Source organism: Stenotrophomonas sp. YJH_SMC_101-4 (assembly GCF_059370395.1).
On record NZ_JCAFTP010000004.1, the window covers coordinates 55,087 to 112,757 of the forward strand.

46 protein-coding genes and 1 tRNA gene (2 of these 47 only partly in view) are annotated in these 57,671 nt (G+C 66.5%); 32 read left to right on the top strand and 15 right to left on the bottom strand.

What is annotated here, in order from left to right; all coding sequences use genetic code 11:
• The 4 genes in view from hemW to rph are tightly spaced (at most 56 nt apart) and all read right to left on the bottom strand, a layout consistent with a single transcriptional unit that may run on beyond the window.
• On the bottom strand, positions 1-172 hold the 5' portion of the coding sequence (gene hemW / locus AC5P8D_RS14600) for a radical SAM family heme chaperone HemW (protein ID WP_053443467.1). The gene continues 1,055 nt to the left of window position 1, outside the view; 172 of the gene's 1,227 nt are visible here — the first part of the coding sequence; the start codon lies at positions 170-172; its stop codon lies off the left edge, out of view.
• A 56-nt stretch (positions 173-228) separates the two neighbouring features.
• Entirely contained in the window at positions 229-825 is a 597-nt protein-coding gene (gene rdgB / locus AC5P8D_RS14605; protein WP_010484033.1) for an RdgB/HAM1 family non-canonical purine NTP pyrophosphatase, read from the bottom strand.
• Positions 822-1,211: a VOC family protein gene (locus AC5P8D_RS14610; RefSeq protein WP_495203441.1), complete on the bottom strand. Its 390-nt coding sequence runs from the start codon at positions 1,209-1,211 to the stop codon at positions 822-824. Before AC5P8D_RS14610 ends, rdgB begins: the two co-directional genes overlap by 4 nt.
• On the bottom strand, positions 1,208-1,933 hold the full coding sequence (gene rph / locus AC5P8D_RS14615; RefSeq protein WP_010484035.1) for a ribonuclease PH: 726 nt from the start codon (positions 1,931-1,933) through the stop codon (positions 1,208-1,210). Before rph ends, AC5P8D_RS14610 begins: the two co-directional genes overlap by 4 nt.
• A 124-nt stretch (positions 1,934-2,057) precedes the next feature.
• Between rph and AC5P8D_RS14620 the strand changes: the two genes are divergently transcribed.
• The gene (locus AC5P8D_RS14620; RefSeq protein WP_312386257.1) at positions 2,058-2,918 is read left to right on the top strand and encodes a YicC/YloC family endoribonuclease; all 861 of its coding nucleotides are present in this window, start codon (positions 2,058-2,060) and stop codon (positions 2,916-2,918) included.
• Between the two features lie 58 nt (positions 2,919-2,976).
• On the opposite strand, the gene selD is transcribed toward AC5P8D_RS14620, so the two are convergent.
• The 8 genes from selD to fdnG form a co-directional block, all read right to left on the bottom strand.
• On the bottom strand, positions 2,977-4,056 hold the full coding sequence (gene selD / locus AC5P8D_RS14625) for a selenide, water dikinase SelD (RefSeq protein ID WP_430370353.1): 1,080 nt from the start codon (positions 4,054-4,056) through the stop codon (positions 2,977-2,979).
• 26 nt (positions 4,057-4,082) lie between these two features.
• Positions 4,083-4,178: transfer RNA gene (locus tag AC5P8D_RS14630), tRNA-Sec, on the bottom strand.
• A gap of 24 nt (positions 4,179-4,202) precedes the next feature.
• Positions 4,203-6,134, bottom strand: a complete 1,932-nt coding sequence (gene selB, locus AC5P8D_RS14635) for a selenocysteine-specific translation elongation factor (protein WP_495203442.1) — start codon at positions 6,132-6,134, stop codon at positions 4,203-4,205.
• The gene (gene selA / locus AC5P8D_RS14640; RefSeq protein ID WP_495203443.1) at positions 6,131-7,555 is read right to left on the bottom strand and encodes an L-seryl-tRNA(Sec) selenium transferase; all 1,425 of its coding nucleotides are present in this window, start codon (positions 7,553-7,555) and stop codon (positions 6,131-6,133) included. Before selA ends, selB begins: the two co-directional genes overlap by 4 nt.
• A gap of 4 nt (positions 7,556-7,559) precedes the next feature.
• Positions 7,560-8,543 carry a formate dehydrogenase accessory protein FdhE gene (fdhE, locus tag AC5P8D_RS14645; RefSeq protein WP_495203444.1) on the bottom strand — a complete coding sequence of 328 codons (984 nt, stop codon included), beginning with the start codon at positions 8,541-8,543 and terminating at the stop codon, positions 7,560-7,562.
• 384 nt (positions 8,544-8,927) lie between these two features.
• Entirely contained in the window at positions 8,928-9,575 is a 648-nt protein-coding gene (locus tag AC5P8D_RS14650) for a formate dehydrogenase subunit gamma (RefSeq protein WP_010484041.1), read from the bottom strand.
• Complete coding sequence (gene fdxH, locus AC5P8D_RS14655; protein WP_010484042.1) at positions 9,572-10,489, bottom strand: formate dehydrogenase subunit beta; 918 nt, start codon at positions 10,487-10,489, stop codon at positions 9,572-9,574. The genes AC5P8D_RS14650 and fdxH overlap by 4 nt, the downstream gene beginning before the upstream one ends.
• A 10-nt stretch (positions 10,490-10,499) precedes the next feature.
• On the bottom strand, positions 10,500-13,568 hold the full coding sequence (fdnG, locus tag AC5P8D_RS14660; protein ID WP_495203445.1) for a formate dehydrogenase-N subunit alpha: 3,069 nt from the start codon (positions 13,566-13,568) through the stop codon (positions 10,500-10,502).
• Between the two features lie 291 nt (positions 13,569-13,859).
• Between fdnG and gmk the strand changes: the two genes are divergently transcribed.
• From gmk to AC5P8D_RS14740, 16 genes are all read left to right on the top strand, one after another.
• Positions 13,860-14,525 carry a guanylate kinase gene (gene gmk / locus AC5P8D_RS14665; RefSeq protein WP_010484044.1) on the top strand — a complete coding sequence of 222 codons (666 nt, stop codon included), beginning with the start codon at positions 13,860-13,862 and terminating at the stop codon, positions 14,523-14,525.
• A 110-nt stretch (positions 14,526-14,635) separates the two neighbouring features.
• A complete protein-coding gene (gene rpoZ, locus AC5P8D_RS14670; protein WP_005410877.1) occupies positions 14,636-14,935 on the top strand; it encodes a DNA-directed RNA polymerase subunit omega in 300 nt (99 codons plus the stop codon).
• 105 nt (positions 14,936-15,040) lie between these two features.
• Positions 15,041-17,203 (top strand): RelA/SpoT family protein, encoded by a 2,163-nt coding sequence (locus AC5P8D_RS14675; protein WP_010484045.1) that lies wholly within the window; start codon positions 15,041-15,043, stop codon positions 17,201-17,203.
• Between the two features lie 196 nt (positions 17,204-17,399).
• Positions 17,400-17,786 carry a RidA family protein gene (locus tag AC5P8D_RS14680; RefSeq protein ID WP_005410875.1) on the top strand — a complete coding sequence of 129 codons (387 nt, stop codon included), beginning with the start codon at positions 17,400-17,402 and terminating at the stop codon, positions 17,784-17,786.
• A gap of 7 nt (positions 17,787-17,793) precedes the next feature.
• Positions 17,794-19,905 (top strand): ATP-dependent DNA helicase RecG, encoded by a 2,112-nt coding sequence (recG, locus tag AC5P8D_RS14685; RefSeq protein ID WP_164193015.1) that lies wholly within the window; start codon positions 17,794-17,796, stop codon positions 19,903-19,905.
• 428 nt (positions 19,906-20,333) lie between these two features.
• Entirely contained in the window at positions 20,334-21,272 is a 939-nt protein-coding gene (locus tag AC5P8D_RS14690; protein ID WP_010484048.1) for a nucleoside hydrolase, read from the top strand.
• A gap of 88 nt (positions 21,273-21,360) precedes the next feature.
• Positions 21,361-21,603: a type B 50S ribosomal protein L31 gene (locus AC5P8D_RS14695; protein ID WP_010484049.1), complete on the top strand. Its 243-nt coding sequence runs from the start codon at positions 21,361-21,363 to the stop codon at positions 21,601-21,603.
• 296 nt (positions 21,604-21,899) lie between these two features.
• Positions 21,900-23,177: a citrate synthase gene (locus tag AC5P8D_RS14700; protein ID WP_495203446.1), complete on the top strand. Its 1,278-nt coding sequence runs from the start codon at positions 21,900-21,902 to the stop codon at positions 23,175-23,177.
• 292 nt (positions 23,178-23,469) lie between these two features.
• Positions 23,470-24,540, top strand: coding sequence for a hypothetical protein (locus tag AC5P8D_RS14705; RefSeq protein WP_329759958.1), 1,071 nt, complete (start codon positions 23,470-23,472; stop codon positions 24,538-24,540).
• A gap of 428 nt (positions 24,541-24,968) precedes the next feature.
• Positions 24,969-25,334, top strand: a complete 366-nt coding sequence (locus AC5P8D_RS14710; RefSeq protein ID WP_029379914.1) for a NirD/YgiW/YdeI family stress tolerance protein — start codon at positions 24,969-24,971, stop codon at positions 25,332-25,334.
• A gap of 340 nt (positions 25,335-25,674) precedes the next feature.
• Positions 25,675-26,172, top strand: a complete 498-nt coding sequence (locus tag AC5P8D_RS14715) for a CS1 type fimbrial major subunit (RefSeq protein ID WP_053443461.1) — start codon at positions 25,675-25,677, stop codon at positions 26,170-26,172.
• A 54-nt stretch (positions 26,173-26,226) separates the two neighbouring features.
• A complete protein-coding gene (locus AC5P8D_RS14720) occupies positions 26,227-28,950 on the top strand; it encodes a TcfC E-set like domain-containing protein (protein ID WP_329766037.1) in 2,724 nt (907 codons plus the stop codon).
• A 62-nt stretch (positions 28,951-29,012) separates the two neighbouring features.
• Entirely contained in the window at positions 29,013-30,074 is a 1,062-nt protein-coding gene (locus tag AC5P8D_RS14725) for a CblD like pilus biogenesis initiator family protein (protein ID WP_495203501.1), read from the top strand.
• Positions 30,075-30,091: 17 nt separating this feature from the next.
• Positions 30,092-30,799, top strand: a complete 708-nt coding sequence (locus AC5P8D_RS14730; RefSeq protein WP_049453337.1) for a pilus assembly protein — start codon at positions 30,092-30,094, stop codon at positions 30,797-30,799.
• A gap of 61 nt (positions 30,800-30,860) precedes the next feature.
• On the top strand, positions 30,861-36,176 hold the full coding sequence (locus AC5P8D_RS14735) for an ESPR-type extended signal peptide-containing protein (RefSeq protein ID WP_053443458.1): 5,316 nt from the start codon (positions 30,861-30,863) through the stop codon (positions 36,174-36,176).
• A 69-nt stretch (positions 36,177-36,245) separates the two neighbouring features.
• Positions 36,246-36,989 carry a hypothetical protein gene (locus AC5P8D_RS14740; protein WP_019659990.1) on the top strand — a complete coding sequence of 248 codons (744 nt, stop codon included), beginning with the start codon at positions 36,246-36,248 and terminating at the stop codon, positions 36,987-36,989.
• 176 nt (positions 36,990-37,165) lie between these two features.
• Here AC5P8D_RS14740 and AC5P8D_RS14745 read toward each other — a convergent pair whose 3' ends face one another.
• A complete protein-coding gene (locus tag AC5P8D_RS14745; protein ID WP_012511978.1) occupies positions 37,166-37,810 on the bottom strand; it encodes a hypothetical protein in 645 nt (214 codons plus the stop codon).
• Positions 37,811-38,170: 360 nt separating this feature from the next.
• Complete coding sequence (locus tag AC5P8D_RS14750; protein WP_329759963.1) at positions 38,171-40,594, bottom strand: penicillin-binding protein 1A; 2,424 nt, start codon at positions 40,592-40,594, stop codon at positions 38,171-38,173.
• Between the two features lie 219 nt (positions 40,595-40,813).
• On the opposite strand from AC5P8D_RS14750, the gene AC5P8D_RS14755 reads away from it, so the two are divergent.
• The 15 genes from AC5P8D_RS14755 to AC5P8D_RS14825 all read left to right on the top strand — a co-directional run bounded on the left by AC5P8D_RS14755 (position 40,814) and on the right by AC5P8D_RS14825 (position 57,584).
• Positions 40,814-41,872 (top strand): pilus assembly protein PilM, encoded by a 1,059-nt coding sequence (locus AC5P8D_RS14755; RefSeq protein WP_010484061.1) that lies wholly within the window; start codon positions 40,814-40,816, stop codon positions 41,870-41,872.
• A complete protein-coding gene (locus tag AC5P8D_RS14760) occupies positions 41,872-42,762 on the top strand; it encodes a PilN domain-containing protein (RefSeq protein ID WP_100446630.1) in 891 nt (296 codons plus the stop codon). Before AC5P8D_RS14755 ends, AC5P8D_RS14760 begins: the two co-directional genes overlap by 1 nt.
• A complete protein-coding gene (locus AC5P8D_RS14765) occupies positions 42,759-43,415 on the top strand; it encodes a type IV pilus inner membrane component PilO (protein ID WP_010484063.1) in 657 nt (218 codons plus the stop codon). The genes AC5P8D_RS14760 and AC5P8D_RS14765 overlap by 4 nt, the downstream gene beginning before the upstream one ends.
• A 26-nt stretch (positions 43,416-43,441) precedes the next feature.
• The gene (locus AC5P8D_RS14770) at positions 43,442-43,948 is read left to right on the top strand and encodes a pilus assembly protein PilP (RefSeq protein WP_010484064.1); all 507 of its coding nucleotides are present in this window, start codon (positions 43,442-43,444) and stop codon (positions 43,946-43,948) included.
• A 21-nt stretch (positions 43,949-43,969) separates the two neighbouring features.
• Positions 43,970-45,943, top strand: a complete 1,974-nt coding sequence (locus tag AC5P8D_RS14775) for a type IV pilus secretin PilQ (RefSeq protein WP_019659995.1) — start codon at positions 43,970-43,972, stop codon at positions 45,941-45,943.
• Positions 45,944-46,169: 226 nt separating this feature from the next.
• Complete coding sequence (locus AC5P8D_RS14780) at positions 46,170-47,195, top strand: AAA family ATPase (RefSeq protein ID WP_019659996.1); 1,026 nt, start codon at positions 46,170-46,172, stop codon at positions 47,193-47,195.
• Between the two features lie 8 nt (positions 47,196-47,203).
• A complete protein-coding gene (locus AC5P8D_RS14785; protein ID WP_049481676.1) occupies positions 47,204-48,133 on the top strand; it encodes a DUF58 domain-containing protein in 930 nt (309 codons plus the stop codon).
• Positions 48,130-48,579 carry a DUF4381 family protein gene (locus tag AC5P8D_RS14790; protein WP_049481677.1) on the top strand — a complete coding sequence of 150 codons (450 nt, stop codon included), beginning with the start codon at positions 48,130-48,132 and terminating at the stop codon, positions 48,577-48,579. Before AC5P8D_RS14785 ends, AC5P8D_RS14790 begins: the two co-directional genes overlap by 4 nt.
• Positions 48,576-49,580: a vWA domain-containing protein gene (locus tag AC5P8D_RS14795; protein ID WP_019338744.1), complete on the top strand. Its 1,005-nt coding sequence runs from the start codon at positions 48,576-48,578 to the stop codon at positions 49,578-49,580. Before AC5P8D_RS14790 ends, AC5P8D_RS14795 begins: the two co-directional genes overlap by 4 nt.
• Complete coding sequence (locus tag AC5P8D_RS14800; RefSeq protein ID WP_197602138.1) at positions 49,577-51,415, top strand: tetratricopeptide repeat protein; 1,839 nt, start codon at positions 49,577-49,579, stop codon at positions 51,413-51,415. Before AC5P8D_RS14795 ends, AC5P8D_RS14800 begins: the two co-directional genes overlap by 4 nt.
• Positions 51,412-53,127 (top strand): BatD family protein, encoded by a 1,716-nt coding sequence (locus AC5P8D_RS14805; protein WP_495203447.1) that lies wholly within the window; start codon positions 51,412-51,414, stop codon positions 53,125-53,127. The genes AC5P8D_RS14800 and AC5P8D_RS14805 overlap by 4 nt, the downstream gene beginning before the upstream one ends.
• Before the next feature lie 57 nt (positions 53,128-53,184).
• Positions 53,185-54,504, top strand: coding sequence for a dicarboxylate/amino acid:cation symporter (locus AC5P8D_RS14810; protein WP_043403118.1), 1,320 nt, complete (start codon positions 53,185-53,187; stop codon positions 54,502-54,504).
• Positions 54,505-54,719: 215 nt separating this feature from the next.
• A complete protein-coding gene (tkt, locus tag AC5P8D_RS14815; RefSeq protein WP_010484072.1) occupies positions 54,720-56,717 on the top strand; it encodes a transketolase in 1,998 nt (665 codons plus the stop codon).
• A gap of 271 nt (positions 56,718-56,988) precedes the next feature.
• On the top strand, positions 56,989-57,267 hold the full coding sequence (locus AC5P8D_RS14820; RefSeq protein WP_010484073.1) for a type II toxin-antitoxin system RelE/ParE family toxin: 279 nt from the start codon (positions 56,989-56,991) through the stop codon (positions 57,265-57,267).
• 11 nt (positions 57,268-57,278) lie between these two features.
• A complete protein-coding gene (locus AC5P8D_RS14825; protein WP_010484074.1) occupies positions 57,279-57,584 on the top strand; it encodes a HigA family addiction module antitoxin in 306 nt (101 codons plus the stop codon).
• Positions 57,585-57,670: 86 nt separating this feature from the next.
• Here the strand turns inward: AC5P8D_RS14825 and AC5P8D_RS14830 are convergent, their stop codons facing one another.
• On the bottom strand, position 57,671 holds a 1-nt sliver of the coding sequence (locus AC5P8D_RS14830) for an acetyl-CoA hydrolase/transferase C-terminal domain-containing protein (RefSeq protein ID WP_049453717.1). Its footprint extends 1,952 nt past the window's final position; only 1 of the gene's 1,953 nt is visible here; the start codon falls outside the window, past its right edge — the gene reads right to left on this strand; its stop codon straddles the right edge of the window (only 1 of its three bases is visible, at position 57,671).

Consider the following 57,671-nt stretch of genomic DNA (forward strand, 5'->3'; position numbering starts at 1 on the left):
GTTCGCCCTTGGCCTGGTGCGAATTGAAATCGCAGTACGGGCACTTGCGCACGCACCACGGCAGGTGCACGTACAGCGATAGCGGTGGCGGCACCAGCCGCGGCGGGCTGTCGTGGTCAGCGGAGCAGGCTTCGCCGGGCAGGTGGTTGCAGTGGTCGTGGGCGTGCGGCATGGGCTTCTTCGGTAGTGCCGGCCGCTGGCCGGCTTCCCTGGTTCGATCGGGTGGCGTCAGTACAGCGTCGCCAGCTGTTGCTTGAGCTGCTGCAGGGCAATGGCGCGGTGGCTGATGGCGTTCTTCAGCGCCGGCTCCATTTCCGCGGCGGTCAGGCCGTGGGTGGTGTCCAGGAACACCGGGTTGTAGCCGAAACCATTCGTGCCGCGCAGCTCGCGGATGATCTGGCCCTCCCAACGGCCTTCGCAGATCAGCGGCTGCGGGTCGGTGGCGTGGCGCAGCAGCACGATCACCGCATAGAAGCGGGCGCTGCGCTGGCCGTCGGGAACATCGGCCATCGCGTCCAGCAGCTTGGCGTTGTTGGCCGCGGCGTTGGTCGGGTGACCGGCATAGCGCGCGCTGTACAGGCCCGGCGCACCGCCGAGGGCATCGACGATCAGGCCCGAATCATCGGCCAGCGCCGGCAGGCCGGTTGCTTCGCAGGCGGCGCGCGCCTTCAGCAGCGCGTTCTCGACGAAGGTCAGGCCGGTCTCTTCCACGTCACCCAGGCCCAGCTCAGCGGCCGAGGTGATCTGCAGCGGCAGGTCGGCGAGGATCTCCTGCATCTCCACCAGCTTGCCGGCGTTGTGGCTGGCCAGTACCAGTTTCTTCATTGACGGGGCTCCAGCAGGTCCCAGGTGTTGCCATACAGATCGCGGAACACCGCAACCGTTGCATAGGGTTCTTCGCGCGGCGCTTCCAGGAACTCGACGCCGGCGGCCAGCATCGCCGCGTGGTCGCGGTGGAAGTCATCGGTGTTGAGGAAGAAGGCGACCCGGCCACCGGTCTGGTTGCCGATGCGGCTGCGCTGCTCCTCATTGCTGGCACGGGCCAGCAGCAGGGCAGCGGCACTGCCGTCGGTCGGCCCGACCACCACCCAGCGCTTGTGGCCCTGGTCGATGTCTTCCAGCAGCGTGAAGCCGAGCTTGCCGGTGTACCAGGCGATGGCTTCGTCATAGTCGGCCACCACAAGGGTGGTCAGCGCGATCCGGCGGCTCATGCCGACAGCGCCGCCTGCTGTGCGGCCAGCAGTTCGGTCACGCCCTTTTCGGCCAGGCCCAGCAGCGCGTCCAGCTCGTCGCGACGGAAGGCATGGCCTTCGGCGGTGCCCTGCAGCTCGATGAAGCCGCCACCGTCGTTCATCACCACGTTCATGTCGGTGTCGCAGTCGCTGTCTTCGGCGTAGTCCAGGTCCAGCACCGGGGTGCCGCGGTAGACGCCCACCGACACGGCGGCCACTGCGCCCAGGATCGGGTTGCGCTTGATGTCGCCGCGCTTCATCAGCACGTTCACTGCATCGACCAGGGCCACGTAGGCGCCGGTGATGGCGGCGGTGCGGGTGCCACCGTCGGCCTGCAGCACGTCGCAGTCGAGGGTGATGGTGCGTTCGCCCAGCGCGTTGCGGTCCACGCACGCGCGCAGGCTGCGGCCGATCAGGCGCTGGATCTCCAGCGTGCGGCCGCCCTGCTTGCCACGGGCCGCTTCACGGTCACTACGGGTGTGGGTGGCGCGCGGCAGCATGCCGTACTCGGCGGTGACCCAGCCTTCGCCCTTGCCGCGCAGGAAGCCCGGCACGCGGTTCTCGACGCTGGCGGTGCACAGCACGCGGGTTTCACCGAAGCACACCAGCACCGAACCTTCGGCGTGGCGGGTGAAGCCGCGTTGGATGACGACCGGGCGGAGCTGGTCGGGCTGGCGGCCGCTGGGGCGGGAATCGGACATGGTGCGGGTTCCGTAATGGCGAGGGAGTACGCCGCCACGCCCGCGGCCTTCACGGGGCGGGCAAGGGGGCTCTGATGAGGGCGCTAGGGTACCATTCCCCCTTTGCACGCACCGGACACAATCCATGATTCGAAGCATGACCGCCTATGCCGGCGGCGAGCGGGTCACCCCGTGGGGCACGCTGGGCTGCGAGCTGCGCTCGGTCAACCACCGCTTCCTGGAGGTCGGCACCCGCCTGCCCGAGGAACTGCGGGCGCTCGAACCGCAGCTGCGCGAGCGCATCGCCGCACGCCTGAGCCGTGGCAAGCTGGATCTGGTGATGCGCCTGCGCGCGCCGGAAGCGGCGGCCAACCTGCAGGTGGACGAGGCCCTGCTGGGCCAGCTGGGCCGCCTGGCCCACCGCCTGACCTCCGATTTCCCCAACCTGCAGGTCAGCTTCACCGACCTGCTGCAGCTGCCGGGCGTGACCCGTGGCGAGGCGACCGACGCCGCCGCCCTGCAGGTCGAGGCACTGGCCCTGCTGGACCAGGTGCTGGACGGCTTCGTCGAGGCCCGTGAGCGCGAAGGCGGCAAGTTGTCGGCCGCCATCAGCGAGCGCGTGGACGGCATCGAACGCATCGCCACCGAAGTCCGCATGCTGATTCCGGCCATTCGCGACGGCCAGCGTGCCAAGCTGGCCGCACGCCTGGCCGACCTGCCGCACCCGGTCGATCCCGGCCGCGCCGAGCAGGAACTGGTGCTGTGGCTGCAGAAGCTGGACGTGGATGAAGAGCTGGACCGTCTTGGCAGCCACATCGTCGAGATCCGCCGCGTGCTCAAGCAGCGTGAGCCGGTCGGCCGCCGCCTGGACTTCCTGCTGCAGGAGTTCAACCGCGAAGCCAACACGCTGGGCTCGAAGTCGGTGGACAGCCGCACGTCCAATGCAGCGGTGGAACTGAAGGTGCTGATCGACCAGATCCGCGAACAGGTGCAGAACATCGAGTGATGCTGCATCCAGCGCTACAGCAGGGGCGCGCTTAGAGCGCCCCTGTCGTTTCAGCGCTTCAGCGCACGCTGACGCCCGGCGCTCCTTCGCCCAAGTGCCCCACCACGGCCGCCTGGACGAACCCTGCGTCGTGGAAACAGGCCAGCACCGCATCCACCGCTTCCGGGGCGCAAGACACCAGCAGGCCACCGCTGGTCTGCGGGTCGGTCAGCAGCGGCTGCCAATGTGCTGGCAACCCCTCGGCGAAGCGCACCTCGGTGCCATAGGAAGTCCAGTTGCGGTGGGAGGCGCCGGTCACGCAACCACGCTGCAGCAGCTCCAGCGCCTGTGGCAGCAGCGGCACCTGTGCACTGTCCACCTCGGCGGCAACGCCACTGGCACGGCACACTTCCAGCAGGTGGCCGAGCAGGCCGAAGCCGGTGACGTCGGTCATGGCATGCACGCCGTCCAGCGCGGCCAGCGGCATGCCCACGGTGTTAAGTCGGGTGGTCGACGCGATCATCTGCCGGTAGCCGTCGGCATCCAGCACTTCTTTTTTCAATGCTGACGAATACACGCCCACGCCCAGCGGCTTGCCCAGCACCAGCACATCGCCGGCGCGGGCATCGGCATTGCGCTTGAGCCGCTGCGGGTCGAGCACGCCGATCGCGGCCAGGCCGTAGATGGGTTCCACCGAATCGATGCTGTGGCCGCCAGCTACCACGATGCCGGCATCGGCGCAGGCGCGTTCGCCGCCCTGCAGGATGCCGCGGATGGTGTCCTGCGGCAGCGTGTTGATCGGCATGCCGACGATGGCCAGTGCGAACAATGGCCGGGCACCCATCGCGTACAGGTCCGACAGCGCGTTGGTGGCGGCGATGCGGCCGAAGTCGAATGGATCGTCGACGATCGGCATGAAGAAATCAGTGGTGGCGACAATCGCCTGGCGGTCATCAAGGCGGTACACCGCGGCGTCGTCGCTGGTCTCGCGACCAACCAGCAGCTCAGCCGGTGCCGGAAGCGCCGGCACGCCGCGCAGCAGTTCGGTCAGCACGCCCGGCGCGATCTTGCAGCCGCAGCCGCCGCCGTGCGCCAGCGAGGTCAGGCGTTGCGGGGCATCGGCCGTTGAAGGGGCGGGGGACTGCGCGTGCGTGGCCATGCCGACATCTCCTGCGGAAACACGAATGGCGGAAGGCAGCAGGAGTCGAACCTACCAGGGAACGATCGACGCCCCCTACTGGGTTTGAAGCCCAGCCGCATGCCCGGATGCGCATGCCTTCCGAAAGTACGGCGGTAGCGGTGGGCTCAGTCGCGGGCTGCGTTCCACTGCAGGTCGCCACGCGGCCGATGCTGGTCACCGACGCGTCGAGTGTAGCCAACGCGATTGAAGAACTCCAAGATCTGGATGCTGCGCTTGCGGCCCAGGCCGATGGCATCGCGGAAAGCGGCCGCATCCACCGCGCCGCTGGCCTGCGACAGCTGCGCGACGATCGTGGCCAGCTCGGCAATGCGGGCCGGTGCATAGAACAGGTCCGGTACCACCTGGAACAGTTCGCCACGTGTGGTGGCGCGGCGCAGAATGGCGCGGACCTCGTCTTCGGCCAGGCCGATGTCGGCGGCCAGGGTGCGCACCCACGGCGGATCGAAGCCACCGGCGTGCAGTTGCGGCAGCACGCGCTCCAGCAGCAGACGCTCGCGTTCCGGTGGCACATGGTCATGGCCTGGCAGGCGCCACCAGGCGCCCACGCGCTGCACGCTGCCGTCGTCCAGCAGGTCCTGGAGAAGCGCGTTCCACAGGCTCGTTGCCAGTGCAGGCAGGGTGCTGCGTTGCAGGCGCCCGCTGTCGACACCGGGTTCGTCAGGTCGTCGTTCATGCCAGCCACGCAGTGAGGCGATTACCTGTTCGCGTAGCACCTGCCAGTGCGCAGCGAGGATGACCACCGTGTCGTCGCGGGTGGCGATGCGCTGTGCGCCTGCAGGAAGATCGATCCGGTCGGCGGCGCGCCGGCAGTAGCGCTGCAGTGCGGCCAATGGAATTCCGGTGGCCGCCTGCTGAAGCAGCGGGCCAACATCTGCGCTGGTGGCCAGCTGTTCCAGCGCCACCAGCCACGCCAGGCGTGCAGGGCTGCGCCGCCGCCGCTGTGGCGGATCCGGATCGAGTACGACACCGCCGCCCAGCGTACGGGTTGCCGCCGAGTCGCGGGCAATGAAGCGATCGCCACACATCGCACAGACCGGCGCATCGAACACCAGTTGCACCAACTGCCCATTGCCGTGATCGTCGTCCTCCAGCAGCACCACATGGGCCTGCCGGTGCATCGTGCCCCAGTGGATATGCAGCGGCGCCCAGTCGCGCAATGGCGCGGCCAACGCGGACAGCCGCAGGCGCACATCAACGCGGGTGGTGGGCAGCAGTGCGCGCGGGTCGGCGATCCAGTCGCCACGGCGGATGTCGTCACGAGCGATGGCTGCCAGGTTCAACGCGCAGCGCTGCCCGGCCATCGCGTGGTCGCTGGCCTGGTTCTGCGCGTGGATGCTGCGTATGCGCACTTCAGTGGCAGCCGGCATCAGCTGCAGATGCTCACCCACCAAGGCGATGCCGCCATGTACCGCGCCGGTCACCAGCGTGCCGTGGCCGGCCAGCGAGAACACGCGGTCCACCGGCATGCGGAACAGTTCGCTGCGCAGTTCGGCCTGGTGCGTGCTGGCGTCGTCCGCCGCCCACGCGTGCAGCTGGGTACGCAGTGCACTGATGCCGGCATCATCGGCTGAGGTGCTGTTGCAGGCGAATACAGGGGAATCCTGTAGCGGCGTTCCGGCCAGCAGCGCAGCGATCTCGATCTCGACCCGGGCGATGCGCGCTACATCCACACGGTCGATCTTGGTCAGCGCCACCGCACCGCGGTCCACGCCCAGCAGTTGCAGGATGGCCAGATGCTCGCGGGTCTGTGGCATCACGCCGTCGTCGGCAGCGATCACCAGCAGGGCGACATCGATACCCGTGGCGCCGGCCACCATCGTGTGCACGAAGCGCTCATGGCCCGGAACGTCGACGAAGCCCAGCGTCGCGGCCGAGCCTTCGACGTCCCTGCTTTCCACCGGGACATAGGCGTAGCCCAGTTCGATCGAAATGCCGCGCGTACGCTCTTCCTGCAGGCGATCGGTTTCGATGCCGGTCAGTGCGCGTACCAGGCTTGTTTTGCCATGGTCGATATGCCCGGCGGTGCCGACGATCATGCCTGCAGCGCGCTCCATTGGGCGAGGAAGGCCGTTTCGTCCCCGGGTTCCAGGCAGCGCAGGTCCAGCCACAACGCGTCATCGGCAATGCGGCCCAGCACCGGGCGCGGTAGCTGACGCAAGCGCTTGGCCAGGCGATCCAGTCCGCCACGGCGTGCGCTGGCAATGCGCAGTCCGGCGCTGGCAAGCTGCGCCTGTGGCTGCGCGCCGCTGCCGATCTGGCTGTGCATCGAAGCAGGATCGAGGGTGTAGTCCGTCGCCAGCGAGGCACGCATCGGCTGCAGCAGGCGCTGGGCCTGCGCATCGATGTCGTCCTGCGTGCGCGACAGCGTGCGCAGGGTCGGCAGGCGCTGTGCCAGCAGCTCCGGTTCGCGGTACAGGGCCAGCACCGCTTCCAGCGCAGCCAGGCCCATCTTGTCCATGCGCAGCGCGCGCTTGAGCGGGTTGCGGTTGATCCGCGCGATCAGGTCGGCGCGGCCGGCGATGATGCCGGCCTGAGGCCCACCCAGCAGCTTGTCGCCACTGAACGAAACCAGATCGGCGCCGGCTGCCAGCGTTTCCTGCACGGTGGGCTCGTGCGGCAGGCCGAACGTGGCCAGATCGCACAGGCTGCCACTGCCCAGGTCCACCACCAGCGGCAGGCCGTGTTCGTGCGCGATTGCCGCCATCGCCGCGGTGTCGACCTTTGCGGTGAAGCCGGTGATCGCGTAGTTGCTGGCGTGCACCTCCATCAGCAGTGCGGTGCGCGCGCCGATGGCGTTGGCGAAGTCAGCCGGATGGGTGCGGTTGGTGGTGCCTACTTCCAGCAACCGGGCACCGGCGCTGCGCATCACGTCGGGAATGCGGAAGGCGCCACCGATCTCCACCAGTTCGCCGCGCGACACCACCACGTCGCGGCGGTTGGCCAGGCTGTTGAGCAGCAGCAGGACCGCCGCCGCATTGTTGTTGACCACGGTGGCGGCTTCAGCGCCGGTCAGTTCGCAGATCAATGCCTGCACCCGTGCATCGCGGTCGCCGCGACGACCACGGATGACGTCGAACTCCAGATCCACCGGCGCGGTCATCGCGCGGGTGACTGCGTGCACGGCGGCATCGGGCAGCAATGCGCGCCCGAGATTGGTGTGCAGTACGGTGCCGGTCAGATTGAACATCGGCTGCAGATCCAGCCGTGCATCGGCCGCCAGGGCGGACTCGATCGCCGCGACCAGCGCCGGACCGCCAACCGCTTCCTGCAGCTGCGCGGCCGAAAGCTGGCCGGCGCTGATACGGTCGCGCAGCACCTGCAGGTGCGAACGCAGCAGCCGGGTGATACGACTATGGCCGTGGCCCTCGATCAGTGCTGCCAGGGCAGGCAGGCGCAGCAACCGGTCCAGCGAGGGCAGGGCGGAAACCGATGCCGGGGTGGAGGGCGTGGCTGTCATCGCCTCACTCGCCGTCGGATTGCCACAGCAGCGGATTCTGGCTGGCGCGCGCATAACCTTCTTCGCCCAGCAGCAGGTCCAGCGCCAACGTGCCGAGGTCATCGGCGACCGGTTCCAGTGAGGGATCCTTTTCCAGGTACAGGATCTTGCGGTAGCTGTGGCAGTGGTCGCAGGTCTCGGCACGGACCGCGCTCTCGCGCACGGCCTCGCCGCTGTCGCCATCCACATCGGCCAGGGCGCGGTAGGCGATGTCCTTGCCGGCGGTGCCACACTGGCTGCACTGCACGCGCACGTAGTGCCACTGGCACGCGCACAGGGAGCACGACAGGTAACGGTAGGACGCATAGGGTGGGCGTGCCTGCACCACGCTGACCACCGGTAGCGAGCCGCACAACGGGCACAGGCCGGGTGCATCGGCCAGCGGTTTCAGGTCGGTGGAGCGGAAGCTGTCCGCCAGCACCGCCCAGTAGACCTGCAGTGCGTTCATTACCAGCAGCGCCGCGACCGCGTCCACCGATGGCGCATCATCACGCTCCAGCACGGCATGGGCCTGCGCATCCAGCCAGGCATCGTCGGCAGCGGCGACGCGCTGCAGCTCCTGGCGGGTTTCTACCGGCAGCCCGGCTTCGTCGGCACAGTGCTGGCACAGCGTGCGCAGCCAGTCGCGCCAGCGTCCATCAAGTTGAAGCGTGTTGGCCGGCCGCAACGGCATGCCGGCACCGACCGCCGCACTCGACTGCTGCGCACGCGCCTGCGACTGCAGAGCCTCGCGCTGCTGCGGTGTCAGTTCATCCAGCAGCGCCTGCTGTGCATCGGCCAACGCCGCCAGCAGCTGCAGGTAACCGCCGATGGCACTGTGCGCGGCCAGGCTGCGCAGTCGCGCCGCGCGCTCAGCGAACAGTGACTCAATATCGGGCAGGATGATGCGCGGCACATCGCGCGAGGCCAGCGTCTCGATCTCACCGGGTTCAAGGATGCGTTGCGCCATGCAGGGCCAGCCAGAAGAACCAGCCTCCATCCTCGCCGTTGTCGGCGCTGGCGTCCAGCGTGTTCGAGGCAGAGCAGTCGAGCATGGTTCGACTCTACAAAAGTCGGTTTCGGTCGTTCCCGTGTTCATCGTGTCGACCAAGGTCGACACCCACCAATCGCAACGTAGAACGCCGTCCCGACAGATCGCAGGAAACTGTCGAAGGCGGGGTGGGTCCGGTTGCGGGGGTGTCCGCGGCATGGATGCCGCGGCCAAGCCCCCAAGGACGGGTTTACGGCGTCCCCCGCAACCGGACCCACCCGGCCACCCCTCAGGAAGCCAGCTTTTGACGTTGACGTTGACGTTGACGTTGCCTCTGCGGGTGCAGGGCCGCAGGCCCTGCCGCTACCCCTCTTCCCGGCGCCCGCGCAGGATGTCCCGGAACCACTGCCGGTGATGCTTGTACGCCCACCCGTAGGTCACCTTGCCCTGGGTCATCGCCCGCACTGACCCTTTGATCCAGATCGCCGCATAGATGTGCACCACGATCGCGCAGATCAGCACCCAGCCGAACAGCGCATGGGCAAGTACCGAGAAGCGGATTACCCCGATCGGGAAGAAGTGGCTGAAGTACTGCCGCCAGATCACGAAGCCGGTCAGCAGCAGCGCCGACAGGCAACCGATGATCGCCCAGAACAGCAGCTTCTGGCCGGCATTGAAACGGCCCACCGGCGGCAGCTTCTCATCCTCATTGCGCAGCACATCGCGCATGCCGCGCATCCACTTGCCATCGTCGGCGGTCGGCAGGTTGTCGCGCCACATGCGGAACGCCAGCAAGGCGAAGCCCACCACCATCACCAGGCCGATGAACGGATGCAGGATGCGCGTCCACGGCCCACCGCCGAACAGCTGCGTCAGCGGAAACAGGGCAGGGTGGAACAGGGCCAACCCGGACAGCGCGGTCAGCACGAAGCAGATCGCCACGATCCAGTGGTTGATGCGGGTCGGCGCGCGGTAGCGGATGATCTGTCGCGGGTGCGGTGCGTACTTCATGGCCGCTGCTCCTCTTCGATCTGCTTCGCCTCGTGTTCGGCTTCCTCTTCTTCCTCGTCATTGACCGTGTTGCGGCCGATGCCGATGTAATGCAGGAAGCCGGCGAAGGCGGTGGCGGCGATCGCCAGCACGCCCAGCGGCTTGGCCACGCCCTTCCAGACCTCCACCATCGGGCTGATGCGTGGGTCCTTGGGCAGATCGGCGTACAGCTCGGGTTTGTCCACATGCTGCAGCACGTACATCACGTGGGTGCCACCCACGCCCTGCGGGTCGTACAGGCCGGCGTTCTCGTAGCCGCGCGATTTCAGGTCTTCCACACGGCCGGCCGCATGTTCGGTCATCGCCTGCTTGCTGCCGAAGGTGATCGCGCCGGTCGGGCAGGTCTTCACGCAGGCCGGTTCCTGGCCCACCGCCACCCGGTCCGAACACAGCGTGCATTTATAGGCCTTGTGGTCCTTCTTGGAAATGCGCGGCACGTCGAACGGGCAGCCGGTCACGCAGTAGCCGCAGCCGATGCAGTTCTCTTCCTGGAAGTCGACGATGCCGTTGGCGTACTGGATGATCGCGCCGGGCGATGGGCAGGCCTTCAGGCAGCCCGGGTCGCTGCAGTGCATGCAGCCTTCCTTGCGGATCAGCCACTCCAGCTTGCCCTTCTCGTCCTCGTACTCGCGGAACTTCATCACCGTCCACGACTGGTCGCTGAGGTCCGGCGGATTGTCATAGCTGCCAACGCAGCTGCCCACTTCGTCGCGCAGGTCGTTCCACTCCATGCACGCGACCTGGCAGGCCTTGCAGCCGATGCATTTGCTCACGTCGATCAGCTTGGCGACCTGGCCGGTGTGCGCGCTGCGCGCCTGTGGCGAGGGCGTGGTGGTGGCCGAGCGGCGGATGATGTCCAGCGATTGCAGTGACATGGCGTGTCTCCTACACCTTCTCGACCTTGACCAGGATGCACTTCGATTCGGGCGTCTGCGAGTTGCCGTCACCGATGGCGTTGGTCAGCGTATTGGCGATGTAGCCGGGTTTGGCCGCACCGAGGAAACCCCAGTGGATCGGAATGCCCACCTGGTGCACGGTCTTTCCATCGATCTGCAGGGCCTTGATGCGCTTGGTTACCATCGCAACGGCTTCGATATGGCCGCGCTTGGAACTCACGCGCACGCGGCTGCCGTTGTTGATGCCCAGCTCGTCGGCCAGTGCAGCACCGATTTCGACGAACTGTTCGGGCTGGATGATGGCGTTGAGCTTGCCGTGCTTGGTCCAGAAGTGGAAATGCTCGGTCAGGCGGTAGGTAGTGGCCACGTGCGGGAACTCGTCCGGCGAACCGATCTGGGCACGGTCGCTGGCGAACACGCGCGCGGCCGGGTTGTTGAGCGTCTGCGCCTGGCCCGGGCTGAGCGGGTTGCTGCGCAGCGGAGTATCGAAGGGCTCGTAGTGCTCCGGGAACGGGCCTTCGGCCATGCCGGCCTTGGCGAAGAAGCGCGCGATGCCTTCCGGGTTCATGATGAACGGGCCCATGCCGCCGGCCGGGTCTTCGTCGGCCTTGAAGTCCGGCACGTCCACGCTGCCCCAGTTCTTTCCGTTCCAGGCCAGCAGCGTGCGCCGCGGATCGAAGGGCTGGCCGGCCACGTCGCACGAGGCGCGGTTGTACATCACGCGGCGGTTGGCTGGCCACGCCCAGGCCCAGCCCAGCGTGTTGCCGATGCCGGTGGGGTCGCTGTTGTCACGCCGCGCCATCATGTTGCCGGTCGGGCCCCAGGCACCGATGTAGATCCAGCAGCCAGAGGAGGTGCTGCCGTCGTCGCGCAGGTCGCCGAACGCGGCCAGCTGCTCACCGGCCTTGCGCACCAGCTTGGTCGGGTCCTTCGGATCGAACACGTCGGCCAGCGCCTTGCCGTTGTATTCCATCGCCAGTTCTTCCGGCGTCGGCAGTTTCGGGTTGGAATACTTCCAGGCCAGGTCGCGCACCGGCTCCCACCACGCGCCGCCGTCCTTCTCGTACATCGCTTTGATGCGATGGAACAGCTCGGACATGATCTCGATGTCGCTGCGCGCTTCGCCCGGCGGATTGGCCCCCTTCCAGTGCCACTGCAGCCAGCGCGAGGAGTTCACCACCGCGCCGTTCTCCTCGGCGAAGGAAGTGGTCGGCAGGCGGAACACTTCGGTCTGGATCGTGCTCGGGTCGACGTCGTTCAACGCACCGTGGTTCTGCCAGAAGGCGATGGTCTCGGTTTCCAGCGGGTCCATGCTGACCATGAACTTCAGCTTGGAGAACGCACTGATCAGCTTGCCCTTGTTCGGCGCCGAGGCCAGCGGATTGAAGCCCTGGCAGATGTAGCCGTGGATCTTGCCTTCGTTCATCAGCTCGTACGCCTGCAGCATGTCGTACGGCTTGTCGAGCTTGGGCAGGTGGTCGAAGCACCAGTTGTTGTCGGCGGTGGCAGCGTCGCCCCACCACGACTTCATCAGGCTGACGTGGAACTTCGGGTAGTTCTGCCAGAACGACATCTGGTTGGCGCGCAGCGGTTTCTGCGTGCGCTTTGCGATGTAGGCGTCGTAGTCCTGCTCGTCCTGTTTCGGCAGCGTGAGGTAGCCGGGCAGCAGGTCGGACATCAGGCCGATGTCGGTCAGGCCCTGGATGTTGGAATGCCCGCGCAAGGCGTTCATGCCACCACCAGCCACGCCGATGTTGCCCAGCAGCAGCTGCACCATGGTGCCGGCACGCACGTTCTGCGCGCCGATCGAGTGCTGCGTCCACCCCAGCGCGTACAGGATGGTCATCGCCTTGTCCTTGCCGGCGGTGGACGCGATCATGTCCCAGATCTGACGGATGCTGTCGGCCGGCGTACCGCAGATGCGCTCGACCATCTCCACGGTGTAGCGCGCGTAGTGCTGCTTGAGCAGGGTGTAGACGCAGCGCGGGTCCTGCAGCGTCGGGTCGCTGCGCACGAAGCCATCGTCACCGTAGGCGTAGTCCCAACTGGAACGGTCGTAGCTGCGCTTCTCTTCGTTGTAGCCCGAATACAGGCCGTCCTTGAAGGCGAACTCGTCCTTCACCAGGAACGACATGTCGGTGTAGTTCAGCACGTACTCGTGCTGGATGCGGTCCTCGGTCAACAGGTAGTTGATCAGGCCGCCCAGGAACACGATGTCGGTACCGGTGCGGATCGGCGCGTACACGTCGGCCACCGCGGCCGAGCGGTTGAAGCGCGGATCGACCACGATCAGCCGGGCCTTGTTGTGTGCCTTGGCCTCGGTCACCCATTTGAACCCGCACGGGTGCGCCTCGGCGGCATTGCCACCCATGATCAGGATCAGGTCGGCATTCTTGATGTCGACCCAGTGATTCGTCATCGCACCACGGCCTAGCGTCGGGGCAAGACCTGCCACCGTCGGGCCGTGTCAGACACGTGCCTGGTTGTCGAATGCCAACATGCCAAGGGAGCGGACGACCTTGTGGGTCAGCACCGCGGTTTCATTGCTGGTGGCCGAGGCTGCCAGCATGCCGGTGGTCAGCCAGCGGTTGACCGTCTGCCCGGCCTCGTTCTTCTGCACGAAATTGGCATCGCGGTCTTCCTTCATCAGCCGTGCGATGCGGTCCAGTGCATCGTCCCAGCTCAGCCGCTTCCACTCGTTCGAGCCCGGCGCGCGGTACTCGGGGTAGAGCAGGCGCGACTTGCTGTGGATGATGTCGGCCAGGCCGGCACCCTTCGGGCACAGCGTGCCGCGGTTGACCGGATGGTCAGGGTCGCCTTCGATATGGAAGATGCTCGGCTCGGCGTTCTTGGCGCCATCGCCGAGGCTGTACATCAGGATGCCGCAGGCCACCGAACAGTAGGTACAGGTGTTGCGGGTCTCGGTCGCGCGGGTCAGCTTGTACTGCCTGACCTCCGCGAGCGCGATGCCGGGCGCGAAGCCCACCAGTGCCAGACTGGAGCCGACCAGGGTTGTCCCGGTCACTTTCAGGAACTGGCGGCGGCTCATCGATGGCATGCCGTTCTCCTGGGATGGCGGGGAGGCGCAGGCCTCCGGGCTGTCGTTGGGTACGGCCCGGTTATAGCACAGGCCCCCGCACGCCCATGTGGCACAAGGCCCGGCGCCTGCCGGGCGGGCGCGCAACGGGGCGGCTCTGGTAAAGTTGCGTGCCCGCACCCCGGGGAAAGCGTCTGCCGGGCCTGGTTCCAGGATGTTCCGCGCAGCCCCCGCCGTCCTGGCGCGATCCTCCGCGCCGGATCTGGAACATCGAGGAAAAATTTTGCGAAATCAACCCGTTGGATCCCCCGCATGAGCGCACCGTCGAAGCCGTCGGAGGCCGTTGCGCGCGGCACGCTGTACATCGTTGCCGCCCCGTCCGGTGCCGGCAAGAGCAGCATCGTCAATGCCACCCTGGCGCGTGACCCGCAGATCGCCCTGTCGATCTCCTTCACCTCGCGTGCGATGCGCCCGGGTGAAGTGAACGGCCAGCACTACCATTTCGTCTCTGCGGAAAAGTTCGAGGAAATGATCGCCGCCGGCGACTTCTTCGAGCATGCCTGGGTGCATGGCGACTGGAAGGGCACCGCCCGCCAATCAGTTGAACCGCAGCTGGCCGCCGGCCAGGACGTGCTGCTGGAGATCGACTGGCAGGGCGCGCAGCAGGTGCGCCAACTGGTGCCGGGCACGGTCACCGTGTTCATCCTGCCGCCGTCCAAGCAGGCCCTGCAGGACCGCATGCGCAAGCGCGGCCAGGACAGCGAGGCGGTCATCGCCCAGCGCCTGGGCGCGGCCCGTGACGAGATGCTGCACTTCAACGAGTTCGACTACGTCATCGTCAACGAGGTGTTCGACACCGCCGTCGACGAGCTGTGCGCCATCTTCACCGCCAGCCGCCTGCGCCGGGAGGCCCAGAAGGTCCGCCACGCCGGCCTGATCCAGGCCCTGTTGACCCCTGATTCGGGCGCAACTGACTGATTCCAAAAGAATCGGGTGAGGGTTGGCTTGATTTTGTCCAGCCCCTGCCAGTACACTCCGTCCCCTTTCCCTCATTCGACTGAGCGGCCGACCGGTCGCCGGGAGCCCGTATGGCCCGCATCACCGTAGAAGATTGCCTGGAAGTCGTTAACAACCGTTTCGAACTGGTCATGATGGCTTCCAAGCGTGCCCGCCAGCTCGCCAACGGCGTGCAGGCCACGCTGGACAACAGCGAGACCGAGGACAAGCCGACCGTGCTGGCGCTGCGCGAAATCGCCGCCCGCAAGATCGACAACGCGCTGATCGACGAAGTCGAGAAGGCCGAGCGTGAGCGCGCCGAGCGCGAAGCGCTGGAGTGGGCCGCCGCCGAAGTGGTCGCCGACGAAGACATGTCCAAGAACGACGATTGATCGCATCGATCAACCTCATTGCTGGATCGCCGAACAGCCCGCCCCGTGCGGGCTGTTTCGCATTCAGGATTTGCCGTAAACGTCGCGCTGGAATAGGCTTCGGGCATGAACCCAGGCCCCACTGCCAAGGTCGCCGCAGCCCCCGCTGCCGCCGTACCCGACTACGTCCTCCAGCTTGAACGCGCCGCCCATTACCTGCCGCCGGAACAGCTGCCGCTGTTGCGCCGCGCCTGGGAAGTCGGAGCCGCCGCGCACGCTGGGCAGACGCGCAAGTCGGGCGAGCCCTATATCACCCATCCGGTGGCCGTGGCCCAGGTGCTGGCCGAGCTCGGCCTGGACGTGGAAGCGCTGATCGCCGCGATCCTGCACGACACCATCGAAGACACCCCGCTGACCCGTGAGGCGCTGGCTGCCGAGTTCGGCGAAGCCGTGGCCGAACTGGTCGACGGCGTGACCAAGCTGGACAAGCTGAAGTTCCGCGACCGCCAGGAAGCGGCCGCCGAGAGCTTCCGCAAGATGCTGCTGGCAATGTCGCGCGACCTGCGCGTGATCATGATCAAGCTGGCCGATCGCCTGCACAACATGCGCACGCTGGGCGCGCAGAGCCGCGAAGCGCGCGGCCGCATCGCCCGCGAGACGCTGGAGATCTATGCGCCCATCGCCCAGCGCCTGGGCATGAGCCTGGTCAAGAGCGAGTTGCAGAACCTGGGCTTCAAGGCGCTGTATCCGTGGCGCCACGCGATCCTGGAAAAGCACATCCGCAGCCAGCCGGTGGTACGCCGTGAAGCGCTGGCACAGGTGGAAGTTCAGCTGTCGCAGCGGCTGGCGAAGGAAGGCATCGAGCACCGCCTGGTCAGCCGCATCAAGACGCCGTGGAGCATCTACAACAAGATGCGCGACGAGAACAAATCCTTCGACCAGGTGATGGACGTGTTCGGCTTCCGCCTGGTCGTGCGCAGCGTGCCCAGCTGCTACCACGCGCTGGGGTCGGTGCATGCCACCTTCAAGCCGCTGGATGGCCGCTTCCGCGATTTCATCGCCATTCCCAAGGCCAATGGTTACCAGTCGCTGCACACGGTGCTGTTCGGGCCGTATGGCTCGCCGATCGAAGTGCAGATCCGTACCGAGGAAATGGACCTGATCGCCGAACGCGGCGTGGCCGCGCACTGGACCTACAAGTTCGGCGGCGATTCACCCAACAGTGCGCAGAGCCGTGCGCACGCCTGGATCGTCGAACTGATCGATTCGCAGCGTGCTGCCGGTTCCTCGCTGGAGTTCCTCGACAACGTCAAGGTCGACCTGTTCCCGGACGAGGTCTACCTGTTCACCCCGAAGGGCAAGATCCTGGCGCTGCCGCGCAACTCCACCGCGCTCGATTTCGCCTACGCCGTGCATACCGACGTCGGCAACATGGCCGTGGCCTCGCGCGTGGACAAGAAACTGGTGCCGCTGCGTACCAAGCTGGTGTCGGGCCAGTCGGTGGAGATCATCACCGCACGCTCGGCCACGCCGAAACCGCAGTGGCTGGAATTCGTGGTCACCAGCAAGGCGCGCACCGCCATCCGCCACCAGCTCAAGCAGCTGGAGCACGAGGACGCCGTGCAGCTGGGCCACCGCATGCTGGACCGCGCGCTGGAAGCGATGGATTCGTCGCTGGAACGGCTGCCGAAGGGGCGCCTGGATGCGTTCCTGGCCGAGCATCGTTTCCCACGCCTGGAGGCGCTGCTGGCCGAGGTCGCACTGGGCAACTGGATGCCGACCCAGGCCGCGCAGGCGCTGATGGCCTACGCCGAACTGCGTGGCGGCCCGCATTCGCGCCACCACTCGCAGGAAAAGATCCTGATCAACGGCAGCGAGCGCGGCGTGGTCACCTTCGCCGGCTGCTGCCAGCCGATTCCCGGCGACGAGATCATGGGCTACCACACCGCCGGCAAGGGCATCGTGGTGCACCGCATGGACTGCCCGAACCTGGCCGAGCTGCGCAAGTCGCCCGAGCGCTGGGTGCCGATCGGCTGGGACACCACCGTTTCCGGCGACTACGACACCTCGCTGGTGGTGGAAGTGGAGAACGGCACCGGCGTGCTGGCGCAGCTGGCCGCCGCCATCGCGCAGAGCCACTCCAACATCGAGCGCGTGGATTACCTGGACCGCGACTTCAACGCCGCCGTGCTGGCGTTCAACATCCAGGTACGCGACCGCAACCACCTGGCCGAAGTGATGCGCCGCCTGCGCCGCCTGTCGGTCGTGCAGTCGGTACGCCGCCAGTAGAGCCACGCCATGGGTGGATGCTTTCTTTAGAGCCGAGCCCATGCTCGGCTGCTCCAGCCCGAGGCAGCCGAGCATGGGCTCGGCTCTACAGACGGCGCATCACATGACCGGATTGCCGTAGATCCACGCCATGCGTGGATGCACCCCCACCCGGTACAATCACCGCTCTGTTTTCCCCCAACCCACCGGAGCGACCATGTCCCGCCAGATCATCAACACCGAAAAGGCTCCCGCCGCCATCGGCCCGTACTCGCAGGCCGTGCGCGCCGGCAACACCGTGTACTTCTCCGGCCAGATCCCGCTCGACCCGGCCACCGGCGACATCGTCGGCGCCGGTGACGTCGAAGCACAGGCCCGCCGCGCCTTCGACAACCTCAAGGCCGTGGCCGAAGCTGCTGGCGGCTCGCTGGACAAGGTCGTGCGCCTGGGCCTGTACCTGACCGACCTGGGCGAGTTCGCCAAGGTCAACGCGGTCATGCAGGACTACTTCCAGGCCCCGTACCCGGCCCGTTCCACCATCGAAGTCTCCGGCCTGCCGAAGGGCGCCAACTTCGAGGTCGACGCGGTGATGGTCATCGACTGACCGCCACGTGGCACGCAAGGCGGCGGTCACCCCGGTCCTGTCACCGTCCGGCGAAGCATCCCTGGCGATGCTCGCGGGCGTCGGTCCGGCCGTGGCCGCCAAACTGCAGGCGCGTGGCCTGGCCACCCTGCAGGATCTCTGGCTTCATCTGCCACTGCGCTATGAAGACCGCACCCGGCTGACCCGCATCGAAGACCTGCGCAACGGCGTGCCGGCGCAGGTGGAAGGGCGGGTGGTCGCGGTCGAGCGCGGCATGCGCTACCGGCCGATGCTGAAGGTGGCAGTGGAAGACGAAGGGCAGGGCACCCTGGTGCTGCGCTTCTTCCATTTCCGCCAGCAGCAGGTCGGCCAGTTCGCGGTCGGCAACCGGCTGCGCTGCTTCGGCACGCCCAAGCCGGGCCAGCTCGGCCTGGAAATCGTCCACCCCAGCTACCAGGTACTGGGCCGCAACGACGATCCCGAACTCGGTGACCGCCTCGACCCGGTGTATCCCACCGTCGAAGGCGTCGGCCCGATGACCATGCGCAAGCTGATCGGCCAGGCGCTGGACCGCCTGCCCGAGGAAGGCACGCTGGAACTGCTGCCCAGCGGCTGGCTCGATGGCCTCGGCCTGCCGTCGCTGCGCAGTGCGCTGCTGACCGTGCACCGGCCGCCGCCGGATGCCGACCTGGCCGCACTGGCCGCCGGCACTCATCCAGCGCAGCGTCGCCTGGCGATGGAAGAGCTGCTGGCCCACCACCTCAGCCTGCGTCGCCAGCGCATCGCGCTGCAGGCGCACCATGCACCGCCGCTGGCCGGCCCCGGCAAGCTGGCCAAGGCATTGCTGAAGCAGCTGCCGTTCGCCCTGACCGGCGCACAGGCGCGCGTGTTCAAGCAGATCCGCGAGGACCTCGCGCGCCCCAGCCCGATGCTGCGGCTGGTGCAGGGCGATGTCGGCTCCGGCAAGACCGTGGTCGCCGCGCTGGCGGCGATGCTGGCGGTGGAGCAGGGTAAGCAGGTCGCATTGGCCGCCCCCACCGAACTGCTGGCCGAGCAACATCTCAACAATCTGCGCGGCTGGCTGGAACCGCTCGGCGTGCGCATCGCCTGGCTGGCCGGCAAGGTCACCGGCAAGGCGCGCGCGAAGGTGATGGAGCAGGTCGCCAGCGGCGAAGCGCAGGTGGTGGTCGGCACCCACGCGCTGATGCAGGAGGCGGTGGTGTTCCAGGATCTGGCACTGGCCATCGTCGACGAGCAGCACCGCTTCGGCGTGCACCAGCGCTTGGCCCTGCGCGACAAGGGCGCAGGCGGCAACAGCGTGCCGCACCAGCTGGTGATGACCGCAACGCCCATTCCGCGCACGCTGGCGATGTCCGAGTACGCAGACCTGGATGTCTCGGCCATCGACGAACTGCCGCCGGGCCGCACCCCGGTGCAGACCGTCGCATTGAACAACGATCGTCGCCCGGAGCTGATCGAGCGCATCGCCCTGGCCTGCCAGGAAGGGCGGCAGGTGTACTGGGTGTGCACGCTCATCGAGGAAAGCGAAGAGCTGGATGCCACGCCCGCGCAGGCCACCTACGAATCGCTGCAGGCGCTGTTGCCCGGCGTACGCGTGGGGCTGGTGCATGGCCGCCTGAAAGCCGCCGAGAAGCTGGCGACGATGGTCGCGTTCAAGGCCGGCGACATCGATCTGCTGGTGGCGACCACGGTGATTGAAGTGGGCGTGGATGTGCCGAACGCCTCGCTGATGGTGATCGAGAACGCCGAGCGCCTCGGCCTGGCCCAGCTGCACCAGCTGCGCGGCCGCGTCGGTCGTGGTTCGGCGGTATCGCGCTGCGTGCTGCTGTACCAGGCACCGCTCTCGCAGATGGCACGCGAGCGCCTGCAGACCATGCGCGAAACCAACGATGGTTTCGTCATTGCCGAAAAGGATCTGGAACTGCGCGGCCCCGGCGAACTGCTGGGTACGCGGCAGACCGGCCTGGCCGGTTTCCGCATCGCCGATCTGGCCCGCGATGCCGGCCTGCTGCCCGGCGTGCACGACCTGGCCGAGCGCCTGCTGGCCCAGCAACCCACGCTGGCCGACCGCGTGGTGCAGCGCTGGATCGGCACCGCCGTGCGTTACGCCTCGGCCTGATCCCTGTAGAGCCGAGCCCATGCTCGGCTGCCGTTCGCGCTGCGCGCGTGAATCGAGCATGGCTCGACTCTACAGACATCGCTTTCGATCATTTCCATGTTCATCCACGCATTGCGTGGATGTGTCGACCAAGGTCGACACCTACCAACAGCGGTAGCGATCTGTCGAAGGCGGGGTGGGTCCGGTTGCGGGGGTGTCCGCGGCATGGATGCCGCGGCCAAGCCCCCATGGACGGGTTCACGGCGTCCCCCGCCACCGGACCCACCCCGCCATACCCCAGGAAACCAGCTTTCGACGTTGCTGTTGCCGTTGCCGTTGCTCCTGCCTCTGCGGGTGCAGGGCGCAGCCCTGCCAGAACCCCAACACCCCGTACTTGCAACGGTCATCATCCCGGTCCACACTTCGTTGCCGATCTGAAGACGGCAACGATGACCCACAAGATCCCGCTGTTGATCGACACCGACCCCGGTGTGGACGACGCCCTGGCCCTGCTGATGGCCTTCGCCGATGAACGGCACGACGTGGTCGCCCTGACCATCGCCGCCGGCAATGTCGGCCTCGAATACACCGTCCGCAACGCCCTCAAGCTCTGCGACATCGTCGGCCGCGCCGACGTGCCGGTGTTTGCCGGCAGCCCGGATCCGCTGCTGCATCCCTCCGTTGACGCTGCCCACGTGCATGGCCGTGACGGCTACGGCGACGTGGACCTGCCGCCGCCGAGCCGCCAGGCCGAAGCCGAGCACGCCGCGCTGGCCATCCTGCGCCTGTCGCACGAGCACGCCGGCGAACTGATGCTGGTGATGCTCGGCCCGCTGACCAACCTCGCACTGGCGCTGAAGCTGGACCCGACCCTGCCACAGCGCATCAAGCGCATCGTGGTGATGGGCGGCGCGGTCACCTGCCACGGCAACATCACCCCGGCGGCCGAATTCAACATCGCGTTCGATCCGGAAGCGGCGCACGTGGTGTTCACCTCGTTCAAGCACCTGCTGGTGTCGGACTGGGAGGCTACCGTCGCCCATGGCCTGCCGCTGCAGGACGCCGAGAAGTGGCTGCAGGCCGATTCCGATCGCGCCCGTTTCTACGAGCTGATCTCGCGCAAGACCCGTGGCCTGTCCGAAGACAGCAAGGGCGGCCGCTGGTACACCGCCGATGCGGTGGCCATGGCCTGGGCGCTGAACCCGGAAGGGCAGCTGCGGGTCGAGTCGCGCCCGCTGAACGTGGAACTGAACGGTACGTTCAGCCGCGGTGCCACCATCGTCGACTGGAACCGCCAGACCGGCCAGCCGGACAACTGCGATCTGCTGATGGCCTACGACCAGCAGCGTTTCGAGGCCCTGGTGCGCCAGGCCCTGGGCGCGGACTGAAGCCGATTGACCCGCACCGGTTGCCCCGAGCGGCAACCGGTGCTTATAATGCCGCTCTTGACCACCAGCCCATTTACGGTGTGAGCCCATGAAGGCCGATATCCATCCGAACTACCGCGACGTCGTCTTCCATGACGTCACCTCCGATTTCAAGATCCTGACCCGCTCGACCATGGCGACGAAGGAAACCATCAAGTGGGAAGACGGCAACGACTACCCGCTGGTGAAGGTTGAAATTTCCTCGGCTTCGCACCCGTTCTACACGGGCAAGCACAAGGTCATCGACACCTCGGGCCGTATCGACAAGTTCCAGAAGCGCTACGCGCGCTGATCTGTCGATCCAGCTTCGAACCGACGGCCGCGCTCTGCGCGGCCGTTTGTTTTTCCCCAACGCCAACCCAACGGGCGTTTGGATGGACGGAACACTGCGTTCGTGTGACAACACTTTTGCCGATCCGGGCCGCTCAACGGCCGGCGTCTGGCCGCCTGTCGTATACGACTTCTGTCTAGCGCCGGGCAAATGCTGCTGTGCGATAATGACCTGATCCCCGGCACAGGCCGAGGACGTCATTCACGTGCCTGACCAATGCGCTTGGGCAGGCGCCTTCCCATGAAGGAGCGCACACAGTGTCCGATCTTGATCAGGTCACGCTCAACGCCGGCGATAAGTCGGTCGTTCTGCCCGTCATCAAACCCACCCTTGGCAACGACTGCGTCGACATCGCGAAGCTGACCAAGGAAACGGGGTATTTCACCTACGATTCCGGCTTCACCGCGACGGCCAGCTGCAAGTCCGCCATCACCTACATCGACGGCGACAAGGGCGTGCTGCTGTACCGCGGCTACCCGATCGAACAGCTGTCGGAAAAGTCGAGCTACGTCGAAGTGGCCTACCTGCTGATCAACGGCGAGCGCCCGAGCGCCGAGCAGCTGAAGGCCTTCACCGATGAGCTGGCTGCCGAAGCCAACGTCGACGATTCGATCAACACCCTGATCGGCAGCTTCGCCAAGGATGCCCATCCGATGGCGATCCTGACCGCCGCCATCGCGCAGCTGTCGGGCATCTATCACGCCTCGCTGGACCTGTCCGACGCCGAACAGCGCCGCCGGGCTGCCGTGCGCCTGATCGCCAAGGTGCCGACCCTGTCGGCGCTGATCTACCGCCACGGCAAGGGCCTGCCGGCCAACAAGCCGGACACCTCGCTGGACTATGTCAGCCGCTTCCTGAAGCAGACCTTCGAGTCAGCTGACGGCCAGTACGATCTGAACCCGGACGTGGTCAAGGCGCTGGACCTGCTGTTCATCCTGCACGCCGACCACGAGCAGAACGCCTCGACCTCGACCGTGCGCCTGGTCGGTTCGACCGGTGCCAACCCGTACGCGTCGGTCGCCGCTGGCGTCACCGCGCTGTGGGGTCCGGCCCACGGCGGTGCCAACGAAGCCGTGCTGAAGATGCTGGAAGAGATCGGCACTGCCGACAACGTCGAGTCCGCCGTGGTCAAGGCCAAGGACAAGACCTCCGGCTTCCGCCTGATGGGCTTCGGCCACCGCGTCTACAAGAACTTCGACCCGCGCGCCAAGGTCATCGGCGAGATGACCAGCAAGGTGCTCAAGCAGCTGGGCGTGCAGGATCCGCTGCTGGACGTGGCCGTGAAGCTGGAACAGGCCGCGCTGCAGGACGAGTACTTCGTCGCCCGCAAGCTGTACCCGAACGTCGATTTCTACAGCGGCATCATCTACAAGGCGCTGCAGATCCCGACCGAGATGTTCACCGTCATGTTCGCCCTGGGCCGTACCTCCGGCTGGGTGTCGCATTGGCTGGAACAGCAGGTTGATCCGGAAATGAAGATCGGCCGTCCGCGCCAGGTCTACACCGGCAGCGACGTGCGCGACTACCAGGGCTGATCGCCCGCGTAGGTTGTGCTGAGAACGCCCCGCATCCGCGGGGCGTTTTTTTTTGCGCGGACCTGGTAGGTGCGGACCGTTGGTCCGCACGATTTCGGCGCCCGCGAAAAACCATCCACGCATGGCGTGGATCTACCACCGCATCCGCCTTCGGTAGGTGCCAACCTTGGTTGGCACGCGCTTCATCGCGCAAAGACCGCGTGATTCAGGGGTCTCGCCAGCTTCACGACCGCTCGCGCAGCCTCAGGACGCCAGCTGCATCCGCAGCACTTGAAATGGAGCGTCCATCCCGATGAGTACCCGATTCGACCCACCCGAGCGCGGCCCGCTTGGTCCCGACGTCGCCACTGTCGTCACCGCCCCCATCGTCGCCCCTCCCAGCGAAAGCGCCGTTTCCTGGGGCGCGATCTTCGCAGGTGCCGCCGCTGCCGCCGCACTCTCCCTCATCCTGCTCATCCTCGGTGTCGGCCTTGGCCTCTCCTCGGTGTCGCCGTGGTCGTTCGAAGGCGTCAGCAAGGAAACCTTCGGCTGGTCCAGCATCGCCTGGCTCACCTTCACCGCACTGGCCGCATCGGGTCTGGGCGGCTATCTGGCCGGCCGCCTGCGCACCAAGTGGACGCAGATCCATGGCGATGAAACCTATTTCCGCGATACCGCGCACGGCTTCGTGTCGTGGGCCGTGGCCACGCTGCTGACTGCGGGCCTGCTGACCTCGGCCATCGGCGGCGTGCTCGGCACGGGCGCGAAGGTGGCGGGTGCCACTGCAGGCGCCGCTGCATCCACGGCCGGCGTTGCGGCCGCAGGTGCCGGTAGCGCCGCCGGCGCGGCTCCGGAAGGCGACCTCAACTACTGGGTCGATTCGCTGTTCCGCAGCGCGACCAGCGCAGGGCCGTCTGATCCGACAGCGCCGCCGCCGGGTGCGCCGATGGATCCGAATGCTCCCTCGCCGCCGCCGCCGGCCGCTAGTGTCGGCCCGCGCGACGCGCGCATGGGTCCGCCGCCACGCCCGATGCCGGGCAACGGCCCGGTGGGCGACCGCCGCGAAGTCCGCGCCGAAGTGAACCGCATCATCGTCAACAGCCTGCAGGGCGAGGGCTTGGACCCGGCCGACAGCCAGTACCTCTCGCAGCTGATCGCGCGCGAGACCGGCATGAGCCCGGCCGAAGCGCAGGCCCGTGTGACCGATGTGCAGACGCGCATGCGTGCCGCGCTGGAGAAGGCAAAGACCACCGCCAAGCAGGCGGCCGACGATGCCCGCAAGGCCGCAGCGTATGCCGCGCTGTGGCTGTTCATCACCCTGCTGATCGGCGCGTTCTTCGCCAGCCTCAGCGCCACCTGGGGCGGCCGCCGCCGCGACCTTTGAACGAGGAGACCCGAGATGAAAATGATTCTGCTCTGGCTGTTGGGCGTGCCGATTCCGCTGCTGATCCTGTACGCAATCTTCTTCTGAGATTGCATCGTTGAGTGGGACCCGTCAGGCCGCCGCACGGCGGCCTGATGCCATCCCGTCGTGCGTGAGCATGTGTCTGCAGCGTCGAGTCCTGCTCGACGCTACAAAAGCAAGACGCGGCAGCTGAACTACGACTGCGCATACCGGCTCGGCGAACACCCCAGCGCACGCCGGAAGGCCGCGGAAAATCCGCTCGGAATGGATGCTGAAAGAGGCGTCGGGTCCACGATGAATGGTTTCTGACATGGGATGTCGTTTTCACATCTTTTCGGAGTTATTGCATGGGCGTCACAGTCGAGGCGAAGGAAGCTGTGGGCACTTATCCCTGCATGGACAACACCATGAACCGACGACTCACCCTTGCGCTCATCGCCACCACGTTGAGCCTGCTCAGCGCTGGGGCCTTTGCCCAGTACACCGGCCCGGGCGCCACCCATGCCGTCACCACGGTTGCCGAGGCGCGCGCCCAGCGTGACGATCAGCCGGTGGTTTTGCGGGGCACGCTGGTGGCCAGGATCGGCCACGAGCGCTACCGCTTCAAGGACGCCACCGGCGAGATCGATGTGGAAATCGACGACAAGGATCTGCCCAGCCACCAGGCCGTCAGCGCGACCACCGTGGTGGAGCTGCACGGTGAGGTGGATACGCACCGCTTCAAGCCCACCGACATCGACGTGGAGTACGTCGCCGTGGTGCCTGCGCATTGAAGGTCGTTCGCGATTTCTACACGTAGCGTCGAGCCGTGCTCGACTCATGCGCACACGGTGCGCCTCAAGCGACAGTCGAGTATCGCTCGACGCCACAAATGCAACGCAATGAGGTTTCTTGCATTCAAGTCGTGAGGAAATTTGCATAATCCTCAAACATTGAAAGCCCTCAAGAATTCTTCTTAACGTCCAGCTATTTAGGAATTGTTGCATGGCCTGCGTGCGGTAGGCCTACCTACCATTCTCTCGTCGCCCGTGACCACCTCCACGGGCGGCGCCTCCCTCCCTTTCTCCTTGGGGAGGGGGGCTTTCATATTCCCCCTGTCCGAGAGAGACACACATGCACGCCATTCTGAAGAAGGCCACGCTCGCTGCAGCGCTGGCCACTGTTTCGCTGTCCGCCAACGCCTTCGACGCCGACATCAAGGTCTGGGCCAACGTCGACCCGACCCTGGCCCTGCTCAAGGCCGATGGCACCGCACTGGACTCCGTCGTGAACCTGGTCCACAACCCGGTCACCGGCCTGGTGCCGTGGACCCAGCAGGTGCGCATCTACTCCAACGACGAAGACAAGGACATCGAAGTGCGCGTCGGCAGCGCCCCGCAGCTGCTCAATACCGATGGCAGTGGCGCCCCGGTGCCGCTGACCGTCAGCCTCAACGGCAGGGCACTGACCGTGGCCGCGCAGGACTTCTCCGCCTCTGACCTGTACGACGGCGCACTGCCGGGCGCCTCGATTCCGATGCCGCTGCGTATCGCGCAAACCGTCCAGGCGCCGATCGCCAAGGGCGGTACCTACGAAGGCATCGTCACCATCGCCCTGGTGCAGAAGCCCTAAGTCTGCTGCCGCGCCGGCCCGCTTGCCGGGCCGGCCGCTTCCGGTAACACCCCCATGAAATCTCCCGCACCCGCCGTCACCCGGCTGGCGGTCGCGCTCGCCCTGTCGTTGGCCACGCCCCTGGTCGCGGCGCGCGGCGTACCCGCCGGTTTCGAGGATCTGGTCGAAGGCCAGACCGAACAACTCGAGGTACGCCTGTTCGGCCGTTCAACCGGGCTGGTGCCGGTGCGCGTGACCCTGGAACACGTGCAGCTGGAGGCCCCGGCGGAGGCGCTGCAGGCATTGCAGCTGCCGGCCGAGGCACAGGTCGCGTTGTTGCCGGCGCTGTCGCAGCCGCTGCCGCGCAACAGCCATCTGGCCTGCCGTTATGGCGGCGCCAGCGCCGGTTGCGGTTACATCGATCCCCCCGAGGAGCCCACCGCCGTGCGCGCGCTGTATGACGAAGGCGAGGGCGCCGTGCGCCTGTTTGTCGCCCGCCAATGGATTCCCGGCGAACCGGCCGCCGAGCGCTACCACCAGGTCAGCGCCAATGCCGAAAATGCCTTCCTGCACCAGCACACGCTCAACGTCAGCGGCGGCCGCGGCTACCAGTCGCTGGCCGCGCAGGGCATGGGCGCGCTGGGCGTGTTGCAGCGCGGGCACCTGTCTGCCGATTGGACCTTCAGCCAGCAGCACTATCGCGGCGGCCGCGCCAACCGCGACTTCCAGCTGGACAACGCCTATTACCGCCATGACCTGGGGCAGCAGCACTACCTGCAGGCCGGGCGCATGGACCGCCGCAACCTGAGCAGCCCGCAGGGCGGCACCTTCAGCTTCAGCATGCTGCCGATGGACCGCTTCCAGGGCCTGCGCCTGGGCACCACGCAGGCCTACGTGGATTCGGCGGCCGCCGTACAAGCCACGCCGCTCACCGTGCTGCTGGCACGCGATGCACGGGTGGATGCCTTCGATGGCGAGCGCCTGCTGCAGACCTTCTACCTGCAGGCCGGTATCAACCAGCTCGATACGCGCCGGTTCCCGCTGGGCAACTACACCGTCACCCTGCGCATCTACGAAGACGGTGTGCTGGTGCGCAGCGAGGACGCGCCGTTCGACAAGGGCGGCGACTGGACCGACAGCAGCGTGCAGTGGTTCATGCAGGGTGGCCGCCGTAACGAGCGCCGCAGCGACCGTTTCAACGACGAGCTGGCAGCGATGGCCGGCCTGCGCGTGCCGATGTCGCGCAACGTGGCAGTGACGGCCGGTGTCGCCGACCTCGGTGGCTTCAGCTATGGCGAACTGCGGCTTGACCTGCGCCATGTGTTCGCCACCCAGGAGATCCGCGGCGCTTTCAGCGGCATGCACGGCAGCGATGGCAGCCGTGGCCAGCAGCATCAGCTTTCATATCGTCGCCGCGCCTCGTGGAATGTGTACCACCAGCGCATGCGCGGCCGCGCCTGCCAGTTCGAGGACGACGCGCGCGACCGGCTCGGCTGTGCAGACTCGCTCAGCGCCTCGATGGCGCTGCCGGTGGCGGGCGGCAATGCCTATCTGGCCTACACCCGCCGCCAGACCTGGCGCGCAGGCACCGTGCAGCCGGGGCTGGGGGATGATCCGATGGCGGGGCTGGACCCGCTGTTGCCGCCGTGGCTGCCACAGCCCACGCGCGTGCCGCAGCTCAGCCGCACCTGGCAGGCCAGCTACAGCCGCAGCCAGCGCTGGGGCGAGTTCAGTGTCTCCAGCCGCATCGGCGTGTGGCAGCAGACCAGTGGCGGCGGCCTGCGCGATGGCCGCGACCGCGGCATCTACTTCAACGTCAGCCTCAACCGCCTGCAGCGCGGTGATGGCGGCAGTTCGCAGCGTCGCTACGGCCTGGATGTGCGCCAGCCGCAGCATGCACGGCCGGACGTCAACTACAGCGCCGGCCAGACCCTGCGCCAGGAATACGAAGACCAGTACCGCGAAGTGTCCGGCGAACTGCGTGGCAACAACAACGAGCGCTACAGCGCCACGCTGAGCGGGCAGTTGCAGAACCGCATCGGCCAGACCGGTGCCACGGTATCGCGCTACCAGCACCAGGGTGGCAATGAAGTGGCGTACAGCGCCACGCACAGTTCCGGCCTGGCCATCGGCTCGCGTGGGCTGTACTGGGGCGCAGGCGTGGGCGCCGATGCCGGGCTGGCGGTGCAGGTGGATGGCACCGACGACCTGGACCTGACCGGCGTTGCCGCCGAGCTGCAGGTAGGCGGCCTGCGCCGGCAGCGGCTGAAGCTGGGCGAACGCCGCCTGCTGCCGGTGTCCGCCTACCAATCGCACCGCGCCGAAGTGCAGGACGCCAGCGCACTGGACAGCATCGCCGCCGTGCGTGTGAGCGGCGTCGGCGGCGCGCGTCCGCTGTTCCTCTCGCCCGGGCGGCTGGTGCGCATGCCGGTGCCGATTGAAGTGACCTACACCTTCATCGGCAACGCCCACGACATCGCCGGCGCACCGCTGCGCGGCGCCCGCATTCTCAACGCGCCGGTGCCCGGCACCGGCAGCAACGGAGGCTTCGTGGCCGACTTCCCACGACGCGAAAAGACCCTGTACCTGCTGCAGGACGACCGGCTGCTGCACTGCCCGCTGCAGGTGCGCGAGCGCCGCAGCGTGGTGATGCTGGTGGGCGCCGTGCAGTGCGAGCCGTTGGCCGTGGCGCAGCTGCCGCCCGATATCCGCCATCAGGCACGGGTGACGCGACTGCTGCAGGAGCAGGCATTGATTGCCGCCACGCCGCAGACCGCGGCCGCGGGAGGTGCGCAGTGAGCCGGCGGTTGTGGTGGGTGATGGCGGTGCTGTGTGCGCTGGTGGTGTTGGCGCCGCGGGCGATGGCGCAGCGGCCGCCGGAAACGCATCCGACGAGTGAGCATCGCGACATCGTGATGAGCTGGGATCGCGCTGCGATGCCCGGGGATATCGAGTTGTGGGCACCGAGGACTGTGCTTGGCTATGAGACAAGTTCGACGCGCTACGGATCGCTGCATCTGACTTGCCGATCGTCAACTGACGCAGCTCAAGGGCGGTGCCCTACTGTCGGCAATGCGCTCGATACAGGAAGGGGCGCGGTGACGATTCGTGCCACCGAGAAGCGTTCGGGATTGGTTGAGGAAATACAGCTTCTTGGTTTTCTCGCGAGAGCAATGCCTGGGCGAGCTTGCTCAGGTGACTTCTGGGGCCAGGCAGAGCTTCCGCCATGGTCTTCCTCTTCAGCTGAGTGTGGGCAGGAGTGGCCGATAGGCACAGGCGCCCATTTGGAATTGCCGGGTTCCGAGATTGAAAGGCTTGTGGCTGGAACTTGGGAGGCAGTTGCCTTCCTCGACCTGCATGAAGCGGTCAACGGACCAGTGCTTGCGACCTACTCATTCAAGTTCGACTTCACCATCACCGACTACAACGCGGTCTCCATCTACTTCCCGCTCTTCGATCAGGTCACCCCGCACGTCGGCCTGAACCTGCAGTACGACCCGATCGCGCAGACCGTGGGAGGGCGAACCCAACTCGACATGTGCCTGTACGACGGACTGGGCTCGCAGAGCCAGTACCTGGGCGTCACCGTGCGCGACAGCGGGCCACGTCCTCCGGGGCCTTCCGGCTATTCGGTCTGGCATACCGACGGCGGCAGTGATGCCACGCAGCGCGTGGACTACACCGTCACCCTCGATCACAACGGCAGCGCCATACCCCTGCGCAACGGCGTGGAGCAGCTGCTGCATGGCATCGATACCGCAAAGCTGCGCCTGGTGCTGTTACCCGGCATGACACAGCCGGTGTTCTGCGTGCCCACGCCTTTGACGCTGGACACCCCACGCGTGCCGGTCAGCGGTAAACGCCCCGGCTATTACGACGGCGATCTCAAAGTGGAACTGCGCGTTCCCACTGTCACGCCCTGATTCCCATGGAGCCCCCGATGAAGCCTCTCATTCGTTGCCTGCTTCCCTTGTCGCTGCTGATGGCGATGCCTGCCCACGCCAATCTCACCGTGCACCCCATGCGCACGTCGGTGGACGTGAAGAAGGGTGCGCAGATCCGCATCTATTCGCAGTCCACCCAGCCGCAGTACGTGCAGGCCTCGATCAAGCGCATCGTCAATCCGGCCGGTGCAGACGAACAGGAGGTAGAGGTCGAGCCCGGCGAAGCGGCCATCGCCATCACCCCAGGCAAGTTCGCGCTGGCCGGTGGCGGCAATCGCCTGATCCGGGTGATTCCGCTGCAGCCGGTCGAGAAGGAAACCGCCTACCGCGTGTACTTCGAAGGCGTGCGTGGCCCTGAAGGGATTGAACGCGCAGGCGAGGGCGAGCGCGCACAGGCCAACATCGGCGTCAGCCTGGTCTGGGGCGCGCTGGTCAATGTGCTGCCCGCGCAGCCTGCCATGGCGGTACAGGTGGAAGGCAATCGCCTGCGCAACACCGGCACGGTGCGCGTGGGCATCACCAGCATCGCTGACTGCGATGGTGCGCGCTGCACCGCGCACGACGTGTCGCGAAGCCTGTATCCGGGCAGCGCGTTGGAGCTGCCTTTTCCCGTGCAACCGGGACACACGTTGCAGATGCGTTACCGCCTGACTCGCGATGGCTATCGCGAGCACGTGCAGACCCTGGCGCCCAGCGCCGGCTGATTCCCCAGCCCCGCCAGCGGTGCTGGTGGGTTCTTTCTGACGTTCCTGTTAAGGAGATCCAATGAATCGTATCTATCGCCGTCTGTGGAGTCGCGCCCGTCAGTGCTGGGTGGTGGCCAGCGAGCTGGCGCCATCCCGCGGAAAAGCGTCTTCCACCGTTCGTGCAGGGGGTCTTGTGCTTCTTTCGTTGCTGGTGGTGCCGACTGCTGGCGCGCGCGAGGATGACGAAGATGACACAGCCTGGTGGGCACGACAGACAATGAGTGCCTTCGTCGCAACGGCTGGCGCCAGCGGGCGCGCATTCGAGACCCGGGCAGTCAATCGTGGCGATGTGTACAGCAACACGTCGCGGGCCAACTGGAGTGTCATCGACGGCAAGGAGTCCATGGCACTTGGGTCGGAAGCACGTGCCAGCGGTGAACATAGTCTCGCGGCAGGTATCAGCAGCCGTGCCGCGGGTGCGAGAAGCGTGACGCTTGGGAGCCTCTCGGAGGCATGGGGAGATAACAGCATTGCGCTCGGCCACTATGCCGTCACCAAGAACGGTGGGTATGGCACCGCTGTAGGCACCTACAGTGAGGCCAACGGGATTGGAGCAACGGCGCTCGGGCAGAATGCCAAGGCCCGAACCGATAACTCCATTGCCGTGGGAAGTGGGTCCATGACGGATGCCGGGGCTGGCGTCTCAAAGATTGCCATCGGTGGTGATGCGTACGCGGGCAGTAGTGGCTGGACGGGTGCAATCGCACTGGGCGGGGAATCGCGCGCAGAGTACGACGGTGTGGCTGTTGGTTATGGTGCAAAGACATCGGCAAATGGCACTGTGGCACTTGGTCGTGGATCGCTTGCCACAGAGGCCAACACCGTTTCGGTCGGTAGCGCCAGCGTGAAAAGGCGGGTAGTCAATGTGGCCGATGCGGGGCTGAACTCGACCAGCAGTGATGCGGTCACTGGCAAGCAGCTGTATGCCACCAACTCCAACGTGACCAAGGCCCAGGCCGCGGCCGATGGGGCGAAAACGACGGCCACGGCGGCACAATCCACCGCCAACACGGCCAACAGCAATGCCAACTCGGCGCTGGCGAAGGCCAATGCGGTCAGTGGCCTGGTCAGCCAGGTATCGGCCGCTGGCAACGTAAGGCTGGGTGGTGAGAACACCGGTACGGTGCTGGATGTGCGCAACAAGTCCAATGCGGTGCGCAGCATCACCGGCCTGAAGGATGGGGCGCTTTCTACCTCCAGCACTGAAGCCGTGACGGGCAGGCAGCTCAATGCAACCAACAGCAACGTGACGGCTGCTCGGACTGCGGCCGACGCGGCGAAGACCACGGCCACAGCAGCGCAGACCACCGCCACTACAGCCAACACCAACGCCAATACAGCGCTGGCCAAGGCCAATACGGTCAGTGGCCTGGTCAGCCAGGTATCGGCCAGCGGCAACGTACGTTTGGGCGGCGAGAACACCGGCACCGTGCTGGATGTCCGCAACAAGTCCAATGCTGTTCGCACTATCACTGGCCTGAAGGATGGGGCGCTGAGCACGACCAGCACCGAGGCGGTGACGGGCAAGCAGCTCAATGCAACCAACGCCAATGTCAGCAAGGCGCAGGCAGCAGCCGACGCGACGGCTACACGGCTGAACGCCAGCGCAGTGGCCCTTGGCGCGGGAGCTGTCGCGGAGCAGGCCAGCTACGGCATCAGTACGGCGCTGGGCAACAACGCCAAAGCCTACAACGGCAAGAGCGTCGCCATGGGCGCAGACGCTCGCGCGACGGTGGATGACGCGGGTAACAAGATCAGTGGCAACGCGGGTGTGTCCATCGGTGCTGGAACCCGCAGTGGCAACGGTGCGGTGGCGCTTGGATTGGATGCCGTCGCAACGGGTGATCGAGGCGTTGCCGTCGGCCATGAGGCGTCTGGTAAAGGCACGCACGCCACCGCTCTGGGCTTCCAGAGCAACGCGTCGGCCAACCAGGCCACGGCGGTCGGGCGCGGGGCGGTTGCCAGCAGCCTGTATGCCTCGGCACTGGGTAATCAGGCGAGTGCTAAGGCACAGAGCGCGCTGGCCCTAGGTGATCGCGCCAATGCGGCACATGCAGGCGCGGTTGCGCTGGGTAATGGCTCAGCAACGACTGGGACCAATCAGGTCTCGGTGGGCAATGACTCGTTGAAGCGCAAAGTGGTCAACGTGGCGGATGCCGCCTTGAGTACGTCCAGCAGTGAAGCGGTGACCGGCAAGCAGCTGCATGCCACCAACACCAGCGTGGCTGCTGTGAAGGCGACCGCGGACGGTGCGCAGGCGCGCGTGGCGGTACTGGATGGCCTGGTGGGGCAAGTGTCGGCAAGTGGCAACGTGCGCTTGGGTGCAGACAACACCGGCACCGTCGTCGACGTGGCCAACAAGAGTGGCGCCAAGCGCAAACTGCAGAATCTGGCCAATGGCGTGCTCAGTGCGTCCAGCACGGATGCAGTGACCGGGCAGCAGCTCAATGCCACCAACAGCGAAGTGGCCAGTGTGCGCACGGCGGCAACCGCAGCGAAGACGGCGGCCGATGCCGCCCGTGGTGTAGCCGATGGCGCTGTGCAGAAGGCTGATGTCTTGGGCGGACTGGTGGGCCAGGTGTCTGCCAGCGGCAATGTTCGCCTGGGTGCAGAGAACACTGGGACCATCGTGGATGTCGCAAACAAGACCGGAGCCAAGCGACGCATCTACAACATCGCCAACGGCACGCTGAGTGCAGGAAGCACAGACGCGGTGACCGGGCAGCAGCTGTTTGCGACCAATGCCACGGTGGAGACGCAGCGACAGGCTTTGGCTGGGCATGCGCAGCAGCTGACGGATCAGGACGGGCGTATCGCCGACAACCGGATCGAGCTGGATGCGCTGCGTACGGACTTCGATAACTTCGATCCGGATCTGGATGGCGTGGTCAAGTTCAGTGCTGATCGTCACCTGGTGGACATGGAAGGTGCGCGCGTATCGGGGGTGGCAGCGGGGGATATCAGTTCTGCGGCCAGTACGGATGCTGTGAATGGTGGGCAGTTGTTTGCGACCAATGTCCGAGTTAGTGAGCTCGAGCGAAACGGGCGATTCCTGAGCGTTGGCTATGACGATGAGAGCATTGATGCAGATGCCGGTCTGTTTGGGGTTGCGTTGGGCGATTCGGCAAAAGCCTCGCTGGGATCTGAGGGCGGAGTGGCAATAGGAAGCTTTGCGGTTGCAGGTGCGTTCAACTCAGTCGCGATAGGAAGAGGTGCGGTTGTCGCAGAGGCCGCAGAAAGAGGCTTTGCGTTGGGAGTCGGTTCCAACGTGTATGCAAAAGAAGGCGTCGCTTTTGGTGCATTGAGCCGTGTCGTAGCGGGCGCTGATGGCGCAGTGGCACTGGGTTCCTATTCAATTGCAACCGAAGCAAATACTGTTTCAGTTGGGAACGGCTCTGTAAAAAGGCGCCTGGTAAACCTTGATCGTGGCATTTCCGATCACGATGCGACCACCGTTGCGCAGCTCAACGAAGCTCTTGCTGGACTCGGTGGCGGTGCAGGCCTGGATGCTTTCGGGAACGTTGTTGGGCCTACCTATAGCGTGCAAGGTGGCAAGCAGGACAATGTCGGAGATGCCCTGGCTGCACTCGATGGGGCGGTGGTCAGGTCAGACAGCCGCGTAGATGGCCTCGAAGGTCAGCTGCGTGCGACGTTCCAACAGTCGCCCTCGACCCGGGCGGATGGAGTTGGTCAGCTGAACTTGGCAGGTGCGCAGGGCATGGTTCTGTCGAATCTGGCCGATGGACGCATTGCGGCAGGCAGCCGTGATGCGGTGACTGGCAATCAGCTGCATGCTGCGGAGCAGAAGATCGAGCACAACAGACGCGACATTGATGCAATGCGGCGCGATTGGCGTTTGGATCAGAGGAATCTGCTGACTGAGATTAGCGATGGAGCTCTCATCGATTTCGGCGGCGCACGCCTGACCGGTGTCGCCGATGCGCGTCTCTCCGCGGATAGTTCGGATGTGGTGCGTGGGAGCCAGCTATTCGAGACTAATCAGCGACTGAATGACATGGAGGGCAAGGATAGGTTTGTATCTATCGGAAGCGGTGGAGAACAGAATGCAGCATCTGCTGGGGCGTTCTCCGTCGCAGTTGGCGATTCGGCGATGGCCGCAAAGGGAAACGAGGGGGGCGTTGCTATCGGCGCGTACGCTTACGCAGGGGGAATGAACTCGATTGCTCTCGGTCGCGCAGCTTCTATTCGAGACGGAGTTAACGACGGGTTTGCAGTCGGCACGCGATCATTGGTGGAAGCTGATGCCAGTATGGCTATTGGTGCCGAAAGCCGAGTTTCTGCAGGTGCTAAGTATAGCGTTGCACTAGGCAGTCTCTCGGTGGCTGACGAGTTTGGTACTGTGTCAGTTGGTCACGCGGCATTCCAGCGTCGCCTCGTCAACGTAGCCAACGGCCGCAACACCAACGACGCAGCCACCATCGGCCAGCTCCGCGGCGCGCTGTCCACGCTCGGCGGCAACATCGACGCCAACGGCAACGTCACCACCCCCGGCTTCAACGTCCAGGGCCAGCACCAGAACACCATCAACGACGCACTTACCACCCTCGACTCCGCCGTAGTCACCACCGGCTCCCGCATGGACCGCGTCGAAACCCAGCTCCGCTCGGTCTTCCAGGAAACGCCCTCCACCCGCAGCGACGGCACCGCCCAGCTCACCCTGGCCGGCGCCAACGGCATGGTCATCTCCAACGTGGCCAACGGCTTGATCGCGGCCGGCAGCCGCGAGGCGGTCAACGGTGGTCAGCTGCATGCGGTGCAGCAGCAGCTCAATGGCCGCATGGATGGCCTGGAGCAGCGCGTGGATGGCCAGCCGCAGTCGCGTGCGTTGGCTACGGCTTCGGCCGCACCGACCGAGCAGGTCACGCCAACACCGGAAGCCAGCGATTCGCCGCAGGTAGCCTCGGCAGGCGAGGGCACGTCGCCCGCGCCACAGCCGAAGTCGAAGAAGGACGACACGCCGTCGCCCACGCCGCAGGTCGATACCGCTGAACTGGAGAAGATGCTGGCCCGCGCCAACGAATACACCGATGGCGCGATCAGCAACTTCGAGCGTCGCCTGGACAAGATGGACAAGCGCTTCAACCGCATGGCCGCGATGAGCAGTGCGCAGACGGCCATGGCCATGAACACCGCCGGCCTGGCCACCTACAACCGCCTCGGCGCGGGCGTGGGCTATGCCGAAGGCGAATCGGCCATGGCGGTGGGCTACCAGCGTGTGCTCAACGAAAAGGGCTCAGCCACCTTCAGCCTCAATGGTGCGTTCACCAACAGCGGTGAACGCAGCATGGGCGTGGGTGTGGGCATCGGCTGGTAAGCGATGGAGCCCCGGCGTGACGCGCGTAATCCACCCCGTCGCGCCGGGGTCCTGGCCAAGGAGATGGCAATGTACAGATGGGTAAGCGGATTCATCAGCTATCGCACGTTCTATATCTGGCGCGCGCGCTATCGCTACTACACACGGAACCTGGATCTGTGGACGCTGATGAGCGGGCTATGCATTGCCGGTCTACTGCTGGTCCTGTGGTACATGTGGCAGATGCTGGGCGTGCCGCCGCCGCGCATACATCCGGATACAGCGGCGCTGCGCATCGAGGGCGTCACCCACGAGGCGATCCATCGCATCGTGCTGGTGCGCCACGCTGGCAGCACGCGGGGGGCCGAGTTCACCACGCCGGAGGACGTGCGGGCGAGTACGCTGCGCACGATGCGGGTACGGCAGGTGATGGACAGCGAAGTGGTGTGGCGGCTGAAGGCCGACATGCTGGCGGACATCGCTGACTACATCAACGTCACAGGCGGGTGCTTCCCCTACGACTGCCGGCAGATTCGGGATCGGTTGGACCCCGTGCGCAAGGCCGCTGTGGAGAATGCGCAGATCAACGCCTCACTGGCGACGATCCTGGACGTGCCACTGGACCAGATGCCGCTCTTGAAGGGCGGCGAGCGTGAGCGGGTGAAGAGTGGGTGGTCGGATACGTTCAACGACGTCTACTTTCAGGCCGGCTTGCTGCGGGACCTGCAGGCCATGCATGCGCAGATGATGCGGGAGTATCCACAGCGGGCCCCCGCGCCCTGGTTGCCGCGGTTGCTCAGCGACCCGCTGCGCGATACCCGTTTCGTCTGGTAGCGGGAGCATGATGGGCGCCATCTGCCAGAGCAGGTAGCGCAGCTTTTGTAGAGTCGAGCCGCGCTCGACTGCTCTTCGGTCGGCAATCGGTTGCCTGAAGCACGGTGCGGACCAACGGTCCGCACCCACCAAAGGCAGGTACCGCTGCGCTCGCCGGCCATGGGCCGGCGCTGCCGTCATCCGCCGATGTACGCGGTGATCTCGGCCTCGGCCAGCACCTGCCGCAACTGCGCGACAGACGCGCGCCGCATCGGCTTCTCGTCCACCGGCGACAACGGTGCCTGACGCAGGGCGTCGTACGGCAGCACGGCCAGGTCGAAGGTCAGTTCCTCGGCACTGAACACCCACACCGGCACGTCCAGGCAGCGTTCGCGGTCCATGCGCAGGCGGCGCGTCCGTGATTCGGCGGGGATGCCGTGCTCGTCCAGGAAGCGATGCACGGCCTCCGGGTCGTCGCTGTGCAGGTGCAGCTGCACGGGGCTGTTGGCGTCGGCGGTGCCGTCCAGCACCGGGCCAGCCAGGCGCGGCGCGAAGCCGTGCAGGAACTCCAGCGCACGCATTGCAGCTTCGCGGCGGCGCTGAAGCTCGTTGCCGTGCTGGGGCCCGGAGAACAGCCGCTGGTACTCGCGCAGGGCGTCTTCGATCTCGGTGTTGCGGGGCAGGGAGGCATCGTCGTGGATGCCGAGCCGGCTGGCGGCCTTCAACTTGGCCTGGTGGTAGTCGCGGATGCCGCCTTCGGCCATCAGGCGGGCGGCTTCGTGGGCGAGGCGGTGGCGACGCTCGCGGGTCTGGCTGGCAGCATGCTGACGGGCGCGATGCATGCGATGACTCCCTGTTGCGACCTGGGTACAGAGTAGCGCAGGGATGTGACATCTGCGTGGGTATGGCGCGGAGATGCCAACCAACGGTTGGCAGCTACCACGGCAAACGGGTGCCGTTGATCCTGTAGAGCCGAGCCCATGCTCGGCTGCTCTACCGCGGGCCCCCGGAGCCGAGCATGGCTCGGCTCTACAAAGGCGGCGCCAACCAAGGTTGGCTGCTACCAAGGCAAAAGGGTGCCGTTGATCCTGTAGAGCCGAGCCCATGCTCGGCTGCTCTACCGCGGGCCACCGGAGCCGAGCATGGGCTCGGCTCTACAAAGGGCAGTGCCAACCAACGGTTGGCACCCACCGAATCCTTCCTCAGAAGATATCGAACGCGGCGGCGTCGGCCTGCGGCGTATTGAGGTTCAGGTCGTAGTCGGTCAGGCGGTCCATGTCTTCCACCTTCACCCACTCGGTCGCGCCGTTGAGGGTGGCCTGGACCATGCCGCTGGGCGGATCGTTCTGCGCGATCGGGGTGTCCTTCAGCGCGGTGCGCATGTAGTCGATCCAGATCGGCAGGGCGGCCTTGCCACCGTATTCGCGGTAGCCCAGCGAGCGGAAGTCGTCGCGGCCCACCCACACGGTGGTCACGTACGGGCCGCCGAAGCCCGAGAACCAAGCATCGCGGTGGTCGTTGGTGGAGCCGGTCTTGCCGCCCACGTCCTCGCGGCCGAGCACCTTGGCCTGGGCGCCGGTACCGCGCTGGACCACGTCGCGCATCATCGACACCAGCTGGTAGGCGGTGCGGGCGTCGATCGCGCGCGGGGCGGTGCGGGCATCGGGGTTGACCGGCGCGGCCGGGGTCTCGGCCTTGGCTTCGGCCTTGGCCGCAGCAGCCGGGTCCACCTTCGGGGCCGGGGCGCCGAAGTTGAAGCCGTCCACCACCTGGTTGACCGGCTGGCCGCTGCTGCCGGCGCAGTCGCGGCAGGCCATCGCCGGGTTTTCCTTGAACACCAGGTTGCCGTCGCGGTCGTTCACCTGGTCGATCAGCCAGGTGTCCACGCGCGAGCCGCCGTTGGCGAACACGGCGTAGCCACGGGCCACCGACAGCGGGGTGAGCGAGGCGGTACCCAGCGACATCGACAGGTTCGGCGGCAGTTCCGATTCGGCGAAACCAAATTCGCTGATGTACTTGCGCGCGTAGTCCACGCCCATGCCATCGAGCAGACGCACCGAGACCAGGTTGCGCGACTGCACCAGCGCTTCGCGCAGGCGCATCGGGCCGCGGAAACCGCCGCCGTCGTTCTGCGGGGCCCAGGTCTTGCCGCGGCGGTCGCGGAACACGACCGGGGCGTCGAGCACGATCGAGGCCGGGTTGTAGCCCTTGTCGAAGGCCGCGGCGTAGATGAAGGGCTTGAAGCTCGAACCCGGCTGGCGGCGGGCCTGGGTGGCACGGTTGAACTTGTTGCCGGAGAAGCTGAAGCCACCGACCAGCGCCTTCAGCGCGCCGCTGTGGGCATCCAGCGAGACCAGCGCGGACTGGCCGCGCGGAAGCTGGTCCAGCAGCCACTCACCTTCCTTGGCACCGGCACGCACGCGCACGATGTCACCGCGCTGCACCAGCTTGCCCGGGGTCTTGTTGGTCCACTTGGCGGCACCGGCCGGCAGCACGATCTCGCTGCGGTTGGCCAGCACCACGGTGGCGCTGCCATCGGCACCGGTGCTGGCAACGATGGCCGGCAGCAGGCCGGCCTGGCCGTACAGGCCACGCAGGTGCTCGGCCAGGGCGGCGGCGTCTTCGCCGGCACCCACCTGGACCTGCTTCTCCACGCCGTGCCAGCCGTGGCGGTGGTCGTACAGCAGCAGGCCGTCGCGCACCGACTGGTTGGCGGCGGTCTGCAGGGTCGAATCGATCGTGGTGGTGACGTGGTAGCCCTTGTTGACCACGTCACCGCCGAAGCGGGCGATCATTTCCTGGCGCACCAGTTCGGCCACGTACGGGGCATCGACCTGCACCGGCGGCTCATGCGCGGTGGCGTGCATCGGCACGGCCTTGGCCGCGTCGGCCTCGGCCTGGCTGACGAACTTCAGGTCGGCCATGCGCTGCAGCACATAGTTGTCACGACGCTGGCGGGCGCGCTCCGGGTTGGAGATCGGGTTGCCCGAGGACGGGAACTTGGGGATGCCGGCCAGCGAGGCCATCTCGTCCAGGTCCAGCTCGTTCAGCTTCTTGCCGTAATAGAACTCGGCGGCGGCGGCCACGCCGTAGGCGCGGTTGCCGAAGAAACTCTTGTTCAGGTACAGCTCGAAGATCTCGTCCTTGCTCAGCTCGGACTCGATCTTCCGCGCCAGCAGGATCTCGGCCAGCTTGCGGGTGTAGCTGTACTCGGAGCTGAGGAAGAACTGGCGGGCCACCTGCTGGGTGATGGTGGAGCCACCCGGCACGCGCTTGTCGTTGGTGGTGGCCAGCAGCCACACCGCACGGCCGATGCCCATGTAGTCCACGCCGCCATGCTCGTAGAAGCGGGCGTCCTCGGTGGCCAGGAAGGCCTGCTTCAGGCGCTCGGGCACGTCCTTCATGGTGATCGGGGTACGCCGGGTCTCGCCGAACACCGCCATCAGCTTGCCGTCGGCAGCGTAGACGTACATCGGCTCCTGCATTTCCACGTCGCGCAGGGTCTGCACGTCGGGAAGCTTGGAGGACACGGCGTAGTACAGACCGCCTACGGCGGCCGCGCCGATCAGCGCCAGGACCAGGACAATCAGGAAGATCCAGCGCAGCCAGCGGCGGAGTCGAGTCATCGGGTTCAGATTCCGATTGCGAATTTCGTGGTCGCAGAGTATAGATTACGCAAGGTGGCGGCTGGGGTCGTCGCCGGGGAGCGCAAGGGGAACAGTCAGGGGCTGCATGGTGAATCCGTGAGGGACTTCACAGCAGGGCCGTTGCCATTTGCTAAGAATACGTTATTAATGCTCGGGCGCAGGTCTTGCGTCCAAGTGCCCGTCGGCAGGGGAGAAACCGTGGGGCTCATCCCAAAAAGTCAGTCGCCGCTTGTAGGCGTCGACATCAGTTCGACTGCGGTAAAGCTTTTGCAGCTGTCCCGCAGTGGCAACCGTTTTCGTGTGGAACATTACGCCGTGGAACCTCTTCCGCCGAACGCGGTGGTGGAGAAGAACATCGTGGAAGTGGAGGCCGTGGGTGAGGCCATCCGCCGTGCGATGAACCGCTCGGGGAGCAAGGCCAAGCTGGCCGCTGCCGCCGTCGCCGGTTCGGCGGTGATCACCAAGGTGATCCCGATGCCGGCCGAGCTCGACGAAAACGACATGGAAGCCCAGATCGAGCTGGAAGCGGTCAACTACATTCCGTACCCGATCGAGGAGGTGAACCTGGACTTCGAGGTGATCGGGGCGATCCCGAACAACCCGGAGATGGTCCAGGTGCTGCTGGCCGCGTCGCGTTCGGAGAACGTGGAACTGCGCCAGTCGGCCCTGGAACTGGGGGGCCTGCAGGCCAAGGTGATGGACGTGGAGGCCTTCGCGGTCGAGAACGCCTATGCCCTGGTCGCCAGCGAGCTGCCGGTGTCCATCGAGGGCGTGGTCGCGCTGGTCGATATCGGCGCCACCATGACCACCCTCAACGTCCTGCGCGGCGGCCGCAGCCTGTACAGCCGCGAACAGGTGTTCGGTGGCAAGCAGCTGACCGACGAGATCATGCGCCGTTACGGCCTGAGCTACGAGGAAGCCGGCCTGGCCAAGCGCCAGGGTGGGCTGCCGGAAAGCTACGAGATGGAAGTGCTGGAGCCGTTCAAGGAAGCCACGGTCCAGCAGATCAGCCGCCTGCTGCAGTTCTTCTACGCAGGCAGCGAGTTCAACCGCGTTGACCACATCGTGCTGGCCGGCGGCTGCGCCGTGCTCGGCGGCCTGCCGGAAATGGTCGAGGAACAGCTGGGCGTGCCGACCGTGGTCGCCAACCCGCTGGCGCAGATGACCCTGGGGCCGAAGGTGAACGCACATGCGCTGGCCCAGGATGCCCCCGCGCTGATGATCGCCACCGGTCTGGCGCTGAGGAGCTTCGACTGATGGCACGCATCAATCTATTGCCCTGGCGCGCCGAGCGGCGCAAGCAACGCCAGCGCGAGTTCTACGCAATGCTGGGCATGGCCGCGATCGGTGGCCTGCTGCTGTCGCTGGTGATCTGGTTCTATTACGACCGCCAGGTGAGCGGCCAGATGGACCGCAACGCCTATCTGGAAGCCGAGATCGAAAAGGTCAAGGAACAGAACAAGGAGATCGACCGCCTCGACGCGCAGAAGGAACGCCTGCTGGCCCGCAAGAAGGTCATTGAGGAACTGCAGGCCAAGCGCTCGCAGATGGTGCACCTGTTCGATGCGCTGGTGCGCACGATTCCCGATGGCCTGGTGCTGACCGCGCTGAAGCAGGAAGGCGACGTGCTGACCCTGGAAGGCCGCACCCAGTCCAACGCCCGTGTTTCGGCGTACATGCGCAACCTGGAGACCTCCGGTTGGATGACCAACCCGGAACTGTCGATCATCGAAGCGCGTGATCCCGAGAAGGACAAGGACGGCAAGGTTGGCCCGTTGGCCGACATCAAGGCGCTGCCCTATGTGTTCGTGGTCAAGGTGAAGCTGCCGGCACAGAGTGAGGAAGTGGCCGGTACGCCAGGCCTCAACGCCGATGGTTCGGTGGCAACGCCGGCTCCGCCCGCAGTGGCCCCGCTTGCCGCCGGCCCGGATGCAGCGGCGCCTGCTGCACCGGCCGCAGGCCAGTCCGCTGCTGCTCCGGCTGCACCCGCCCCCACCGCCGCGCCGGTCAACGCACCTGCTGCCACCCCGGCCGCGCCGAACCAGCCGGCAGCCCCGGCTGCCAAGCCTGCGCCGAAGCCCGAGGGCAGCCGCCTGGCGCAGCCGCCGCAGGCTTTCAACGCCCCGCTGCAGGGGGATCGCGCATGAGCCAGAAAATCGATCTGAAGAACCTGGATTTCAACGACATCGGCAACTGGCCGCAGAAGGCCAAGATCGTCTTCTGCTCGCTGTTGGCGCTGGTGATCATGTTCGTTGCGTGGATGCTGCTGATCAGTGGCAAGCGCGAGGAACTGGCCGGCCTGGAATCGAAGGAAGTCGATCTGCGTGCCGAGTTCACCAAGCAGCAGGAGCGCGCGGTGAACCTGGCACCGCTGAAGCAGCAGCTGGCACAGATGGAACAGGTGCTGCAGCAGATGTTGCGGCAGCTGCCCAGCAAGACCGAAATGCCTGACCTGATCATCGACATCTCGCAGACGGCGTTGTCCAGCGGCCTGACCAACGAGCTGTTCGAGCCGGAGCAGGAGCAGGTCAAGGAGTTCTACGCCGAAAAGCCGATCAAGCTGCGCATGGTGGGCAGTTACCACCAGTTCGGTGCTTTCGTCAGTGGCGTGGCGTCGCTGCCGCGCGTGGTCATCCTGACCATGCACGACATCAACCTCAAGCCCAAGGACAAGGCCACCGGCAACGCTCGCAGCGGTGCGCTGGAACTGTCCGGCACGGTCAAGACCTATCGCTATCTGGATGAGACCGAGGTGCAGGCACAGCAGGCGGCTGACGCCGGCAAGGAGGAGAAAAAGTGATCCGTTCCCTCTTTGCGCGTTGTGGGATGGCAGCCGTCGTGCTGATGCTGGCCGCGTGCGGCCGCGATGTGACCAGCACGCCGGGTGATGCGCCGAACCTTGAAAAGTGGGTGGAAGGCGAGCGTGCCCGACCGGCGCAGCCGCTGGAGCCGCTGCCGGTGATGCAGCAGTTCGAGACCTTCGAATACTCCGCACAGGGTCTGCGCGACCCGTTCACCGATGCCTGGACCAATCCGCAGCAGGGGAATGGCGGATTGCGTCCGGATCCGAACCGGCGCAAGGAGCCGCTGGAAGGCTTCCCGCTGGATGCACTGGACATGGTCGGTACCATCGGCACCGGCGCCGCTACCGTGGCGCTGGTGATGGGGCCGGACAAGGTGACCTACCGGGTACGCCCGGGTGGGTACCTTGGGCAGAGCGACGGGCGGGTCACGGCGGTCTTCGAGGACCACGTGGAGCTGATCGAACTGGTGCCGGATGGCGCGGGCGGCTGGCTGGAACGGCCGGCAACGCTCTCGCTTGAAGATCAATGATCGTTTACTGGGGATAGCACGATGACCTTTCACCAAGCCAAGGGGCTGCGTCCCATCCGGCGCTCTACCTTGAACCGTGTCAGCGCGTTGGGAGTCGCGCTGATGCTGGCCTGCGCTCCGGCGCTGGCCGCCGCACCGGCCGAGAAGCCGGTGGGCGCCACTGTGGCACCGGCGGCAGCGCCGGCGGGCCTGTCGGTGGCCAAGATCGATTTCAAGCGCGGCGATGATGGCGCCGGGCGCCTGATCGTTCAGTTCGACGGCCAGGGCGCGGTGCCGGACCTGCGGACGCAGGGCAACAGCGTGGTGGTCGATGTCGGTAACGCCCGGCTGCCGGCCAACCTGCAGAAGCCGATGAACGTCACCGACTTCGCCACGCCGGTGCAGCGCATCGACGCCAAGCCGTCCGGTGCCGGTACCCAGCTGGTGCTCAGTACCGGTGGCGCGGTGGAGTCGCTGGCCTACCAGAGCGGCAACGAGTACGTGGTGGAGATCAGCCCGCGGCAGGCGCCCGCCGCTGTTGGTGCAGTCACCGCCGGCAGCGTCACCCAGGCCGCCAAGGCTGTCGGCCAGCGCGGTTTCACCGGCAAGCCGGTGACCTTCAACTTCCAGGACGTGCCGGTGCGCACCGTGCTGCAGTTGATCGCCGAAGAATCCAATCTCAACGTGGTGGCGTCCGATTCGGTACAGGGCAATGTGACCCTGCGCCTGGTCAACGTGCCGTGGGACCAGGCGCTGGACATCGTGCTGCGCGCCAAGGGCCTGGACAAGCGTCGCGATGGCAGCGTGATCTGGGTCGCTCCGCAGGCTGAGCTGGCCAAGTTCGAGCAGGAGAAGGAAGACGCGCGCATCGCCATCGAGAACCGCGAAGACCTGGTCACCGATTACGTCCAGATCAACTACCACAGCGCCACGCAGATCTTCAAAGCGCTGACCGAGGCCAAGGGCATCGGCGGCGGCAGTGGCGGCGGCAATGGCGGTGGTGGCGGTTCGTCGCAGGAAGACAGTGGTTTCCTGTCCTCGCGCGGCCGCATCGTGGCCGACGAGCGCACCAACACGCTGATGATCAGCGACATTCCGAAGAAGATCGCGCGCATGCGTGAGCTGATCGGTGTGATCGACCGTCCGGTTGACCAGGTGCTGATCGAAAGCCGCATTGTCATCGCTACCGATACCTTCGCCCGCGAGCTGGGTGCGAAGTTCGGCATCAGCGGCAGCCGCGACAACGTGTACTTCAGCGGCAGCCTGGATGCCAATGCCGAAACCCGCAAGTCGCAGGTCGATACAGCGCAGGCCAACGCCAAGGCGATTCGCGAGTGGCAGGCCGGCGGCAGCGTCGGCCCGGCGCCTATTCCCAGCGGCCCGACCATCAAGCGCGGCCTGAACTGGAACCTGCCGGTGGCCGCAGCCAACAACCCGGGCTCGCTGGCGCTGTCGATCCTCAACGCAGGCTACCTGCTGGACGTGGAGCTGTCGGCCATGCAGGAAGAGTCGCGAGGTGAGGTGATCTCCAACCCGCGCGTGGTCACCACCAACCAGCGCGAGGCCATGATCAAGCAAGGCAAGGAAATCGGCTACGTCACCATCAGCGGCACCGGTGCTGCCGGTGGCGCCGGCTCCACCCCGAACGTGCAGTTCAAGGAAGTGGTGCTGGAACTGCGGGTGACCCCGACCATCACCAACGACAACCGCGTGTTCCTCAACATGCAGGTGAAGAAGGATGAAGTCGACCGCCTGATCGAGCTGCAGGGCTACGGCACGGTGCCGTCGATCAACCGCCGCGAGGTCAACACCGCGGTGCTGGTCGAGGATGGGCAGACCGTGGTCATCGGTGGTGTGTACGAGTTCACCGACCGCAGCAGCATCAGCAAGGTGCCGTTCCTGGGCGACGTGCCGTTCCTGGGCAACCTGTTCAAGAAGCGCGGCCGCAACAAGGACAAGGCCGAGCTGCTGGTGTTCGTGACGCCGAAGGTGTTGCGCGTGGCCAAGCAGAACTGAGCCCGCGCCACCCGAGAAACGAAGAAGGGCCGCCATGCGCGGCCCTTCTTCGTTTCCACCCGTAGATCCACGCCGCCCATGTCCAGTAGATCCACGCCATGCGTGGATAGCCCAGTAGATCCACGCCATGCGTGGATGGGCCGTTCAGCCGTTCTTGATGCCAATCGCAGGGCACCCTGCGATGATGTCGGGAACCCGTGCCGTCCCGCGCCGGTCAAAGGCCCCCATGAACCTGCCACCGCCGATGCCCGAAACCGTCTCGCCGCCGCCCGCGCCGGCCACCTCCCGCCTGCATGGCGCCTTCACCCAGCTGCGCGATGCCCTGTCGGCCGAGATCGTCGGCCAGGCGGCACTGGTCGAACGCCTGCTGATCGCGCTGCTGGCCGATGGCCACCTGCTGGTGGAGGGCGCTCCGGGCCTGGCCAAGACCACGGCGATCCGTGCGCTGGCCTCGCGCCTGGAGGCTGACTTCGCCCGCGTGCAGTTCACCCCCGACCTGCTGCCGGCCGACCTGACCGGCACCGAGATCTGGCGCCCGCAGGAAGGCCGCTTCGAATTCGTACCCGGACCGATCTTCCACCCGATCCTGCTGGCCGACGAGATCAACCGCGCGCCAGCCAAGGTGCAGTCCGCACTGCTGGAAGCGATGGGCGAGCGCCAGGTTACCGTTGGCCGCCACACCTACGCGCTGCCGCCGCTGTTCCTGGTGATGGCCACGCAGAACCCGATCGAGCAGGAAGGCACCTTCCCGCTGCCGGAAGCACAGCTGGACCGCTTCCTGATGCATGTGCGCATCGGCTACCCGGACCAGGCTGCCGAATCGGAGATCCTGCGCCTGGCCCGCGAGCGCGCCCGTGGCGCACTGGGCGAAGCCGCACCGGCGCCGGAAAAGCTGCCGATGCAGGATGTGTTCGATGCCCGCCGCGAAGTGCTGGACCTGCACATGGCGCCGGCGCTGGAGCGCTACCTGATCGAGCTGGTGCTGGCTTCGCGTGATCCGGCGCGCTATGACGCTGGCCTGGGCCGCCGCATTGCCTGGGGCGCCAGCCCGCGCGGTTCCATCGCACTGGAACGCTGCGCGCGTGCGCGCGCCTGGCTGGCTGGCCGCGATTTCGTCACCCCTGATGATGTACGTGCGGTTGCGGCCGACGTGCTGCGCCATCGCGTGCTGCCCAGCTACGAAGCTACTGCCGAAGGCTGGGATGGCGAACGCCTGGTGCAGGAGCTGCTGGCCCGGGTGCCGGCACCCTGAGCCTGCGCATGACCGATCCATCCCTGCACCACGCCTCTTCCGTCAGCGACGGTGACGGGCTGCGCCCGCAGCTGTCCGAACTGGTGGCCCTGCGCCGCCTTGCACAGCGTCCGCCGCCGCCACGCCGTGGCCGTGCCGGCAACGCCGGGCAGGCGCCGTCGCCGCTGCGTGGGCGTGGCATGGAATATGCCGAGTCACGCGAGTACGTGGCCGGTGATGATGCGCGGCATATCGACTGGCGGGTGACCGCACGGACCAGTCGTGCCCACACCAAACTGTTCCAGGCCGAACGCGAGCGGGTCAGCCTGATCGTGGCCGATACCTCGCCGGCCCTGTACTTCGGCACCCGCGTGCGCTTCAAATCGGTGCAGGCCGCACGTGCAGGCGCCGTCGCCGCGTGGTCGGCGCAACGTCGTGGCGATCGCATCGGTGCCCTGCGTGGCAGCGACCGTGAACCACCGATCGCACCGGCAGGAGGCCCGCGCGGCGTGCTGCGCGTGCTGGATGCGCTCACCCGCTGGTATGCGCAGCCCCCGGCCGATGACCTTGGCCTGGAACGCGCGCTGGACCATGCCGGTCGCGTCCTGCGCCCGGGTGCACGTGTGCTGGTGCTGGCCGATCCGCAGCAGGCCATCCGTATTCCGCCTGCGCGCTGGAGTGCGCTGGCCCAGCACCATGACCTCAGCCTGGTGCTGCTGGTCGATCCATTGGAACTGCAGCCTCCGTCGGCCGCGCTGCAGTTCCAGACCCTGCACCAGCGCATCGGCCTCGACCTGCGGCGCAGCGAGGTGCAGGCTCATTGGCAGGCCCACTTCGTCGAACCGCTGCAGGAACTGCGGCGCCAGCTGGGAGCGCGTCGCGTCGATGTGCAGGTGCTGTCCACCGATGCGCCCAGCGATGCCTGGCTGGCACCATCCCCCACCGAGGTGCCGGCATGAGCGCGAACCTGCCGCTGCGCGATGTGCAGCTGCCGCCGGCCCCATCATGGTGGCCACCGGCACCGGGCTATCTGATGATCGGCGGCGTGGTGCTGCTGTTGCTGGTGGCGATGGCCTTCCTGTGGTGGCAGCGCCGCCGACGCCGCCAACGCTGGTTGCAGGTGTTTGATCAGGAGCTGGCAACCACCGCCGATGCGGCTGCCGAACTGGCGGCGATCGCAGGGCTGCTGCGTCGCGCCGCACGCCAGACACAGCCCGGCAGTGAATCCCTGCGCGATGACGCCTGGTGGCAGCGCGTGGATCCGGAAGGCACGCTGCCCGCGGCACATCGCAGCCTGCTGGCGGAAGGTGCCTATCGCCCACGAGTGGACGCCAACGATGTGGCGGCGCTGCGCAGCTGGGCGCGCGAGCGCTACCTGGCCATGCTGCTGGAGCGCCGCCGATGAACCTGCTGGCAAGTTACTGGCCATGGCCGGACCTGCAGCTGGCGTGGCCGCTGGCCCTGCTGGCGCTGCCGTTGCCGTTGCTGATGCGCTGGTGGAAGCGTCGTGCCGACCCCGGCGCTGCACTGCGCGTGCCCTATGCAGCGACGGAACTGGAAGCGCTGGCCGGTGGCGGCCGCGTCGATGTGTCGTGGCTGCGCACGCTGCTGTTGTGGCTGGGCTGGTGCGCGCTGTGCATCGCGCTCACGCGCCCGCAGCAGTTGGGCGAGGCCATCACCCCGCCGCAGCAGGGCCGGCAGATGATGCTGGCAATGGACGTGTCCGGCAGCATGGGCGAGGGCGACATGGTGCTGGGCGGGCAGGCGGTGGATCGCCTGACCGCGGCCAAGGCCGTGCTCGCCGATTTCCTTGATCGTCGTGCCGGTGATCGCATCGGCCTGCTGATCTTCGGCGACCGCGCCTACACGCTTACGCCGCTTACTGCCGATCTGGCCAGCGTGCGCGACCAGCTGCGCGACAGCGTGGTCGGCCTGGCCGGGCGCGAGACGGCCATCGGTGATGCCATCGGCCTGGCAGTGAAACGCCTGCGCAGCCAACCCGAGGGACAGCGCGTGCTGATCCTGCTGACCGATGGCGTCAGCAACGCCGGCGTGCTTGAACCGCTGCGTGCGGCGGAAGTGGCCCGTGCCGAAGGTGTACGCATCCACACCGTCGCGTTTGGTGGCGATGGCAGCATGCGCCTGTTCGGCATTCCCATTTCCGCCGACCAGGATCCGGTCGACGAGGCCACCTTGAAGAAGATCGCGAGCATGACCGGCGGCCAGTTCTTCCGCGCCCGCGATACCGCGCAGCTGGCCGGCATCTACGCCGAACTGGACCGGCTGGAGCCGATCGCGGCGAAGGGGCCAAGCCTGCGGCCGCGCGAGGAGCGCTATGCCTGGCCGTTGGGCCTGGCGTTGTTGCTGGGTGCGTTGGCATGGGTGTGGCCGGAGCGCCGCCGATGATCGCGTTGGCATCCCATCTTCCCGACTGGAATGCGCTGCATTTCCTGCGCCCGGAATGGCTGTGGGCCTTGCTGGCATTGCCGCTGATCCTCGCGCTGGCGTTGTACCGGCAGCGGCGCAGCGATGTGTGGCGGACAGCGGTCGATGCCCACCTGTTGCCGCATCTGCTGGCTGCGGGCACGCGCCGCCGTGCACGCCTGCCCTGGGCCGTGCTGCTGGGCTGGACGCTGGCCTCGCTGGCCATGGCCGGGCCGAGCTGGCGCCAGCAGGCACAGCCGATGTTCCAGGCCAGCGCACCGCTGCTGGTCGTGCTGGATCTGTCCAGCCGGATCAATGCCACCGACCTGCCGCCGTCGCGCCTGCTGCAGGCCCGGGCGAAAGTGGGTGAGCTGCTGCGTGCCCGCCAGGGCGGACAGGTGGGCCTGGTGGTCTACGCCGAGGATGCCTACACCGTGGCGCCGCTGACCGACGACGGCAGCAACGTTGCGCTGTATCTGGACGCGTTGTCGCCGGATGTGATGCCACGCGACGGCCAGCGTGCCGACCGCGGTATCGACTGGGCGACGCGGTTGATGCGCCAGATCGGGGCATTGCGGGGGCAGATCCTGCTGGTCAGCGATCAGGCGGATGATGAAGCGGCACTGGCCGCCGCGCAGGCGCGCAGCCTCGGCCTGCAGGTGTCGGTACTGGGCCTGGGCACATCTGCCGGTGCGGCGTACCGGGATGGCAGTGGGCAGATCCGCCAGGCCACGCTGGATGAAGGCAGCCTGCGTGCGGTGGCTACGGCCGGTGGTGGCCGCTATGCCCGCATCGCCGCCGATGACAGTGATCTGCGCGCACTGGGTGTACTGGATGCACGCGAAGGTACTGCGGCGCAGCGGCCCGGGGAGGGCAAGCAATGGCGTGATGAAGGGTTCTGGCTGCTGCCACCGGTGATGCTGCTGGCGCTGCTGGCCTTCCGCCGCCGCGCGCTGCTGGCGGCGGTGCTGGCGGTGGGCCTGCTGCCGTGGATGAGTGATGTGCAGGCGCAGGCACCCGCCGTGCCGGCTTCACCGCCGGTGCAGGGCACACTGTGGAAGCGCGCCGACCAGGTGCAGCACCAGCGTCTGGCCGAAGGTGCGCAGGCGTACCGCAATGGCGATTTCGCCAGTGCCCGCAAGCAGTTCGAGGGCATCGACAGCGATGCGGGCTGGTACAACCTGGCCAATGCACTGGCCCGCCAAGGCAACTACGACGAAGCCATTGCCGCCTACGACCGCGCGCTGGCACTGCATCCCGGCATGGCCGACGCGGTCGCCAACCGTGCCGTGGTCGATGCCGCGCGCAAGCGCAAGCAGTCGGGTGGCAAAGGCCAGGATCAGCAGAAACCACCGCAGAACGGGCAGCAGAAGCCACCGCAGAACGGCCAGGGGCAGCAGAATCCGCAGGGCCAGCAGCCGCAGCAGGGCCAGCAGAATCCCGGCCAGGGCCAGCCGCAACCGGGCCAGCAGGGGCAGCCCAGGCCCGGTGACGACAAGAACCCGTCGAGCCCGCAGCCCGGCGAGCGTGGCCGCGATGGACAGCAGGCGCCACCACAGGTGGAGGATGCCAAGGCGCAGGCGCAGGCGGATGAGCAGCAGCGCCAGCGCATGCAGCAGGCAATGCAGCAGGCACGTGAGGGCAAGGGCGAACAGGATGGCAAGCCCGTGCCAGGCAGCGACGGCACCACCCCGCGCCAACGCGAGGAGCAACAGGCGGTGGAGGCGTGGATGCGGCGCGTACCGGATGATCCGGGCGCATTGCTGCGGGCCAAGTTCCAGCTGGAAAACGAACGCAGGAAGAGGGAAGGGCGATGACGCGGGCGACGAACATGCACGGGCGCTGGCCGCTGCAGGTGTTGGCGGCACTGCTGCTGTGGCTGCCGCTGCTGGCGTGGGCGCAGCCGCGCGCGTGGCTGGACCGCGACCGCATCGCGATGGGCGACACGGTTACCCTCAATGTCGAGAGCGATCAGGGCGCGCCAGACTTCACGCCGTTGCGTACCGACTTCGATCTCAGCGGCCAGACCAGCAGCCGTCAGGTGGAGTGGAGCAATGGCAGCATGCAGCAGCGCAATCTGTATGGCGTGGCACTCACGCCGCGGCGTAGCGGTGCACTGGTGGTGCCGGGCCTGCAGGTGGGCAGCGTACGTACTGCGCCGTTGACCCTGCAGGTGGATGCCGCTGCCGTGGCCGGCCCCGACAGCAACGCAGTGGCCTTCATCGAAACCGTTGTCGATGACCAGACGCCGTATGTGCAGCAGAGCGTAGGCGTGGTGGTGCGGTTGTATTTCGCCTCGCAGCTGGCCTCCGGCGAACTGGTGCTGGATACCCCGGCAGGTGCGTCGTTGCAGCGGGTGGGCGATGACCGCACCGATGTGCGGCAGGTCAATGGCCGCCGCTACAACGTGGTCGAGCGGCGCTTCCTGCTGATTCCTGAGCGCAGCGGTGCACTTCGGCTGGCCGGTGCGCGTTTCAGTGGGCGCAGTGCCGGTGGCTTCTTCGACGACTTCTTTGGTGGCGGCGACGGGCGGATGAATGCCACCGGCGCCGACCGCACGTTGCAGGTACAGGCACAGCCGGCACAGGCGCCGCAGCCGTGGCTGCCGCTGCAGGGCCTGCAGCTGCGCTACACCAGTGCACCGACCAGCGCACGTACCGGTGAGGCGGCCAACGTGGTGGTCGAGGCGATTGCCGACGGTGCCACCCGCGCGCAGTTCACCGACCTGCCGGTGCCCGACGTCGGCAGCGCCGCACAGGTGTTCGCCGAACCGGCGCAGTACGAAGAGACCTTCAACGGCAGCACGCCGCGCCTGAAGATCACCCGCCGTTATTCGATCGTGCCGCGCCAGCCGGGTTCGCTGGTGGTGCCGGGGCCGCGCCTGCCGTGGTGGGATGTTCGTGCGGGCAAGCCACAGGAAGCGAAGCTGCCGGACCTGACACTCGCCGTCGCAGCCGGTAATGGCGGTGGCAGTGCTTCACCTGCGCCGCTGCCGCCGATCGACACAGATGCTGCGCTGCCGGGGGGCGATGGCCAGGACAGCCGTATCGCGGCCACCGATCCGCGCGCCAGCGGCCTGGCCGTGCGTCCGTGGCCATGGATGGGCGCCGCCATCGGCCTGGCGCTGCTGTGGCTGCTGACCCTGCTGTGGGGCTGGCAGCGTGGCCGTCGCCCGCGCGTGGCGACGCCTGAGGCGGGCAGGGGGGCTGTGCTGGCTGTGGCGACTGGACGTGCCGGCCTGGCCGAACTGCGCCGCGCGCTGGATGGTGAAGGCTTCGATCAGGTAGAAGCTCAGCTGTGCGCGATGGCCGGCGTTGAACGCATCGAGCAGGTCATCGCGCGGTTGGATGACCCGGCCCAGCGCCAGGTGCTGCAGGACCTGCAACAGGCCCGCTGGGGCGGGCAAGGTGATCTGGCGCCGCTGCGCACGCGCCTGCGCGGGGTCTTCCGTGACGGACCGCACTGGTCGGCGGCTACCGGCGCCGCTGACACTGGCCTGGCGCCGCTGTATCCAACGCGGCGAACCTGAACCGGCGCCGCTTGCGCGCTTTGTTAGAGTGCATTCATTTTTCGAGGAAACCCGCGCATGACAGCAGCTGCTGCCGACAAGAAGAAGTTGCCCCTGCATTGGAAGATGGGCATCGGCTTTGCGATCGGCCTGATCCTGGGACTGATCGTGCACGCCCTGGGTGGCAGCGTCGATGGTCTGCAGGCCGGTGCCAAGTGGGTAATGGACTACATCACCACCCCGGCGTCGGGCCTGTTCCTCAACCTGATCTTCATGCTGATCGTGCCGCTGATCTTCTCGGCGCTGATCATGGGCGTGTCGGAGATGGGCGACATCCGCGCCCTCGGCCGCATCGGCTGGAAGACCCTCGCCTACACCGTGCTGCTGTCCGGCATCGCCGTGGGCATCGGCCTGGTGCTGGTCAACCTGCTCAAGCCGGGTGCCGGCGTCGACCCGCAGGTCGCCGCGATGATGCTGTCGGAGAACGCAGAGCGCAGCAAGGAAATCGTTGCTGGCATCCATGGCACGCCGAAGGGCATGGACATGCTGCTGTCGATCGTGCCGAGCAACGTGCTGCAGGCTGCATCGGACAACGGTGCGATCCTGTCGCTGATGTTCTTCGCGCTGATGTTCGGCATCGGCATGGTGCTGACCGACAACGAGAAGGTCGCCCCGCTGCGCCGCGCCATCGAAGGCGTGTTCGAAATCTCGATGACCCTGATCAACCTGGTCATCCGCCTGGCCCCGTATGCGGTGGCCTGCTTCATGTTCAACCTGGCCGCGCTGTTCGGCTTCGAGCTGATCATCCGCCTGGGCGCCTACGTGGGCGTGGTGGTGCTGGCGCTGGGCCTGCACATGATCGTGACCTACGGCACCGCCGTGTGGCTGTCCGGCCGCTCGCCGCTGTCGTTCTTCCGCGATACCCAGGAAGCGACGGTGATGGCGTTCTCCACCGCCTCCAGCAACGCCACCCTGCCGACCGCGCTGCGCGTGGCCGACCAGATGGGCCTGCCGCAGCGCGTGTCGCGCTTCGTGCTGACCGTGGGCGCCACCGCCAACCAGAACGGCACCGCGCTGTTCGAGGGCGTGACGGTGATCTTCCTGGCCCAGTTCTTTGGCGTGGACCTGAGCATCGGCCAGCAGATCATGGTGATGGCGGTCTGCATCCTCGGTGGCATCGGTACCGCTGGCGTGCCGTCCGGTTCGTTGCCGGTGGTGGCGATGATCTGCGCGATGGTGGGCGTGAACCCGCTGGGCATCGGCCTGATCCTGGGCGTGAACCACTTCCTGGACATGTGCCGTACCGCCCTGAACGTGACCGGCGACCTGGCCCTGACCACCCTGGTGGCCAAGGGCGAGTCCCACGACGGCCCGGCGCTTACGCCCCACCAGGACTGAGTCCAAGGCCACTGCTGGCGACCTGATCGGGGTCGGATTCCTTTCTGCAGGGAAAGGTATCCGACCCCTTTTCACATGCGGAATCCGGCGGAGATCATGAAAGTGCCGGCCAGCGGCCGGCACGACCGGGCAAGGTGAACCGACCCCCCGCCCGGCGACTATGGGACAATAGGCCGCCCGCACGTCCGCGGCCGCCTCCCGATTCCGACAGAACCATGACGCAGCCTACCCGTCGCCAGTTGGCCAACGCCATCCGCTTCCTTGCCGCCGATGCGGTTGAAACCGCAAAGTCCGGCCACCCCGGCATGCCCATGGGCATGGCCGACATCGCCGAAGTCCTCTGGAACGACTACCTCCGCCACAACCCGAGCAATCCGCACTGGTTCAACCGCGACCGTTTCGTGCTGTCCAACGGCCACGGTTCGATGCTGCAGTACGCGCTGCTGCACCTGAGCGGTTACGACCTGCCGATCGAGCAGCTGAAGCTGTTCCGCCAGCTGGGCAGCCACACCGCCGGCCACCCGGAACGCCATGAGACCCCGGGCGTGGAAACCACCACCGGCCCGCTGGGCCAGGGTTTCGCCAACGCTGTGGGCTTCGCCCTGGCCGAGAAGCTGCTGGCACAGCGCTTCAACCGCCCGGAGCTGGAAGTGGTCGACCACCGCACCTGGGTGTTCATGGGCGATGGCTGCCTGATGGAAGGCGTGTCGCATGAAGCGGCGTCGCTGGCCGGTACCTGGGGCCTGCACAAGCTGGTCTGCTTCTGGGACAACAACCACATCTCCATCGACGGCAACGTCGAGGGCTGGTTCACCGACAACACCCCGGAGCGTTTCGAAGCCTATGGCTGGAACGTGGTCCGTGACGTCGATGGCCACGACCCGGAAAGCATCAAGGCCGGCATCGAGGCCGCGCTGTCGCAGAGCGACAAGCCGACCCTGATCTGCTGCCGCACCACCATTGGTTTTGGTTCGCCGAACAAGGCGGGCAAGGAATCCAGCCACGGCGCACCGCTGGGCAAGGACGAACTGGAAGCCACCCGCAAGCAGCTGGGCTGGGAGTATGGTCCGTTCGAGATCCCGCAGGCGATCTACGACGGCTGGCGCGCCAATGGCGCCGGCACCCTGCGCCAGGCCGAGTGGGAACAGCTGTTCGACAAGTACGCCAGCCAGTACCCGGGCGAGGCCGCCGAACTGACCCGTCGTTCGCACGGCGAACTGCCGGCCGACTTCGTTGCCAAGGCCGATGCCTACATCGCCCAGGTGGCGGCTGAAGGCCCGACGATCGCCTCGCGCAAGGCCTCGCAGCTGGCCATCGAAGCCTATGCCCCGCTGTTGCCGGAAATCGTCGGCGGCTCGGCCGACCTGGCGCACTCCAACCTGACCCTGTGGAAGGGCAGCAAGTCCGTTGCCAGCGACGACGCCAACGCCAACTACGTGTACTACGGCGTGCGCGAGTTCGGCATGACCGCCATTGCCAATGGCCTGGCCCTGCACGGTGGCTTCATTCCGTTCGACGCCACCTTCCTGGTGTTCAGCGACTACGCCCGCAACGGCGTGCGCATGAGCGCGCTGATCCCGGCCCACGCCATCCACGTCTACACCCACGATTCGATCGGCCTGGGCGAAGACGGCCCGACCCACCAGCCGGTGGAGCACCTGGCCTCGCTGCGCTACATCCCGAACAACGACGTGTGGCGTCCGTGCGATGCGGTCGAGTCGGCAGTGAGCTGGAAGGCCGCGATCACCCGCCAGGACGGCCCGAGCTGTCTGGTGTTCAGCCGCCAGAACCTGCCGCACCAGCCGCGCAACGCCGAGCAGATCGCCCAGATCGAGCGCGGTGGCTACGTGCTGGCCGATGCCGCCGGCACTCCGGACGTGATCCTGATCGCCACCGGTTCGGAAGTTTCGCTGGCCACTGAAGCCAAGGCCCAGCTGGATGCGGCCGGCCTCAAGACCCGCGTGGTCTCGATGCCGTCCACCGACGTGTTCCTGCGCCAGGATGCGGCCTACCGTGAATCGGTGCTGCCGAACGCCGTGCGCAAGCGCGTGGCCGTGGAAGCCGGCGTCACCGGCTTCTGGCGCCAGTTCGTCGGCCTGGACGGTGCAGTGATCGGCATTGACACCTTCGGTGCCTCGGCCCCGGCCGACCAGCTGTACAAGCACTTCGGCATCACCACCGCCCACGTGGTGGAAGCCGCCAAGGCGCTGTAAGCAGCATCGCAGCGTGATGAAGGAAAGGCCGGCGCAAGCCGGCCTTTCTCGTTTTCCTGGGTAGATCCACGCCATGCGTGGACGAGAAAAGGGGACGGCGTGTTCCGCCCGACGGCGCCGCTGTCGCGTTGGCCTCTTCATCTGGCCTGCGTTCCTTGCGAAAAGGAGAGTCTGCCGAGACAACCTCAATAGTAAAAATGGTCAACAAGCGCGGCGCAGAGACCTATACTGGATTTGCGGAGTGTAAGGTGTGGCCTTACACTGGTGCTGCATGATCGTCAGCTTCAGGCATAAGGGCCTGAAGGCGCTCTATGAGCGGGGCGACATTTCCGGAGTCCGTGCCGATCATGTGGCTCGGTTGCGGCGTTTGCTTCTGCAGTTGGATCAAGCCCGGCTGCCTGGAGACATGGGGCTGCCCGGAAATCGCCTGCATCCCCTGCACGGAAGCTATAGCGGCTACTGGGCTGTGAATGTCTCGGCGAGTTGGCGATTGGTGTTCCGCTTTCGTGGGCTCGACGTCGAACTGGTCGATTACCTTGATTACCACTAGGAGTCTGCTCGATGCCGTTGCATGATCCGCCGCATCCAGGAGAATCGCTGCGCGAAGACATCCTGCCGGCGATCAGCATGTCCATCAGTGCGCTGGCGCAGCACCTTGGTTATTCCCGTGGACAGCTGTCGACCATCATCAACGGGCACGCCGGCATCTCTGCTGAACTCGCGTACCGTCTTGAACTTGCGGGCCTCGGCAGTGCTCGTATGTGGCTGGCGATGCAGGCGGCCTATGACCTGTGGCAGGTCGAGCATCGAGAGCATCCGCCCATTGCCCGCCTGTATCTTGAGGATGCAGTGAGGATCGGACAGTAGATCCGCGCCATGCATGAATAAAGAAGGGGACGGAGGGGATCAAGTCGTTTGTGCATGAACGACTTGATCCCCTCCGTCCCCTTTTCT

Bases quoted from the DNA above. Each gene is read 5' to 3' on its own strand.
- rdgB (WP_010484033.1), bottom strand. From the start codon at position 825: ATGAAGAAACTGGTACTGGCCAGCCACAACGCCGGCAAGCTGGTGGAG.
- AC5P8D_RS14610 (WP_495203441.1), bottom strand. From the start codon at position 1,211: ATGAGCCGCCGGATCGCGCTGACCACCCTTGTGGTGGCCGACTATGAC.
- rph (WP_010484035.1), bottom strand. From the start codon at position 1,933: ATGTCCGATTCCCGCCCCAGCGGCCGCCAGCCCGACCAGCTCCGCCCG.
- AC5P8D_RS14620 (WP_312386257.1), top strand. From the start codon at position 2,058: ATGATTCGAAGCATGACCGCCTATGCCGGCGGCGAGCGGGTCACCCCG.
- selD (WP_430370353.1), bottom strand. From the start codon at position 4,056: ATGGCCACGCACGCGCAGTCCCCCGCCCCTTCAACGGCCGATGCCCCG.
- selB (WP_495203442.1), bottom strand. From the start codon at position 6,134: ATGATCGTCGGCACCGCCGGGCATATCGACCATGGCAAAACAAGCCTG.
- selA (WP_495203443.1), bottom strand. From the start codon at position 7,555: ATGACAGCCACGCCCTCCACCCCGGCATCGGTTTCCGCCCTGCCCTCG.
- fdhE (WP_495203444.1), bottom strand. From the start codon at position 8,543: ATGGCGCAACGCATCCTTGAACCCGGTGAGATCGAGACGCTGGCCTCG.
- AC5P8D_RS14650 (WP_010484041.1), bottom strand. From the start codon at position 9,575: ATGAAGTACGCACCGCACCCGCGACAGATCATCCGCTACCGCGCGCCG.
- fdxH (WP_010484042.1), bottom strand. From the start codon at position 10,489: ATGTCACTGCAATCGCTGGACATCATCCGCCGCTCGGCCACCACCACG.
- gmk (WP_010484044.1), top strand. From the start codon at position 13,860: ATGAGCGCACCGTCGAAGCCGTCGGAGGCCGTTGCGCGCGGCACGCTG.
- rpoZ (WP_005410877.1), top strand. From the start codon at position 14,636: ATGGCCCGCATCACCGTAGAAGATTGCCTGGAAGTCGTTAACAACCGT.
- AC5P8D_RS14675 (WP_010484045.1), top strand. From the start codon at position 15,041: ATGAACCCAGGCCCCACTGCCAAGGTCGCCGCAGCCCCCGCTGCCGCC.
- AC5P8D_RS14680 (WP_005410875.1), top strand. From the start codon at position 17,400: ATGTCCCGCCAGATCATCAACACCGAAAAGGCTCCCGCCGCCATCGGC.
- AC5P8D_RS14690 (WP_010484048.1), top strand. From the start codon at position 20,334: ATGACCCACAAGATCCCGCTGTTGATCGACACCGACCCCGGTGTGGAC.
- AC5P8D_RS14695 (WP_010484049.1), top strand. From the start codon at position 21,361: ATGAAGGCCGATATCCATCCGAACTACCGCGACGTCGTCTTCCATGAC.
- AC5P8D_RS14705 (WP_329759958.1), top strand. From the start codon at position 23,470: ATGAGTACCCGATTCGACCCACCCGAGCGCGGCCCGCTTGGTCCCGAC.
- AC5P8D_RS14710 (WP_029379914.1), top strand. From the start codon at position 24,969: ATGAACCGACGACTCACCCTTGCGCTCATCGCCACCACGTTGAGCCTG.
- AC5P8D_RS14715 (WP_053443461.1), top strand. From the start codon at position 25,675: ATGCACGCCATTCTGAAGAAGGCCACGCTCGCTGCAGCGCTGGCCACT.
- AC5P8D_RS14720 (WP_329766037.1), top strand. From the start codon at position 26,227: ATGAAATCTCCCGCACCCGCCGTCACCCGGCTGGCGGTCGCGCTCGCC.
- AC5P8D_RS14725 (WP_495203501.1), top strand. From the start codon at position 29,013: ATGGCGCAGCGGCCGCCGGAAACGCATCCGACGAGTGAGCATCGCGAC.
- AC5P8D_RS14730 (WP_049453337.1), top strand. From the start codon at position 30,092: ATGAAGCCTCTCATTCGTTGCCTGCTTCCCTTGTCGCTGCTGATGGCG.
- AC5P8D_RS14735 (WP_053443458.1), top strand. From the start codon at position 30,861: ATGAATCGTATCTATCGCCGTCTGTGGAGTCGCGCCCGTCAGTGCTGG.
- AC5P8D_RS14740 (WP_019659990.1), top strand. From the start codon at position 36,246: ATGTACAGATGGGTAAGCGGATTCATCAGCTATCGCACGTTCTATATC.
- AC5P8D_RS14745 (WP_012511978.1), bottom strand. From the start codon at position 37,810: ATGCATCGCGCCCGTCAGCATGCTGCCAGCCAGACCCGCGAGCGTCGC.
- AC5P8D_RS14750 (WP_329759963.1), bottom strand. From the start codon at position 40,594: ATGACTCGACTCCGCCGCTGGCTGCGCTGGATCTTCCTGATTGTCCTG.
- AC5P8D_RS14760 (WP_100446630.1), top strand. From the start codon at position 41,872: ATGGCACGCATCAATCTATTGCCCTGGCGCGCCGAGCGGCGCAAGCAA.
- AC5P8D_RS14765 (WP_010484063.1), top strand. From the start codon at position 42,759: ATGAGCCAGAAAATCGATCTGAAGAACCTGGATTTCAACGACATCGGC.
- AC5P8D_RS14770 (WP_010484064.1), top strand. From the start codon at position 43,442: ATGGCAGCCGTCGTGCTGATGCTGGCCGCGTGCGGCCGCGATGTGACC.
- AC5P8D_RS14775 (WP_019659995.1), top strand. From the start codon at position 43,970: ATGACCTTTCACCAAGCCAAGGGGCTGCGTCCCATCCGGCGCTCTACC.
- AC5P8D_RS14780 (WP_019659996.1), top strand. From the start codon at position 46,170: ATGAACCTGCCACCGCCGATGCCCGAAACCGTCTCGCCGCCGCCCGCG.
- AC5P8D_RS14785 (WP_049481676.1), top strand. From the start codon at position 47,204: ATGACCGATCCATCCCTGCACCACGCCTCTTCCGTCAGCGACGGTGAC.
- AC5P8D_RS14790 (WP_049481677.1), top strand. From the start codon at position 48,130: ATGAGCGCGAACCTGCCGCTGCGCGATGTGCAGCTGCCGCCGGCCCCA.
- AC5P8D_RS14795 (WP_019338744.1), top strand. From the start codon at position 48,576: ATGAACCTGCTGGCAAGTTACTGGCCATGGCCGGACCTGCAGCTGGCG.
- AC5P8D_RS14800 (WP_197602138.1), top strand. From the start codon at position 49,577: ATGATCGCGTTGGCATCCCATCTTCCCGACTGGAATGCGCTGCATTTC.
- AC5P8D_RS14805 (WP_495203447.1), top strand. From the start codon at position 51,412: ATGACGCGGGCGACGAACATGCACGGGCGCTGGCCGCTGCAGGTGTTG.
- AC5P8D_RS14810 (WP_043403118.1), top strand. From the start codon at position 53,185: ATGACAGCAGCTGCTGCCGACAAGAAGAAGTTGCCCCTGCATTGGAAG.
- tkt (WP_010484072.1), top strand. From the start codon at position 54,720: ATGACGCAGCCTACCCGTCGCCAGTTGGCCAACGCCATCCGCTTCCTT.
- AC5P8D_RS14820 (WP_010484073.1), top strand. From the start codon at position 56,989: ATGATCGTCAGCTTCAGGCATAAGGGCCTGAAGGCGCTCTATGAGCGG.
- AC5P8D_RS14825 (WP_010484074.1), top strand. From the start codon at position 57,279: ATGCCGTTGCATGATCCGCCGCATCCAGGAGAATCGCTGCGCGAAGAC.